This is a genomic window from Citrobacter amalonaticus, assembly GCF_002918555.1.
In the GTDB taxonomy this organism is placed as follows: Bacteria; Pseudomonadota; Gammaproteobacteria; order Enterobacterales; family Enterobacteriaceae; genus Citrobacter_C; species Citrobacter_C amalonaticus_A.
The window spans coordinates 288358-346028 of record NZ_PQMB01000005.1; the positions used below are offsets into that span (position 1 = coordinate 288358).

Here is a 57671-nt window from a genome sequence, read left to right on the forward strand (position 1 = left end):
AATGCCCGACGCCATCGTGACGCGTTTAACGCCAAATCGTTCCTGCAACTTCCCGGCAACAGACGATGAAATAGCCAGTCCCAGGCTCAGCAAGCCAAAGGAGAAAGCCACCTGGCTTACCGGCTCATTCAGCTTCGCAGAAAGCACGCCATTAAACAGGCTCCAGGTGTAAACGGAACCGAGTGCAAACTGGGTAATAATGGTACCGATGAGGGTCAACCAACGAGTACGCTGATAATTTGAAGTTTTCATGGCAGTTTTCCTGCATAGACAAAATGGGAAATTCTCTGCCGACAACAATAACGAAGTGCATTTTATGCCAGGGGAAAACGGCATGAAGTGCCACCAGAACGGAATGAAATGCCTGGATTTTGGAATGAATGACGAGACAAAACCGGAGGCGGCTGACGCCCAGATTGTAAGTTAGTACCCACTATCAACGAATTAACTGTTACTACTGCGTTTTAATTGTGAGCTATCTGTTAAAACCTGGCGCTAACCCCCATGGTGTACAAAAAATCGCTGTTGGTGGCGCTGTTTTCAGTTTGAGACAGCGCAGCATAAGCCGCCATGTTCTGATTAAGCAGCATATCCGCCCCAACGGTCACATCCAGCCAGTTCCCCTCCTGGCTCGCCGCCACCATCCGACTAAGGCCTGACTGCGCTTTCCAGATGTTCTCGCCAAACTGCTGGTTATAGCCAATTTGCGCCCACGGTCGCAGGTCGCCAAATTGCGAATTGACACGCCACCCCAACGTGCTGACACTGGCATGCCAGAGTGGATCGGTCAGGGTCTGTGTCGTCACGCTATCGCCAAATTCGTTATAGATTGCCGCTGTGGAACCATCGTAATGCAGCGCAGCAACCGGCCCGGTGGAGATGCGCGTGGACAAGGGGAAATTCCAGCCTAAGCTCATATTGCCGGGCGCGTCAGGGGGCAATTCATCTGCCAGATTCAACACCAGACCGGGCGCATTTTGATGAGTCCGGATCCGCTCGGCCAGAATATCATCGTAACTTGGTTGGTGATCGCTATCCCATGTATAGCGTTCTGTCGTATGCCCCGATACGGTATCAGCGATATATTCTTGTTGCCAGGCATACGCGGTATTGATAGAGAACGAACAGGCCACTACGCCCGCAAGGCAGCATAATGCCCGGCGACCTCTGCTTTCTTTCAAATTCATCAACGCGACTCCAGGAAAGAGCCGAATTCGGCGATATTATTGTCATTGTAGGAAGTGTGTCAGGCACAAGAGCCTGTATTAAATATTGTCTTTTTGGCGGGCGCGTCAAGGCCAGCCGAATGAAAATTTTACGTTATGGCAAACAGCGAGGGAGAGTATGGAACGTTGCGGCTGGGTCAGTCAGGATCCACTTTATATTGCCTACCACGATACGGAATGGGGCGTACCTGAAACCGATGGCAAAAAACTGTTTGAGATGATCTGCCTCGAGGGTCAGCAGGCCGGGCTCTCCTGGATTACCGTGCTCAAGAAGCGGGAAAACTATCGCGCCTGTTTTCATCAGTTTGATCCCGTTCGCGTGGCAGCGATGACTGAAGAAGATGTTGAACGCCTGGTATCAGATGCCGGTATCATTCGCCACCGCGGTAAAATTCAGGCCATCATCGGCAACGCCCGCGCGTACCTTGCAATGGAACAGAACGGAGAACCGTTTTCTGAGTTCGTGTGGTCATTCGTGGGCAACCAAACGCAGGTCTCGCACGTGGCCACCCTGAGCGAAATCCCCACCTCAACACCGGCTTCTGACCTGCTTTCAAAGGCGCTAAAAAAACGCGGCTTCAAGTTTGTGGGCTCCACCATCTGTTACTCCTTTATGCAGGCGTGCGGTCTGGTCAATGACCATGTCATAAGCTGTTTTTGCCACCCGGGAGAGCATCATGATCCGAGAATCCCACAGTAGCGATATGGCGCCCATTCTGGCGCTATGGCTGGAAAGCACTATTCATGCGCACCCATTTATTCGCGAAGCGTACTGGCGTGAAAGCGAAGAGATTGTCCGCGACGTCTATCTGCCCGCTGCGCAAACCTGGGTGTGGGAAGAGAATGGTCAACTAAAAGGCTTCGCCAGCATCATGGAGGCACGTTTTTTAGGGGCGCTGTTTGTCGCGCCTGATGCGCTGAGGCGTGGGATAGGCAAAGCGCTGGTGCAGTACGTGCAGCAACGCTTCCCCATCCTCAGCCTGGAGGTCTACCAGAAAAACCAGACCGCCGTGAGTTTCTACGATGCGCTGGGATTTCGCATTGAAGATAGTGCCTGGCAGGAAGATACCCGACATCCCACCTGGATTATGGGCTGGCAGGTGGATCAAACGCGGTAAGCGCCAGCGCGGGCCCGCGGTATTTCTCCAGCCAGGCCAGCGCGGTATTGCCTGCACATCCGTTGCCCAGTCGTGAGCTGGGGAGATCTTTGGTCAGGACGTTAACCGCGCCATTCTTACAAATTCCCCCCGCAGACGGCTCCAGATCCGGCCACGCTCCTTCATGAATGCAGATAACGCCAGGTCTGATGCCTTCGGTAACCACCGCCCCTGCAAGGATTTGCCCGCGATGGTTCCACACCCGAACCGTATCGCCATGGGAAATCCCCCGCGCCCGCGCATCGTCAGGATGGATAGTTACCGGCTCGCGATCCGCCACTGCATACTGCTCGCGAAGCGCGCTGTAATTGAGCTGGCTGTGCAAGCGATGCGCCGGGTGTGCGGAGAGTAGCTGTAGCTGGTCGGGTTTTGCATTACCGTGCCATTCATCCGGCTCCAGCCACGTCGGGTGCCCCGGACAATCAGCATAACCGTAGCTGGCAATCTTCTGTGACCAGATTTCAATTTTCCCGCTTTGCGTCTTCAACGGGTGCCGCTCAGGGTCACGGCAGAAATCCGCAAAACGAACAAATTGCGCGTTGAGCGGGCTCTCCGGCATCTCGATCAGTTGATTTGCTTCCCAGAACTGAGCAAACGGCGGTAACGTGACCTGCTGGCTGGCACCGCGCTGACCGGCAATCGCGTAGAATGTCTCCAGCCACTCCAGCTCGCTTTTACCTTCGGTAAAGCGGGCATAGCCACCGGTTTCCCAACGCTCGCTGAGTTCGGCAAAGACGTCAAAATCATTGCGTGCTTCATCACGCGGGGTGACAACCTGCTTCATCGGCACCAGATGCTGGTTGCTGTAATCGCCGGTCATGGTGAGATCGTTGCGTTCAAAAGAGGTGGTCGCCGGGAGAACAATATCCGCGTGCTTCGCTGCCGCGGTCCAGAAACATTCGGAAATCACCACCAGCTCCGGCTTTTGCCAGGCACGAATCAAGCGGTTCGTATCCTGATGATGGGTAAAATTAGCGCCCCCCGCCCACCAGACGAAGCGGATATCCGGGAAGTGACGATTCATACCGTTGTGCTGATAAGGCGCACCGGGGTTTTCCAGCGCTTCGACAATGCGCGCCACCGGAATTTTTTCTACCGCGTCGGTGCCGCCCGGCAAGCTCCCCTGCATTGACGCCAGCACGGCGGAACGGCGCGTTGGATTGCCGCCGTTAGCAAAGTGATATGACAGCCCAAACCCGCCGCCAGGCGTGCCGATTTGTCCCAGCATCGCGGCGAGAGTCACAATCATCCAGTGCTTTTGCTCACCAAACTGCTGTCGCTGCATCCCCCATCCGGCCATCAGCATGGTGGTATTTTTATGGAATATTGTTGCCAGTTCGCGAATTTTCGCCGCAGAAATCCCGCAAATACTCGCGGCCCACTCCGCTGTTTTTGCCCTGCCGTCGCTCACGCCCAGCAGATAGTCGGCAAAGACGTCATAGCCCGTCGTGCAGCGTGCGAGAAACGCCTCGTCATGCCAGCCGTTTTCCACCAGCGTATGGGCAATTCCCAGCATCAGCGCCACATCCGTGCCCATATGCGGGGCAATCCACTCCATTTGATCGCCAAAGAAATCCGCACTTTCCGATCGCATCGGATCGATACAGATCAGCGTCTTCCCGCTGTTACGCAAAGCATCAAAGTAAGGAATACCCTGCTCATCCGACGCATTCCAGGCGATTTTCAGCGTGTTAAGCGGATTGGCGCTCCACAACACCACGACATCACTGTGCTCCAGGATCAGCGGCCAGCTGGTCTGCTGCTGGTAGACCTCACTTCCCCCCACCACGTACGGCATGATGGCCTGTGCCGCCCCCGTGGAGTAGTCGCCAAGATGACCGGTATAGCCACCCGCCAGCGCCATATAACGCTGCAACAGGGTCGCCGATTTGTGCAGTACGCCGTTCGACCGCCAGCCGTACGAACCGGCAAAAATTGACGCCGGTCCATACGTTTCACGAATACGTTTGTGCTGGGTGTGAATAAGCGCCAGCGCATCATCCCAGCTCACGCGTACAAATTCATCCTGCCCGCGTACGCCCTGTGGGTTCTCCGGTGAGTTGAGAAATCCTTTACGAACCATCGGAAAGCGCACCCGGGCTTTGCTATGAACCTGGTCACGAACCACCGTTTGCAGCGAATTGGGGTGTGAAGTGGGCAGTGCCCCGCGGGATGACAGAACACGCTCTCCGTCGGTCTCGACCAGAACAGGCCCCCAGTGGGCTGCCGTTAATACGGAATAAGATGATTCATTAGACAAAGTGAGCGCTCCTGCAGATGACGTCGTTTATTTATTGCGCCATTCAATGTTACTTACAAATTTCAGAGAGTTCCCTGGAATTTTCTTCATGTTCACACGTCATAATCAGGCGCCACGGTCGCTGTGGCAAAAAATAAGAAAGTCATTAAGGAATTAAGATGAAGAAACGTGTATTTGTGATTGCTGCCATCGTGAGCGGCGCCCTGGCGGTATCAGGCTGCACAACCAACCCTTACACCGGCGAACGCGAAGCGGGTAAATCTGGCATTGGCGCAGGTGTCGGTTCGCTTGTTGGCGCAGGTATTGGCGCACTCTCCTCCTCGAAGAAAGATCGCGGCAAAGGCGCACTGATTGGCGCCGCCGCAGGTGCTGCACTGGGCGGAGGTGTGGGCTACTACATGGACGTACAGGAGGCGAAACTGCGCAATAAAATGCAGGGAACCGGTGTTAGCGTAACGCGCAGCGGCGATAATATTATCCTCAACATGCCGAATAACGTCACCTTCGACAGCAGCAGCGCCACCCTGAAACCAGCGGGTGCGAATACGCTGACCGGCGTGGCAATGGTGCTCAAAGAGTACAATAAAACCGCGGTCAACGTGATGGGTTATACGGACAGTACCGGCGGACAGGATCTGAACATGCGTCTGTCGCAGCAACGTGCCGACAGCGTTGCCAGCTCGCTGATTACTCATGGTGTGGAGGCAAACCGAATCCGCACCGGCGGGATGGGCCCGGCAAATCCTGTCGCCAGCAACAGCACCGAAGAAGGCAAAGCGCAAAACCGCCGCGTCGAAATCACCCTAAGCCCGATTCAGTAATAAATTGCCGGATGGTGGTGGCTTCACCATCCGGCATGAATCAACTTGCCATTGTTAATTTTCGCGCTAAGGTGTTCACACTTTCAGGCGAGAGAAATCCCCATGGAAAAATCAGCACGCCCTACCATCAGTGATGTGGCAAAAACCGCGAAAACCGGTAAAACCAGTATTTCCCGCTATCTCAATGGCGAAAAACATCTGCTTTCTGATGCGCTGCTGGCTCGTATTGAAAAAGCCATTGCCGAACTCGACTATCGCCCAAGCCTGATGGCCCGTAACCTGAAACGCGGCCGCACTCGCCTGATAGGTCTGATCATCGCTGATATCACGAACCCCTATTCCGTCAACGTATTAAGCGGTATTGAAGCGGCCTGTCGCGAGAAAGGTTTCACCCCTCTGGTCTGTAACACCAATAACGAAGTGGACCAGGAGTTACACTATCTTGATCTGCTGCGTAGCTATCAGGTGGAAGGCATTGTGGTCAACGCTGTTGGCATGCGTGAAGAGGGGCTGAATCGTCTGCAACAGTCGGCGCTGCCGATGGTACTTATCGATCGTAAGATCCCTGATTTCGCCTGTGATGTGGTGGGACTTGATAACACCCAGGCCGCCACAGCAGCCACTGAACACCTGATTGAACAAGGGTTCGAAGCATTGCTGTTTCTCAGTGAACCACTCGGCACCGTGAACACGCGCCGCGAGCGCCTGAGCGCCTTTCGTGCGACGCTTGCCCGCTACCCTGGAGTGGTGGCGGAAGACGCCGAAGTTCCGTTGACGGAGAATACATACCTGGATAACACTTTGCGCCAGTTTCACCAACAGCACCGGGGTATGCGCAAAGCGGTGATCTCCGCTAACGGCGCGCTCACCCTGCAGATTGCCCGCTCGCTTAAACGCATTGGTCTGAACTGGGGCAGCGATATTGGCCTGCTGGGGTTCGATGAGCTGGAATGGGCTGAGCTGGCAGGCGTCGGAATTACCACACTCAAACAGCCCACCTGGCAGATTGGTTACGCTGCCGTCGAGCAGGTGGTGCGCCGGATCGAAGGTGCCGCAGAGCCTCTCCATGAGCAGGTTTTTTCCGGCGAACTGATCGTCCGCGGTTCCACATCCCGTTAATTTTCCTTCGTGATAGCGATCATAATTTCGACAAAGCGATCTTTTCTTTGGAACCGGTACCATTTAGCGTATTAAAAAGAGCGTCCGACCAGGAGTTTCCATGCAGAGAAAAATTATGGTGGTGACTGCCGCTTATGGCAACGATCTGGTCCGCGCAGCTGGCGGACAAAGCGCGATGCTGCCGGTCATTTCCGGAGCCGGTGCCGACGGCGTCGAGATCCGCCGTGAAATGTTCACACCCGCAGAGCTTAAGACGTTACCCACGCTGGCCCTCGCCATTGAATTATTCGGCTTGCTGACCTGCTATTCCGCGCCAGAACCGCTGTTTCTGACTGATGGCACCCTCAATCCACAGCTCCCCGAATTGCTTCATGAAGCACAAACACTGCGCGCACTCTGGTTAAAAGTTTCGCTCGGGCATTTTACCCATACGGAGCAATTCAACACCCTGCATAACTGGCTGGAGAACAGCGGCATGGCGCTGGTGGTGGAAAACGATCAAACCGCATGCGGGCGGCTGCTCCCAATGCAGCGCTTCAGCACGGCCTGCCAGCAACAAAAGCTGCCTGTGCGACTGACGTTTGATATGGGTAACTGGCTGTGGGTCGGCAACTCGCCGGAAGCCGCAGCAGAGCTGCTTGCTCCTTCCGTGGGCTATGTCCACGTCAAAGCCGCAGTGGCGCATCGCGACAGCTATCGCGCCGTTCCACCAGACCAGGCCGATCCCCGCTGGCTGACATTGCTCAGCAAACTGCCCGCAGAGGTGCCACGCGGCATTGAGTTCCCGCTGGAAGGGGCCGACCTGACGGAAGTTACCCGTCGCTACGTCGATATGTTACGTAAGGAGTAAGAGATGAAGAATTCCCTGGATGTCATCACCATTGGCGAAGCGATGGCGATGTTTGTCGCCACTCAGACCGGCGATTTAGCAGAAGTCGATCAGTTTATTAAGCGCGTGGCGGGTGCCGAACTCAACGTCGCAACAGGCCTGGCGCGCCTGGGGCTGAAGGTGGGTTGGGTGAGCCGCATCGGTAATGATAGCTTTGGCCGTTTTATTCTCCACTCGCTGAAAAAAGAGGGAATTGATGCTCATGGCGTGATCCTCGATGAACATCACGCCACCGGCTTTCAGCTCAAATCCAAAGTCGAAAATGGAACCGATCCCATTGTGGAATACTTCCGTAAAAATTCAGCCGCCAGCCATCTTTCCGTTGAAGATTACAACGACGCGTACTTCTCCGGCGCCCGCCATCTGCACTTAAGCGGCGTCGCGGCTGCGCTCTCCGCCAGCTCCTGTGAACTCCTGACACACGCCGCCCGCACAATGAAAGCGCAGGGTAAAACCTTCTCATTCGACCCAAACCTGCGGCCTGTACTGTGGAAGAGCGAAGCGGAGATGGTGGAGAAACTCAACCGCCTTGCGTTTCAGGCCGACTGGGTTCTGCCAGGTTTGAAAGAAGGGATGATATTAACCGGCCAACAAACCCCGGAAGGTATCGCCGATTTCTATCTGCATCATGGCGTGAAGGCGGTGGTGCTGAAAACCGGTGCCGACGGTGCCTGGTATAAAACCGCAGAGGGTGAACAAGGAAGCGTTGCCCCGGTAAAAGTGGACCATGTGGTGGATACGGTTGGCGCAGGCGATGGCTTTGCGGTAGGCGTGATAAGCGCTCTGCTGGAAGGGCGCACGCTGCGTCAGGCCATCATTCGTGGCAATAAAATCGGTGCGCTGGCCATTCAGGTACAGGGCGACAGCGAAGGATTACCGACACGTGAAGCGTTAGGTGAATAATGACACGTGATGCTAACCGCCTCCCTAACCCCGGTGGCAACGGCGGCGTGGCGACAGACAATGGAGAAACGATGACGCTGGCTCATTCTTCGGCTCGTGATTTGTGGACTCTCTCCACGACGCCACTGGCAGTCCGTTCGCATCGTACATTTTCAGGGGGGTAGCGCTTTTTGCCTCAGTATGGCTAACTCTGATTGTTAAGCCTGCCAATAATCAACAGCGACCGGTTGGCGCACGCCACGCTTAAATTTTAACTTACGGAGATTTGCATGAAGCCGTCCATTATTCTCTACAAAGCGTTACCCGACGATTTACTGCATCGCCTGGAAGCACATTTTGCCGTGACTCAGGTCCCCAACCTGCGCCCGGAGACGGTAAAACAGCACGCACACGCTTTCGCCAGTGCAGAAGGTTTATTAGGCTCCAGCGAAGCCGTCAATACCGCCCTGCTGGAGAAAATGCCGAAGCTGCGCGCAACATCAACCATTTCCGTGGGTTATGACAATTTTGATGTGGATGCCCTCAACGCACGTAAAGTACTGCTGATGCACACGCCAACGGTGCTGACGGAAACCGTGGCTGATACGGTGATGGCGCTGATCCTGAGCACCGCCCGTCGCGTGGTAGAAGTGGCAACACGAGTGAAAACCGGTGAATGGACGAAAAGCATCGGTCCTGACTGGTTCGGTACCGATGTTCATCATAAAACGCTGGGGATTATCGGCATGGGGCGTATTGGTCTTGCCCTCGCGCAACGCGCCCACTTCGGTTTTAACATGCCGATTCTTTACAACGCACGGCGGCATCATCAGGAAGCAGAAGAACGTTTCAATGCGCGCTATTGCGACCTCGATACGCTGCTCCAGGAATCTGATTTTGTATGCCTGATTCTGCCACTCACGCAAGAGACACATCACCTGTTTGGTAAAGCGCAGTTTGCCAGAATGAAGTCCTCCGCCATTTTTATCAATGCCGGGCGCGGTCCGGTCGTGGACGAGAGCGCGCTGATTGCCGCATTGCAAAATGGTGAGATCCACGCAGCGGGACTGGATGTCTTTGAACAAGAACCGCTGCCGGTGGATTCACCACTGTTGTCGCTGCCAAACGTGGTGGCGCTGCCGCACATTGGTTCAGCCACCCATGAAACACGCTACAACATGGCAGCCTGCGCTGTGGATAACTTAATCGATGCGCTACAGGGCAAGGTTGAGAAGAATTGCGTGAATCCGCAGGTGGCAGGATAAAAAAGAAAAAGAGGCGAAAGATTCGCCTCTTTTTTGTATTACTGAATTGCGTTCACCGCAGCAGTCCAGGCCTGAGTAAATGCCTGATGCTGAGAGGCCAATGGACCAATCAGCGCGTTGTACTGACTTGCCTGCTGTGAGGTCGGAAACTGAATACCATTCGCCACAAAGCTGACCTGCGTATCCTGCTGGGCCATAAAATCGCCCACCTGTACCAGCTGCTGCGTGAAGATTTGCGCAGCCGGGATCAACGGTTGCAGCGCATCCGCAGGAACCGTCACGACTTTATTGTAAACCTGATCGAAGACCGGCTTCAGATCGTCAGCTTGCTTTAGCGTGCTACGCGCGGCATCAGCCTGCAGTTTTGCATTCTGCAACTGCTGGCTTAACACGCCAAGAGAGCCATTCAGATCGCGCAGGGGACCACGCTGGGTCATATAATCCTGCGGCACGCGAATCGCGTTAACGCTGTCCACAACCGGACGCAGACCGGAATCCATCGCCTGATTAACCTGCTGCGAGTAGCCATACAGAACCGCGTAGTCGGATACAAACGGACCAAACTGTTTTTTCTGATCGGCAGTCAGAGTTGGCAGACGCTCACCGCTACGCATCACCGTATTCTGCAGAAAATCGACAAACGCTTTGCGCTGATCGCCTTCTTTATCAAAACACCCACTCAGGCTAACTACCATTAATAACGCCGCAAGAGGCGCAAACCAGCGAGAGCAGGACTTACCTGTCGCCATTTCAATACTCCTTTCACACAAAAAAGCGCACACCAACACACGCGTGCCTGACGCTGACAAGGATAGTCCAGGTCAGGCTCGCAGGATACCCTTTCCGCATAATCTTGTAGTGGAAAATGATGTCTCAAAACAGGAAATTTTAGTTTGTTATTTTATTGTTAATTTCATCACATTTAACCTCTCTCCTGCAATGGCGCGCACGAATAACAACACCATGATTTTTATCATATTTCAAACCATGCACGCTCCATACGCAGCCAAATCGTACGATTATCGCACGTTAATGAAACAGGAGAGATTGCCCGGGCGTGACTTCGGTGTTTTGATTAAATGAACGATTAACGAATAAACGTTCGATAATCGCACAAAAACCATCAACGCCTGCGGTGGAGAAAACCATAATTACCTCTGTCCCCCGCCTTTATTCAGCAGGAACGATCGCATGACAAACAGAACGACGGATATTCAAGCGTTTATAAATGATCATCCCTTTTCAAAGTATCAGTGGATGATCCTCGTGCTGTGCTTTGTGACCGTCGCGATGGACGGTTTCGACACAGCCATTATTGGTTTTATTGCCTCTGACCTGGTACAGGAGTGGGGGGTTGAGAAATCAGCGCTCGGCCCGGTAATGAGCGCCGCGCTGGTTGGGTTGGCTGTGGGCGCGCTAACGGCGGGTCCGATGGCTGACCGTATCGGGCGCAAGAAAGTCCTGATCATGTCGATTATTGTCTTTGGCGGATTTAGTCTGCTGACCGCCTTTGCCAGCACGCTTAATCAACTTACCGTCCTGCGCTTTTTAACGGGTCTGGGGCTCGGTGCAGCCATGCCCAATGCCGCTACGCTGATGAGTGAATACGCCCCCGAACGCCGTCGCGCTCTGATGGTGAATCTGATGTTTGTAGGGTTCCCAATCGGATCGTCAATGGGTGGATTTATTTCCGCATGGCTCATTCCCCATTATGGCTGGCAGAGCGTGCTGGTTCTCGGTGGGGTGATGCCACTGATGCTGGCGCTGGTGCTCATCTTCCTGCTGCCGGAGTCGGCGCGCTATCTGGTGGTCAAAAACAAGTCCCAGCAGCAGATTGGCAAAATCCTGCGTCGTATCGCGCCACTACCTGATGCCACTCATTTTGTCCTGCGCGAAACGGGCCAGGTGAAAGAGAAATCCGCGCTCGGCGTCATTTTTTCACCGCGTTACGCACTCGGTACCGTGATGCTCTGCCTGACCTATTTTATGGGACTGCTGATTTTCTACCTGCTGACCAGTTGGCTGCCACTGCTTATCCGTGAAACGGGCGCAACATTGAGCCAGGCATCAATTATTACGGCCCTGTTCCCACTGGGCGGCGGCATCGGCGTGCTGGTGCTGGGCGCGCTGATGGACAAAATGAATCCGAATAAAGTGGTCGCGGCAGGCTGGTTGCTGACCGGCATCTTTGTCTGTCTGGTCGGTTTTTCTACCAGCAATCTGGTGTTGATGGGCGTGATGGTATTTATTGCCGGAACGATTATGAACGGCGCGCAATCGTCGATGCCCGCTCTGGCCGCCGGTTTTTATCCCACCCAGGGCCGTGCCACCGGCGTGGCATGGATGCTGGGTCTGGGGCGCTTTGGCGGTATTCTCGGCGCCTTCAGCGGTGCATTTCTGATGCAGGCACAGCTCTCATTCGAAACCATATTTACCCTTCTCGCATTCCCGGCGCTCGTTTCCGCCTTCGCGCTGATGGTGAAATACTGGGCCGGAAAACGACAGCCGGCCATGGTTAGCGCTTCTTCTGAAAACCTGAACAGTGCAACGCAAAAAGCCTGATCCCTCCCCGGCGGGTTTTTCCCGCCGGAAATCGTCATATTTTCGTAATCTTTACACTTTCCTGAATGGACAGGATATCCCGACCGTTATCAGATCGTTAGCACGCTACAATTCTGCTTATCCTTTTTGCTGAAACGAATTTGCAGCGCCCTCCCATCGTCTTACGCCAGACGTCTTTGGCGTTTTGCAACTATTCTTAACTGGCTTCGATGAAATTCACGATCCCGCTGTGTGATTTAGAGGAGTTCTCAATGGAATATAAAGATCCTATGTTTGAGCTGTTAAGCAGCCTGGAACAAATTGTTTTTAAAGATGAATCTTCACGAGTTACCCTGACGAGTAAGCCCAACCCTTTTACTGAATTTGAACAGTTACGCAAAGAAAGCGGGCTAAAAACGGCTGACTTCGCCCGGGCGATGGGGGTAACCGTAGCGATGGTGCAGGAGTGGGAATCAAGACGCGAGAAGCCGTCCAGCACCGAGCTAAAACTGATGCGCCTGATACAGGCTAATCCGCAACTGAGTCATCAATTGCGGGAATAAATCTTTTAACACTGCAATCTATCGCGGTCCTGCAAAGGACCGTTTTCCGACCAGTCAGAGAGTCATAATGAAAATAAAAGTTGCATCCACCAGCGTTACATGAGTTAATGCACTCAACGGTTTGACGTACAGACCATTAAAGCAGTTTAGTAAGGTAGTCCCCTTCAAGAGTTATCGTTGATACCCCTCGTAGTGCGCATTTCCTTAACGCTTAAAAAATCTGTAAAGCACGCCATATCGCCGAAAGGCACACTTATTTTTTAAAAGGTAATACACTATGTCCGGTAAAATGACTGGTATCGTAAAATGGTTCAACGCTGATAAAGGCTTCGGCTTCATCACTCCTGACGATGGCTCCAAAGACGTGTTCGTACACTTCTCTGCTATCCAGAACGAAGGTTACAAATCTCTGGATGAAGGTCAGAAAGTTTCCTTCACCATCGAAAGCGGCGCTAAAGGCCCGGCAGCTGGCAACGTAACCAGCCTGTAAGCTTAAACAGCTCATCAGAATTCCAGATCCCTGCCAGTCGGCGGGGATTTTTTTATGCATAATTCTGTCTTTGCATTACTTTACCTGCAATACCTTTGACCTTACCCTAAGGGCAAGCTTTAAAGTGAAAACCCTGTTTTTCACATGGAATTGAAGCGATGTCGAAATCTTCATTATTGTTATTTCTGGGATTACTCACCAGCAGCGCCGCATTCGCCGCAGCACCTGAATCTGCGTTCCTGGCAAAGCATGGGCTTGCCGGAAAATCCGTGGAACAAATGGTCGAAACCATCGACCAGACAGCACAAAGTCGTCCGCTGCCTTTTTCAGCTTCCGTAACCAGCACCGATCTGAAGTTAAACGATGGAGAGCAGGTCCACACCCTGCCGCTGGGCGATAAATTCTATCTCTCCTTCGCCCCCTATCAGCAACAAACACACCCCTGCTTTAATCACAGCCTTTCCGGTTGTCAGGGAGAAATGCCGAATACCACGTTCAATGTAAAAGTGACGGATAACAAAGGTGATGTCGTCATGCAAAAAGCGCTGAAGAGCTACCAGAACGGCTTTATCGGCGTCTGGCTCCCACGCAACATGGAAGGGTCGGTTGAGGTGAGCTACAACGGTAAGAAGGCGATTCATCCCATTAAAACTATGAATGACAGCCAGACCTGTCTGACTGAATTGCAGCTGCTTTAACTGACGAGAATTTGTCGGATGATTACAGGCCTGATGCGCGCATCGCCATCAGGCCGTTTTGTGTTGGTCAAAAATCCAGCCATATTCAGCAATATATTAAGCGCATCCAAAAGGGTATCTCATGGCGCAAGGGGACGATATCAGGGCCGCAATTCGCCATATTTATAGGATGCAGTTGCTCCGCCATCTATCAGCAGGTCACTGCCTGTCACATACGTCCCATTTGGCCCGAAAAGAAATTCAGCAAGTGCGCCAATTTCATCCGGTGTACCGCCACGGCCCGCAGGAGATTTCTCCAGCATATTGCGATAGAACGCACCTCGCTCCACGCTGTTAAGTTCATCATAAGCCAAAGGCGTAAAGATAATACCGGCGCTAATGCAGTTAATACGAGCACCACGTTTGCCCCATTTTACAGCTTCAGACATAACGCGAAGTGCGTTACAGCGTTTAGAAATTTGGTAGGCATACAGGCTATCTTCAATTTCTTTTATCAGTGGTAATTCAAGCAATTCTTCTGGTGGTAGCGTAGCCAGTGCATCGGCCTGAGTTTGAGTCAGTTCATCAACAGGTAAACGATGGCTGGATTGTGAGCCAATCACCACGCCTGAGCCGCCATGCCCGATAACCTTACCAAACTCTTCAAACAGCACTGCGCTACCGTATAAATCGACTTTGATCAGATCCTGGGCTTTTGCCTGAGAAGGCGACAATCCGGCAGTATGAATGATGCCTTTAACCTCCCCCAAAGCGCAGGCTGTTTTTACTAACTGTTGTATTGATAACCGGGAGCGCACATCAACAACCGTCGTACTTACCGCAAACCCGGCACGTGACAAAGTGTTTTCCGCCATTTGCGCCTGTTCGATTTGAATATCGGCCAGAAGAATATGCTTTCCAACGCTAACACGACGCACAATAGCCTGTGCAATAGAACCGCTGCCAATAACAACAATCACTTCTTTCATCATACTTCCTCACCACGCGATCATGATTTTGACTGTGGCCGGAGATTTCAAAGAAAATCTCTCGATAATAGATAATATCCCCCGCACAGTTAGCTTATGCAGAATAGACGTAAGTAAAGGATATCTGAAGAGGGGAAAGTAAGCTTACCCTTATGAGTTTCACTCATAGATGATGTAGATTTAGTGCATAAAAAAACCTGCCCGAAAGCAGGTTTTAATGATCAAGAATACGACTACTGTAGCAGGGAAATATCCGCTACCTGCAGGAACAGCTCGCGCAGTTTGGACAGTAACGTCAGGCGATTGATACGGATATCTTTCTCTTCCGCATTCACCATCACATTCTCGAAGAACTCATCAACCGACTCACGCAGAGAAGCCAGTTCGATCAGCGCATCCTGGTAACGACCTTCGGCAAAGTAAGGTTGCAGCTTATCACGCAGAACCACCAGATTGCCTGCCAGCTTGATTTCCGCCGCTTCTTTCAGCACGGATGCGTGAACGATGTCGTTCAGCGTCTCGTCGGATTTCGCCAGGATGTTGGATACACGCTTGTTGGCCGCAGCCAGCGCCGACGCTTCTTCCAGAGTACGGAAGTGGGACACGGCCTTCATACGGGCATTGAAGTCTGCCGGACGAGTCGGACGACGCGCCAGCACCGCCTGAATAGTATCGACGGTATAACCTTCGTCCTGATACCAGGCGCGGAAACGGCCCAGCATAAAGTCGATAACGTCATCCACCACTTTCGCGTTGGTCAGCTTGTCACCGTACAGGCGCACCGCTTCTTCGGTGAGGGTCTGCAAATCCAGCGACAGGTTCTTCTCGACGATGATACGCAGCACGCCCAGCGCGGCACGACGCAGCGCAAACGGATCTTTATCACCTTTAGGGTGCTGACCGATACCAAAGATGCCTGCCAGCGTATCCATTTTGTCAGCAATCGCCAGCGCGCAGGCTACCGGATTAGACGGCAGATCATCACCCGCAAAGCGCGGTTGATACTGTTCATTCAGTGCGACCGCAACATCTTCCGCTTCACCATCGTGACGCGCATAGTGCATGCCCATCACACCCTGAGTGTCGGTGAATTCGAAGACCATGTTGGTCATCAGGTCGCACTTGGACAGCAGGCCCGCACGGGTTGCGTGATTCACGTCAGCGCCAGTCTGACCGGCAATCCAGCCGGCCAGGGCCTGGATACGGTCGGTTTTGTCGCGCAGCGTACCCAGTTGCTGTTGGAACAGCACGGTTTGCAGACGCGGCAGATGGTCTTCCAGACGTTTTTTACGGTCAGTATTGAAGAAGAACTCGGCATCAGCCAGACGCGGACGCACCACTTTCTCGTTACCAGAGATGATCTGCTGCGGGTCTTTCGACTCGATATTCGCCACGAAGATAAAGTTCGGCAGCAGCTTGCCCGCGTTGTCGTATACCGGGAAGTACTTCTGGTCGCCCTTCATGGTGTACACCAGCGCTTCAGCCGGCACCGCGAGGAATTTCTCTTCGAACTTCGCGGTCAGCACCACCGGCCACTCCACCAGGGAGGTGACTTCTTCCAGCAGGCTTTCGCTCAGATCGGCGTTGCCGCCAATCTTGCGCGCCGCGTCTTCCGCGTCGGCTTTAATTTTGGCTTTACGCGCTTCGTAGTCAGCCACAACCATACCGCGTTCCAGCAGAATCTGCGGATACTGGTCGGCATTGTCGATGGTGAACTCCGGTTCGCCCATAAAGCGGTGACCGCGAATAATGCGGTCGGACTGCACGCCCAGGATGGTTGCAGGAATGACTTTATCACCCAGCAGCAGGGTCACGGTGTGAACCGGACGAACAAAGTGCACGTCGGACGCGCCCCAGCGCATGAGTTTTGGGATTGGCAGTTTCGCCAATGAGCTGGCTACCATGTTAGGCAGCAGCGCTTCGGTACTTTCACCTTTGACGTGTGCGCGATACAGCAGCCACTCACCTTTGTCGGTGACCAGACGCTCGGCCTGCGCGACGCTAATACCGCATCCACGCGCCCAACCTTCAGCCGCTTTGCTCGGTTTACCTTCCGCGTCGAACGCCTGGGCAATCGCCGGACCGCGTTTTTCAACTTCGCGATCCGCTTGCGCAGCCGCCAGACTGGCGACCTTCAGCGCCAGACGGCGCGGTGCAGCAAACCACTCAACATTACCGTGCGCGAGGCCAGCGTTATCCAGCTCCGCGGTCACGTTCGCAGCAAAAGACTCCGCCAGGCTGCGCAGCGCTTTTGGTGGCAGCTCTTCAGTGCCGATTTCCACCAGGAAAGTATTTTCAGACATGGCCGCCTCTTATTTATTCTTGTTGCACATCGGGAAGCCAAGGGCTTCACGGGAAGCGTAGTACGCTTCTGCCACTGCTTTGGTCAGGGTGCGTATGCGCAGAATATAGCGCTGGCGCTCGGTGACGGAGATGGCTTTACGCGCATCCAGCAGGTTGAAGCTATGGGCAGCCTTAAGAATTCGCTCGTAGGCAGGCAGCGGCAGCGGATTTTCCAGCGCCAGCAACTGCTGGGCTTCTTTCTCATACTGCTCGAAGCAGGAGAACAGGAAGTCAACGTCCGCGTATTCGAAGTTATACGTGGATTGCTCCACTTCGTTCTGATGGAACACGTCGCCGTATGTGGTTTTACCCAGCGGACCGTCACTCCAGACCAGATCGTAAACGCTGTCTACGCCCTGAATGTACATGGCCAGACGTTCCAGACCGTAGGTGATTTCACCGGTTACCGGTTTACACTCCAGGCCACCGACCTGCTGGAAGTAGGTGAACTGGGTCACTTCCATGCCGTTCAGCCACACTTCCCAGCCCAGACCCCAGGCGCCCAGCGTTGGGTTTTCCCAGTTGTCTTCCACGAAACGAATGTCGTGGATGGTCGGATCCATACCCAGCTCTTTCAGAGATCCGAGGTACAGCTCCTGGATGTTGTCCGGAGACGGTTTAATCACCACCTGAAACTGATAGTAGTGCTGTAAACGGTTCGGGTTTTCGCCATAGCGACCGTCGGTTGGACGACGGGATGGCTGCACGTAAGCAGTTGCCATCGGCTCTGGCCCCAGCGCGCGCAGGCAGGTCATTGGGTGAGAAGTTCCCGCGCCAACTTCCATGTCCAATGGTTGAACAATGGTGCAGCCCTGGCGAGCCCAGTAATCCTGTAAGGTCAGGATCAAGCCCTGGAAGGTCCTGGTATCAAACTTTTGCATATTATTTCGTGCTGGATACGTGTGGATTTAAAGGAAGGGATCAGTATACCCGCTGACTGCAAGATATACAGTACGTAACGGGAAAAAGGCGGGGGTTAACGCATGGAAAGATGCAAAAACTGCCCATCCGGGTCAAAAGAGCAGACAAAACTCTCTTTACGGAACGTATAACCGCGCATCTCATAGCTCCCCTGGAACTGTTCGAAGCCAGTCACATCGATTTTTTGTATGCCCGTGTTATAGCGTCTGGCCGCCTGGTCTTTGCACATCTCTTCCATGTCAAGCGTTCGCGTTGGGCTGGGTTTCGCTTTCTGCGCCTTCTGCACGGGCGGTGGTGGCGTTGCGCATCCCGCCAGTGCGACGGAGAGCATCGCTGGAAAGAAATACTTCATCATCATTTTATTCCCGCCCGATTTGCTGGTCAGTCTTATTATTAATGTCTGGATATGTCAGGTACATTTTGCGAATCTCTTCGAGCCATCTCAAGATTTAGCCTGAAAAGTCAGATTATTCCAGCGAGATATGCCGGAAAAACGACAGTCAGACCCTTTTTAAAACGGAAATCGAGAAACTGATGCAGCCCAAAATTTACTGGATTGATAACCTGCGAGGGATAGCCTGTTTAATGGTAGTGATGATTCATACCACAACCTGGTATATCACAAATGCGCACAGTGTCAGTCCGCTGAACTGGGAGTTTGCAAACGTACTGAATTCTGCCTCACGCGTCAGCGTACCGCTGTTTTTTATGATCTCGGGCTATCTCTTTTTTGGCGAACGCAGCGCTCAGCCGCGCCATTTCTTACGAATTGGCCTGTGTTTGTTGTTCTACAGCGTCGTGGCTCTGATTTATATCACCCTGTTTACCTCCATCAATGCAGAACTCACGCTAAAAAATCTGCTGCAAAAACCGGTGTTCTATCATCTGTGGTTTTTCTTTGCGATTACGGTTATCTACCTGGTGTCACCGCTTATCCAGGTTAAAAACATCGGCGGTAAAATGTTGCTCATACTGATGATAGTTATGGGCATTATCGCCAATCCCAATACCGTCACGCAGAAGATCGGGGGTTTTGAGTGGCTACCGGTCAATTTATATATCAATGGTGATACGTTTTATTACATCCTGTACGGTATGCTGGGCCGGGCTATTGGCATGATGGAGACGCAAAAAGCCTCGCTATCCATGCTTTGCGCCGTACTTTTCATCGCGGCGGTATTTATTATCTCGCGCGGAACATGGCATGAATTGCAATGGCGAGGAAATTTCGCCGATACCTGGTACGTCTATTGCGGGCCAATGGTATTTATTTGCGCGGCATCCCTGCTAACGCTGGTCAAGAACACGCTCAATACGCGTACAGTCCCAGGTCTTGGGATTATTTCGCGCCACTCATTAGGCATTTACGGATTTCATGCGCTGATTATTCACGCTTTGCGCACCCGTGGTTTTGAGTTAAAAAGCTGGCCGCCGCTGGATATGTTCTGGATTTTTAGCGCTACGCTGGCAATAAGTGTGCTGCTTTCGATGATGTTACAGCGTATTGATACGCGCAGGCTGGTCAGTTGAGACAAAAAACGCCCGACAAGGGTAAGCCGGGCGTCTTTGTTTATTCAGTAAAATCGTCCGGGACAGTCGCGGGATCTTTTAATCGCTCCAGGTCGCCATCACGGATATTTTTCTGTACGGCTACCGCGCCGAACAAACTTAAAAAGAAGGCCAGGCCGTAAAATCCTTTTTCACTTAACAGCAGTGTGGCATTCCACAACCCCACCACCAGCAATGCGACGGCAATGATAAAAGCGGTAAGACAGGTCACATAATAAATCGCCGTGGTCGGGATACCTTCGTATTTGTCCCGAACCGTCTTTTGATACGATGCCGCTGAGAACAGGCCAAGCACCAGGACAGCAAAATAATATCCCTTTTCATTTAGCTGCATATCCGCATTCCACAACCCCAGCAGGTAAGTCACAATACCACCAATCAGCGCAACCCATGACACAATACTGAATGCGGGAGAATATGTTGATGTCTTACTATCCATATAACGTCCTTCCATTGCAAAAAGGGGTGCAGTCGATGTGAAGTCCCAATGACTATCCACCAACAGAATAAATTGCCACATAGACAAGTTTTCAAAATCTTATTTTTCAATAAGATCAAACTTCCCGTTTTTTGATGACCGCATCAGCAGGAACTGCCCCAGCAAACAGACGAAGAATGCCGCGGGGTAAAGTCCTCTTTCAACCAGCGACAGCGGAGCATTCAACACCCCGACCAGCAATAATCCAACGGTAATCAGCGCCACAATCTGACACACAGAAGCAAAGTGCTCATCTAACTGCCCATCCACCCGCAGCCAGGCATAGAGGACAAACATCCCCGTTATCAGCACTCCCAGAAAATATCCTTTTCCGTTCAGTTGCGGACAGGCACGCCATAGCCCGACAACATAAATCAATGCGCCAACAATGAGTAACAGCCATGAAATAAACGCTGATTTATTCATTGAGACCTCCTTATCCATGATGAAGCACATTATGGATAACCGGAGAAATTCGACACAGGTAAATAACGTAAAGAGGATAATTCAGAATAAATCCATACTATTTTTTAATGATTTATTCGGTTGTATTTTTAAAACAAATCTCTCCTGTAACCAGGAGAGATTTACGCTCAGGACATCAGCGGCAACAGTTGCTGATAGAGCCGACGGAACGTCTCCCGACGCTGTTGGTAAACCGCATGGCGTTGCGCATCCGGATAATGTGCCTGCTCCAGAGGAAGCTGCGGCAGTAAATCAGGCAATAACTTATTCGGATTAACCGCGATTTGCGCCAGACGAGCCGCTCCCAGAGCCGGACCGACATCCCCCCCAGTGCGATAATCAAGCTGTAGCCCGCTGATATCAGCCAGCATTTGCCGCCACCACGCACTGCGCGCACCGCCGCCAATCAGCGTAATACTCTGCGGTTTAACGCCACAGGCATGCACCACATCCATGCCGTCCGCCAGCGCATAGCCAACCCCCTCCAGCACCGAACGCGCAAGCTCTGCGGGCCCATGCTGATGGGTCAAACCAAAAAACACGCCCTTGGCCTGCGGATTATTATGCGGCGTGCGCTCACCAGAAAGATACGGCAGAAACCAGACGGGTTCGATGTCGTCATTCGCCTGCTGCGCGGCAGCAATCAACGCAGGTACCGTCTCCAGGCCGGTTAATTTCGCCGCCCAATCCAGACAAGATGCCGCACTCAGCATCACAGACATCAGATGCCAGCGTTCAGGAAGCGCATGACAGAAACTGTGCACCGCGCTTTCCGGCTTGCTAAGAAAGCCTTCACTGACGGCAAAGTAAACGCCTGATGTTCCCAGAGATAACATGGCCTGATCGGCATTCATCATCCCTACGCCAACCGCCCCGGCAGCATTGTCACCACCGCCCGCCACCACGGGAACGACAGGCATGTTCCACGCCATCGCCACCTCCGGTAAAAGCGTACCGGTAATCTCACTCCCTTCAAACAGTGCAGGCATATGGTCGCGCGTCAGGCCGCAGGCATTCAGCATCACATCACTCCAGTCGCGCTTTTCCACATCCAGCCACAGGGTTCCCGCCGCGTCGGACATGTCGCTGGCAAAGTCCCCCGTCATCCGTAAACGCAGATAATCTTTCGGCAACAGGACTTTTGCGACCTGGCGAAAAACTTCCGGCTCATGACGTTGAACCCATAACAGTTTCGGCGCAGTAAAACCGGGCATCATCAGGTTACCCGTGATGGCACGAGACTGCGGAACCTGTTTCTCCAGCAACGCGCACTCTTCAGCGCAGCGTCCGTCGTTCCACAGGATGGCTGGACGCAAAATGCGCTGCTGTTCATCAAGCAATGTTGCGCCGTGCATCTGCCCGGCAATGCCTAATGCTTTTACTGCTTTCAGCGAATGCTGCTGACCCAGCGCTTTGATGGCGCGATCTGTCGCCTGCCACCACTGTTCAGGATCCTGTTCCGACCACAATGGATGAGGACGTGAAACCGCGAGTTTCTCTGTTTGCGAGGCGACCACATCACCCTGCTCATTGAGCAGAATGGCCTTCACGCCGGACGTTCCCAAATCAATCCCGATATACATAGCGATGACTCCTTAAACAGAAATGCCCGGTATCGTCGCGCTTACCGGGCTCAGGATTCTCTGGCCGGGCGAATGCAGCGCGACCCGGCACACTATCGCCGTCCGTTACTTATCGAACAGGTAGTGGTTTACCAGATTTTCCAGCTGTTCCTGGTGACCGCTTTGATGAACCGGCGCAAGGTTATGCTGCTGCGCATACTGCGCCAGCTCGCTCAGGGATAACTGGCCTTTCAGGATCTGCTGACCCAGTTCGCTATTCCAGCCTGAATAACGTTTTGCCACACGTTTATCCAGCTCGCCGTCCTCAATCATGCGAGCCGCCACTTTCAGCGACAGCGCCATCGTATCCATAGCGCCAATATGTCCATAGAACAGATCGTATTTATCGGTGCTCTGACGGCGCACTTTGGCGTCAAAATTCAGTCCCCCGGTAGTGAAACCGCCAGCTTTGAGGATTTCGTACATCACCAGCGCATTCTCTTCAACGCTAATCGGGAACTGGTCGGTATCCCAACCCAACTGCGCATCGCCGCGGTTGGCATCGACGGAACCAAACAGACCCAATGCAATTGCGGTGGCGATTTCATGATGGAAGGAGTGACCCGCCAGCGTCGCGTGGTTGGCCTCAATGTTCAGCTTGACCTCTTTCTCCAGACCGAACTGTTTCAGGAAGCCGTAGACAGTTGCCGCATCGTAGTCATACTGGTGCTTGGTCGGCTCCTGGGGTTTAGGTTCAATCAGCAGAGTCCCCTGGAAACCGATTTTATGTTTATGCTCGACCACCATCTGCATGAAGCGGCCAATTTGCTCGCGTTCCTGGCGCAGATCGGTATTCAGCAAAGTTTCGTACCCTTCACGACCGCCCCAAAGCACATAGTTTTCACCGCCCAGTTTGTGCGTGGCGTCCATCGCGGTCACCACCTGGGTGGCCGCCCAGCTGAACACTTCAGGATCCGGGTTCGTGGCCGCACCGGCGCCGTAGCGCGGGTTGGTAAAGCAGTTCGCCGTCCCCCACAGCAGTTTCACGCCGCTCTGCTCCTGCTTCGCCGCCAGAACATCAACCATCTGCGCGAAATTATTTTTGTACTCTTTCAGCGATGCACCTTCCGGTGAGACATCCACATCGTGAAAACAGTAGAAAGGCACATTCAGCTTGTGGAAGAACTCAAACGCAACGTCAGCCTTACGTTTTGCCAGCGCCAGCGCCTCACCCGGCTGCTGCCAGGGACGGTCAAAGGCCCCTACGCCAAACATATCCGCACCGTTCCAGCAGAAGGTGTGCCAGTAGCAGGCCGCAAAACGTAAATGCTCCTCCATACGTTTGCCCAGCACAAGCTCATCTGGATTGTAGTGACGGAACGCAAATGGATTAGTGGATTTAGGGCCTTCATAACGAACACGATCGAGTTGGTCAAAATAAGCTTGCATAATAAACTCCATAATCAGGTAATACGGCGAGTAAACTGCGATACCTAATACTGGAATTTCCTGATTTATTGCTCAATTACGTTATTTCACACCGCTATTAAGAGAATACCCAAATGTGCACTGGCTCCCAAAAAAACGCCTGAATCCGGGGAATAAAAAGTCGATCGCGATCGAAGGTTAGTAATTAAACAAAAAACCATAACTCACAGATAAGAAATGAGAATTGCCTTCGCAGTTTTGGTGTGGTGAATTTCTCCTGGCATTAACACGAGTGATAATATCGGCACGCCAACGTTCACATTTTTCAGGATCTGTTCTTATGTTTGATAAACGTCACCGTATCACCCTGTTATTTAATGCGAATAAAGCCTACGACCGGCAGGTAGTAGAAGGTGTTGGTGAATATTTACAAGCATCGCAGTCAGAATGGGACATCTTCATCGAAGAGGACTTTCGCGCCCGAATTGATAACATCAAAGACTGGCTGGGCGACGGCGTGATTGCCGATTATGATGACGATGATATCGTTCAACTGCTTGCCGATGTGGACGTCCCCATCGTGGGCGTTGGCGGCTCGTATCACCTTGCAAAAAACTATCCCCCTGTACATTACATCGCGACCGATAACCATGCGCTGGTCGAAAGCGCATTCCTGCATTTGAAAGAGAAAGGGGTTAACCGCTTTGCGTTTTACGGCCTTCCGGCGTCCAGCGGCAAACGCTGGGCAGCAGAACGTGAACACGCTTTTAGTCAGATAGTCGCCCAGGAGCGGTATCGCGGTGTGGTGTATCAGGGGCTGGAAACCGCGCCTGAAAACTGGCAGCACGCACAAAACCGGCTGGCAGACTGGCTGCAAACCCTGCCGCCGCAAACCGGCATCATCGCGGTCACTGACGCCCGCGCTCGTCACGTATTGCAGGTCTGCGAGCATCTGCATATTCCGGTTCCGGAAAAGCTCTGCGTGATTGGCATTGATAACGAGGAACTGACCCGTTATCTGTCACGGGTCGCCCTGTCATCTGTCGCTCAGGGCGCACGACAAATGGGTTACCAGGCGGCAAAGCTGCTGCATCGGCTGCTCGATAACGAAGAGATGCCGCTCCAGCGGATTCTGGTACCGCCTGTACGCGTTATTGAGCGTCGTTCCACGGACTATCGCTCCCTCACCGACCCGGCGGTAATTCAGGCAATGCACTTTATTCGTAACCATGCCTGTAAGGGCATCAAGGTGGATCAGGTACTGGATTCCGTTGGGATTTCCCGCTCAAATCTGGAGAAGCGATTTAAGGAAGAGGTTGGCGAGACCATTCATGCAGTGATCCATGCCGAAAAGCTGGAAAAAGCGCGTAGCCTGCTGATTTCCACCACGCTATCAATTAATGAAATCTCGCAGATGTGCGGCTATCCCTCTTTGCAGTATTTTTATTCTGTATTTAAAAAAGAGTACGACACGACGCCCAAAGAGTATCGCGATCGACACAGTGAAGTATTGTTGTAATGTTTTCAGACGGGAAGAAAAACGCCTTCTGAAAAGAAGGCGTTCGGAGATTACATATGTGCGGCAATTAAGCGCTGGTTATCCTGGTACATAGCGAACAGATAGTTGTTGTAGCTCTGTCCTTTGGTGGAATACCCCTTCAGCTTATGGATCATCGCTGTTGCGGTCACTTCCTGATCCGCCTTGCGCAGTTGAGCGCGAGATTTACGGAACGAAGAGTAAGCCGGATGGGTATTCAGGTTAGTGACGTACGCGCTCACTGACTCCTTCACGGAATCGAACTGAGAGTATCCCTTCACCTTACCAGGCGCATTGACACAACGCCCTTTCCCACACTTCATGCCGAAAAGGTTGTTATTGCTACGCGCGAGCTTCGAGGTTCCCCAGCCGCTCTCCGCCGCCGCCATTGTCGCCACCATGCTGGTTGGAATAATGTCTACGCGTTCCAGCAGTGTATTCCACGGAATTTTACGCGTATTGCCAGACCAGCTCACCTTATAGCGCTTAGCGATATCTTTCATACGCGTGCGCTCAGAAGGCGACCAGCGATTCTGGTACTGCTTTGAAATCAGCCAGTTACGATCTGCCGTAATGGCAGCATTTTGACTGGTAATATAAGGCATAACCGTCCGGAGAAACGCTTTTTTCCTTGGTGTTCCGGAAGGGTATTTTCGCAAATCAGGAAGTGAACTGCTCTTTGCACTATTGCGAGAATACTCTTGTTTACTGCTAACCTGTGTATTACTTGTCTTGATTATGTGGGACGTGTGACTCGTTGCTGTCGTGTGCGTCTTAGCCAGCACCTCACTCGAAAAAACACAAGTGAGTAACATGAGAATCATTGCCCCATATCGTCGAATGGGAGTCAATATCATTAGGTCTCCTGGTCGGATTTATACATTCCAACACCTTATTTTTTTCACAATTTTGAGATTTGAATCCCAAATCATAGCAAAAATAGCCGTCAAGAGCACCCCTGGAAATAGTACGAATCCGAAACTATGTCACGTACTAATCATTCTGAAGAACATTAATCCGAAGAAAATGTGGTGCTTATCGCAAAATATGGCTAATTTTTGCGCGCATACGTTCATCCTCGCGCCTCATCCGGGCAGAATACGCCAGCAGGAGGAGTTACCTGGCTCATTTCGCTGGCAGACTGGCTAAAATCGCAGCAACAAGGACAGCGTTATGAAACTTGCCGCCATCGCACTGACATTTTTACCCGGTATCGCGATCGCCTCGTCATGGACTTCCCAGGGCTTCCCCGTCTTCACTGAGGAGAGGACCGGAAGGTTTGTCAGCCATGCGGAGCTGACGAAGGGTACTCGTCCTTTGACCCTCAATTTTGACCAACAGTGCTGGCAGCCTGCCGATGCCATAAAACTCAATCAGATGCTGTCGCTGAAACCTTGCGAAAACACGCCGCCGCAGTGGCGATTATTTAAAGCGGGTGACTACACGCTGGAGATCGACACGCGTTCCGGCACGCCCACGTTGATGTTATCGGTAAAAACACAGACAGTGCCGGTCAGCGATCGGGTACGCCAGTGCCCGAAATGGGAGGGTTCGCCGCTGACGATCAACGTGAGCCAGACCTTCCCCGAAGGGGCGGTCATACGCGATTTTTACAGTAAACAGATCGTCACCGTCAAAAATGGGCAGATTACGCTGCGACCCGACCCCGCCAGCAATGGATTGCTGTTGCTTGAGCGTGCGGAGACTGACGCGCCGGCCCCCTTCGACTGGCACAACGCCACGGTTTACTTTGTACTCACGGATCGCTTTGAGAATGGCGATCCCACCAATGACCAAAGCTATGGCCGACATAAAGACGGTATGCAGGAGATTGGCACCTTTCACGGCGGGGACTTACGCGGGCTGGCAGATAAACTGGATTACCTGCAACAGCTGGGCGTGAATGCGTTGTGGATAAGTGCCCCATTTGAACAAATTCACGGCTGGGTTGGTGGAGGTACCAAAGGTGATTTTCCCCATTATGCTTATCACGGTTATTACACTCAGGACTGGACCACTCTTGATGCCAACATGGGAAGTGAAGCCGATCTGCGTGCGCTGGTTGACGGCGCGCACCAGCGTGGTATCCGCATTCTGTTTGACGTCGTGATGAATCACACGGGCTACGCGACGCTTGCAGACATGCAGGAATTCCAGTTTGGCGCTCTTTATCTCTCTGCCGATGAACTGAAAAAAACGCTCGGCGAACGCTGGACGGACTGGAAGCCTGCTGCCGGTCAAAGCTGGCACAGTTTTAATGACTACATCAATTTCAGTGATAACGCCGCCTGGGAGAAGTGGTGGGGGAAAACGTGGATCCGAACCGATATCGGCGACTACGACAATCCAGGCTTTGACGATCTAACGATGTCACTGGCCTTTTTGCCGGATCTTAAAACTGAATCCACTCTCCCTTCGGGCCTGCCGGTATTTTACAAAAACAAACCCGACACCCACGCCAAAGCCGTTGACGGCTACACGCCGCGGGATTACCTGACCCACTGGCTGAGCCAATGGGTACGCGATTACGGTATCGACGGATTCCGGGTCGATACCGCCAAACATGTTGAGCTCCCCGCCTGGCAGCAGTTAAAAACCCAGGCCAGCGCGGCATTGACCGAATGGAAAAAGGCCAATCCGGATAAAGCGCTCGACGATAAACCGTTCTGGATGACGGGCGAAGCATGGGGCCACGGGGTCATGCAGAGCGACTATTATCGGCACGGTTTCGACGCGATGATTAATTTTGATTATCAGGAGCAGGCCGCTAAAGCCGCTGATTGTCTGGCTGATATGGACCTCACCTGGCAACAAATGGCCGACAAACTGCAAGATTTCAACGTGCTGAGCTATCTTTCTTCGCACGATACCCGCCTGTTCCGTGAAGGTGGCGACAAAGCCGCAGAGCTTTTGCTGCTGGCCCCTGGTGCGGTGCAGATTTTTTACGGCGATGAATCTGTGCGTCCTTTCGGCCCCACGGGTTCAGATCCACTTCAGGGCACGCGTTCAGATATGAACTGGCAGGATGTTAGCGGCAAATATGCCGCTAACGTCGCCCACTGGCAGCGTCTGGGACAGTTCAGAGCCAGACACCCCGCCATCGGCGCGGGCAGACAGACGACGCTTTCGCTGAAGGAGGGATACGGATTTGTGCGCGAACACGGCGACGATAAAGTGATGGTCGTCTGGGCAGGTCAACCCTGACAGCGTCGACGTCCCGTACTGCTGCAGTGCGGGACGCCATCAACCAGATAAAATTCCACCCAGAAGAAAATTACCAGCACAAAGCATCAACCGCACGACGGAGACCCGATTTGCACCCCGCCAGAGGTAGCGTTATGGTTACCCCTTTGATACACAGTCCGACAGACCATCCGCGATGACATTTTCACTTTTTGGCGACAAATTTACCCGCCACTCAGGCATTACCCGCCTGATGGAGGACCTCAACGACGGCTTACGCACGCCCGGCGCAATTATGCTCGGCGGCGGTAATCCGGCGAAAATCCCGGCGATGCAGGATTACTTCCACACGCTACTCGCAGAGATGCTGGAAAACGGCAAAGCCACTGATGCGCTTTGTAATTATGACGGTCCGCAGGGAAAAACTGAGCTGCTGACCGCCCTCGCGTCGCTGCTACGTGAGAACCTGGGTTGGGATATTGAAGCACAGAATATTGCGCTAACCAATGGCAGTCAGAGCGCGTTTTTCTACTTGTTTAATCTCTTTGCCGGACGCGGCGCCGACGGGACAACCAAAAAGGTGCTGTTCCCCCTTGCACCAGAGTACATCGGTTACGCAGACTCAGGACTGGAAGAGGATCTGTTTGTCGCCGCGCGCCCCAATATCGAACTGCTGCCAGAAGGTCAGTTTAAATATCACGTTGATTTTGAACACCTGCATATAGGTGAAGAGACGGGGATGATCTGCGTTTCGCGTCCAACCAACCCGACAGGTAACGTGATCACCGATGAAGAGTTAATGAAGCTCGACACGCTCGCCCATCAACACGGGATCCCACTGGTGATTGATAACGCCTACGGCGTGCCGTTCCCGGGCATTATCTTTAGCGATGCGCGTCCGTTATGGAATCCTAACATCGTACTGTGCATGAGTTTGTCCAAGCTGGGGCTTCCAGGTTCTCGTTGCGGCATCATTATTGCCAATGAAAAAATCATCACCGCCATCGCGAATATGAACGGTATTATCAGCCTCGCACCTGGAGGAATGGGTCCGGCCATGATGTGCGAAATGATTAAGCGTAACGATCTGCTGCGCCTGTCAGAGACGGTGATTAAACCTTTTTATTATCAGCGTGTTCAGGAGACGATAGCGATCATTCGCCGTTACTTACCGGAAGATCGCTGCCTGATTCATAAACCTGAAGGGGCTATCTTCCTCTGGCTGTGGTTTAAGGATTTGCCCATCACCACCGAACTTTTGTATCAGCGTCTGAAGGCGCGTGGCGTACTGATGGTGCCTGGCCACTACTTCTTCCCCGGACTGGATAAACCCTGGCCGCATACGCACCAGTGCATGCGAATGAACTACGTTCCCGATCCGGAGAAAATCGAAGCTGGGGTGAAAATTCTGGCTGAGGAGATTGAGCGCGCCTGGAGAGAGGGCAGCAACTGATCCTGTCGCCCGCTGCAATTCAGGCATCGGGCGACGCCTGTTCAACGATATTATCCGGGTTCAGATGATAAATGCGCCAGTCGCTGAGCAGGTTAAGCGGCTGCGAGATACGCTTGCCTGTTCGATGTCATACCCTGCCTCCCTGCCTGATGTTCAAAGGGGAGCGAAAGCCGTACGGCTTCGTCTTTCACGACTTTGCTGCGCGATCTGTTCCTCACTCACGCAGCTCAGCGCACGTGTCGGGCAGCCTTCCACGCAGGCAGGGCCTGTTTCACGGTGCCAGCAAAGATCGCATTTAATCGCCTTTGCGCGTGAGGCCTGCGCGACGACGTTCATTGCGCCAAACGGACATGCCAGCATACAGCTTTTACAGCCAATACATCGCGCCTGTTCGACGAAGATATGCCCACGCTCTCGGCGAATCGCCTGAGTTGGGCAGACGTTGGCGCACGGCGCATCCTCACACTGATGGCAGGCAACAGCGGTAGTAAAATCAGCGTCTTTAATCACCCGAATGCGTGAGACAAACTCTCCCGACGACACCGCCGCACAGTCCTGATTTTCCTGATGTGAAACCACACATGCGACTTCACAGGTACGGCAACCGATACACTTTGTCGCATCCGCCATGATAAACCGGTTCATTTTCTACTCCGCCCGCCATAAAACGCCAGAGTGCCAGAGTGCAAGCCGTTGTTGCCTTGATCACACAGGGGAAACGGTTAAATTTTGGCACTTGCCCATGAGGTTGCGGAACTTCGCCTAAGGCGATCCCCCCTCTTTTTACGTTAGTTGCACAATATGCGTTCCTGGCCAGATAAGTCGCTTGCGACGCTCTCCGGCAAAACCGGCGTGACGTTTGTCAGCCGTTTTAAAATGACAGGCTTTAAGAATTAATATGTTCCTTACAGTAGCGTCGCTTCCAGACGGCTGGCGTCAGCCCCGTGTGTTTACGAAAGATCTGACGGAAATAGCCGACATCATTAAAACCACACAGCTCCGCCACCTCCTTCAATGAACGCGCATCGCTGATCAGCAATTTTTCTGCTTCTCGTACACGCTGGCGATGAATTGCCTCAGTTAAGGTCAGATGAAAGACTCGCCGATAGACACGACCAAGATAATCCACATTACAGTGCAGCTCTTTGGCCAGAAGCCCGGTCGATAGCGGCAGATGATACTGCGTACGGATAAGCTGTTGCGCCTTCCATGCCAGCGATCCCCCTGGATCCTCGGCGTTTTCATTCTGCGGATCAGTACAGGTTAACTGTTGCAGGATTAACAGGACGATAAATTCCAGCGCCGGACTGCGCTGCAGCTTCTCCTGTTCGCTCATAAACTGGCGAAAAAGCGCAATCAGCGCCTGCGGGTCCGCTACCCGCGTGTGCTGTGGTACAGAGAGATGCGTCAGCCAACGCGGATCGCTATCGGGCGCTTTTACCTCAAAGTGCAGCCAGTAAAACCTGAGGTCGGAAGGGAAATCTTCCACGCCAATATGCCGACGACGCGGCCATAGCAGCAGGCTTTCTCCTGCCTCCACGCAAAAAACATGATCTTCTTCCTGAATCGTCAGCCGACCTTTTTCCACAAAAATGATTTCCCACGATTCCAGACGCCTTGCAGGATGACGACCCACCCCGCGAGAAATGAAGAGTCCCCCGTTTTGCACTTTAATCGGAAGCGTCATGGATAATTCGAGCATAGATATGTAATTTCCCGCTTAATTCATACCAAATAAATGGATTACCTTTTGATTATTAATCAAAAATCTAAACTTCCCTCGATCCATCTCACATTTTTTATCACAGGTCGGAATTGTCACCTTTTTTTACTCTTTCGTCGCCTTGTTGAGCGTCTGATTCCAGGCAGAATTAATCAGGTCATTCTCATAAAACAATAATCACTGAAAGAAACCTCTCCATTAGCGAGGAACCTCTATGACCTCTACACCGATAACTACCCGCGATATCGCCAAAGGCCAGGCCGATGATGCGCTGTCCGTGCGTGAGAAAATTGGCTACGGTCTGGGCGATGCCGGCGGCACCGTCATTACCTGTCTGATCATGAACTTTCTCACCTTTTTCTACACCGATGTGTTTGGCTTAACCCCCGCGTTGGTGGGGACCCTGTTCATTGCCCTGCGCGTCTTCGATGCGATTTCCGACCCCATCATGGGGGTGATTGCCGATCGCACGCAAAGTCGCTGGGGACGTTTTCGTCCGTGGCAGTTATGGATTGCGATTCCCATCGGCATTATCGGCGTGCTGACCTTTACCGTCCCGGACGCCAGCATGGGGGTCAAAATCGCCTGGGCGTTCGGCACCTATCTGCTGCTCTCCGTCGGATATACCGCCATCAACGTGCCTTACTGTGCGTTGATCAACACCATGACCACCCGCCACAGCGAGGTTATCTCCTGCCAGTCCTGGCGTTTTGTACTGTGTGGTGTCGCGGGCTTTCTCGTCTCCGTTGGCCTCCCCTGGATGGTGGACGTATTTGGTCAAGGCAATGCCGCTCAGGGTTATCAACTGGGTGTGGGTGTGCTCTGTAGCGTTGCGGTGGTGATGTTCCTGTGCTGCTTCTTCTGGGTTCGCGAGCGCGTACCGCTGTCGATGATGGGAAAATTTACCCTGCGCGAGCACCTTGCCGGGCTGCGTAAAAATGACCAGTTGTTGCTGATGCTGGTCATGTCCTTCCTGCTGATTAACGTCTTTAATATTCGCGGCGGTGGGTATATGTATTTTATTACCTACGTGCTGGAAGGCAGCACCGCGTACACTTCGCTGTTTTTCACAATGGTGACCTTCGCCTCTATTATCGGTTCGGTGATCGTCAACCCGCTTACGCGTCGATTCGATACCGTCAGACTCTATTACTACACCAACCTGGTGCTGGCGGCTCTGGCGGTGCTGATGTGGTTCCTGCCCTCCGGCCCGGCTTACCAGACGCTGTGGCTGGCAGCGATCCTCGGTAACGGTATTATTCTGGGCTTCACCCTGCCGCTGCACTTCTCGTTGATGGCTTTTGCCGACGATTACGGTGAATGGAAAACCGGCGTGCGTTCGTCCGGGATGAACTTCGCCTTCAATCTGTTCTTCATCAAACTGGCCTGGGCCTCCAGCGCCGGGATCATCAGCTTATTGTTTATTTTCGTCGCCTATCAGCCTGGCGCGGGCAATCAGACCGCCAGTTCGCTGAGCGGAATTACCGCCATGGAGACGCTGCTGCCTGCCCTGTTCCATCTGCTGCTGGCACTGTCTGTCCGTATCTGCAAACTCAATAATCCAATGATGTCGCGCATTGCCACCGATCTGCGCCAGCGTCATGTACAACCTTAAGGAGCACGAAATGAACGTACTGGAAGTCGACCTGCATAAGCTTACGGTCAGCGATCCGTTCCTCGGACAATACCAACAGCTGGTCCGCGATATCGTGATCCCCTACCAATGGGATGCTTTAAATGACCGGATTCCGGAAGCCGATCCCAGCCACGCGATCGAAAACTTCCGCATTGCGGCAGGTCAGCAATCGGGAGAGTTTTACGGAATGGTTTTTCAGGACAGCGATGTCGCCAAATGGCTGGAAGCCGTCGCCTGGTCGCTGTGCCAGAAGCCCGATCCAGTGCTTGAAAAAACCGCCGATGAGGTGATTGAACTGGTGGAAGCCGCCCAGTGTGATGACGGCTATCTCAATACCTACTTTACGGTAAAAGCCCCGGAAGAACGCTGGACCAACCTGGCGGAATGCCATGAGCTGTACTGCGCCGGACACATGATTGAAGCGGGCGTTGCCTTCTTCCAGGCCACCGGCAAACGCCGCCTGCTGGAGGTGGTATGCCGTCTGGCAGACCACATCGACAGCGTTTTTGGACCCGGAGAAAATCAGCTCCACGGCTACCCAGGACACCCGGAAATTGAGCTGGCGCTGATGCGGCTGTATGAGGTCACGGAACAGCCACGCTACCTGGCGCTGGTGAACTATTTTGTTGAGCAGCGCGGCACCGAACCGCACTTCTACGATGAAGAGTATGAAAAGCGCGGGCAGACGTCTTACTGGCACACCTATGGTCCGGCGTGGATGGTAAAAGACAAAGCCTATAGCCAGGCACACCAGCCGGTTTCAGAGCAGAACACCGCAATTGGCCATGCGGTACGATTCGTGTATCTGATGGCTGGCGTTGCGCATCTGGCGCGCCTCAGCAACGATGAAAACAAACGTCAGGACTGCCTGCGCCTGTGGAACAACATGGCGCAGCGCCAGCTGTACATCACTGGCGGAATCGGCTCGCAGAGCAGCGGCGAAGCCTTCACCTGCGATTACGATCTCCCCAATGATTCTGTCTATGCGGAAAGCTGCGCATCAATCGGTCTGATGATGTTTGCCCGCCGGATGGTGGAAATGGAGGCGGACAGCCAGTACGCCGACGTGATGGAACGTGCGCTGTACAATACCGTGCTGGGCGGAATGGCGCTGGACGGTAAGCACTTCTTCTACGTGAATCCACTGGAAGTGCATCCGAAGTCCTTAAAATTTAACCATATCTACGATCACGTGAAGCCCGTACGCCAGCGCTGGTTCGGCTGTGCCTGCTGCCCGCCGAATATCGCCCGCGTACTTACCTCCATCGGTCACTACATCTACACGCCGCGCAAAGAGGCGTTATATATCAACCTCTACGTTGGCAACAGTATGGAAATACCGGTGGAAAGCGGCACGCTCAGGCTACGTATCAGCGGTGATTATCCCTGGCATGAGCAGGTCAACATCGCCATTGAATCTTCACAACCGGTCCATCACACCCTGGCGCTACGTCTTCCGGACTGGTGCCCGAATGCGAAGGTGACGCTGAACGGGCAGGAGGTCGCACAGGAGATACGCAAGGGCTATCTGCACATCACCCGGATCTGGCAGGAAGGCGACACGATCGGTCTGACGCTGCCAATGCCTGTACGCCGCGTATACGGCAACCCGCTGGTGCGACACGTGGCGGGTAAGGTTGCCATTCAGCGCGGACCGCTGGTCTATTGCCTTGAGCAGGCAGATAACGGGGAGGAATTACACAATCTGTGGCTACCCAAAGAGAGCCATTTCCGGGTCTTTGAAGGCAAAGGTCTGTTTGCGCATAAGATGCTGATTCAGGCAGAAGGTGTGAAGCAGAGTGTCACAAATGCGCAGCAGCAGGCGTTGTGGCACTACGACCACGCTCCCGCGTCCAGCCAGCCGCAGACGCTGACGTTTATCCCGTGGTTTAGCTGGGCTAACCGGGGTGAAGGGGAAATGCGCATCTGGATTAACCAGGCGTAATTAACGTGCCGGATGACGATGCGAAAGCGCCTTATCCGGGCTGGGAGTTATCCCTCCAGCCCGGATAAGCGAAGCGCCGTCTGGCATTTCAAAACTCAGAAGCGCCAGCTCACCCCAGACAGGAAGGTGAAGCTGTCGTCGCGATCGACCATCGGACTCTTTTTGATATCATCCGGCAGAACGCTATACGTGGCGCTCGCCAGCAGAACCAGATTGTCAGTCAACGGATATTTTGCGGCGAGGCCCACGTACGGCGTCCAGCTGTCATCTGGCGAGTAGCCCGCTAAACCGCTGCGGCGGGATTCGCTACCGGATACGCCGTAGTAATACTGGTTAAAATTCTCGTCATAGTAGAGAACGCCCATGGACGGCGTAAGGGTGAATTTCCCCATCAGCATCGGGCGGAAATATGAAATCTCACCGACCCAGCCGTTGCTGTTATTCAGTATATCGGCAGCGGCGGAGACTTTCAGACTGCCCCATTTCTCATGGTGATACCATGCCGCCCCGGCCATCGCGGTACTGTCGCGCTTATCGAGTTGACGCATGGCGCGATCGTCATTGTCTGACGGATCAAACTCCAGCGGCATCCAGGAAGCCGTGACGCTAAATTCATTTGTCTCACTCTTTGAGAGAATGTAGCCCAGCGTAGTTTGTCGGAAATAAAAAGAGTTGCTTTCATAGCTGGCAAGGGGGACTGCATGCGTATTTTTATTATACCCGTGATAAGGTGATTCATTATATACCGCACCCGCACCAAGCGATAAATCTGCGGCCGTGGCATTCGCCATAAAAGAAACAGCAACCAGCGCCACGATATTGCGTGTCGTTAACATTTCCGATAATCCATTTTAAATAAGCAACAAGGCGCGGGAATAATAATGCTTACAATTTCATCGATGCAACGGCCATATTTATATAGTAATATATAAATTCATATATATATTGGACTTCGCGATGAATAAATTACAACTCAAACCCCGGGAACTGAAGATTATCTCGGTTATCGCTGCCAGTAACAATATCAGCCACGCCGCAACCGTTCTCGGTATCGCTCAGGCTAACGTCAGCAAATATCTTGCTGATTTTGAATCAAAAATCGGTTTAAAAGTTTTCGACAGAACCACCCGACACCTCACCCTGACCCCTTTTGGCACCGCACTGCTGCCTTACATTAATGACGTTCTGGACAGAGATAACCAGCTGAATAACTTCATTGCTGATTATAAGCATGAAAAACGGGGGCGGGTGACAGTATATGCACCAACGGGAATCATCGCATATTTATCAAAATACGTTATCGCAAAAATTCAGGATATTGGTGATATTACGCTGTCGTTGAAGACCAGCAACCTTGAGCCAAGGGCATTTTATGAAGGCGTCGAGTTTCCGGACGACTGCGATATCTTAATCACCTACACACAGCCCAAAGATGAATCTCTGGTCGCCAGCTTTATTACCAAATATGCTGTCACGGCGTTTGCCAGTCGAAACTATCTCGCCCAACACCCTATCAGTCGCCCTGACGAACTGGAAAAGCACTCATGCATTCTGATTGACTCGATGATGATTGATGATGCCAATATCTGGCGCTTTAATGCCGCTGGCAGCAAAGAGATGCGCGATTACCGCGTAAGGGGAAACTACATTTGTGACAATACGCAGTCGGCACTTGAGATGGCGCGTAACGATCTGGGGATTGTATTTGCCCCCAAAGAGTACGTGAAAAACGAGGTCCACTCCGGAGTACTGGTTCCCTGTTTTTCCGAACAACATGAATGGTGGCTGGATTTGGTGGTGATATTCCGCAAGCGTGAGTATCAGCCCAGGCGCGTCCAGTTTATCCTTGATGAAATACTCAATGAGATCCGTCGGCAGGTTCTGAACCGTTAGTCGGTCACATGCTCGTATTTTATTAAATGTCAGAATACAGGTAATGTATTCACTTCGTGATTACTTTCCCAATACAGAGGCGAATATGGACGGCAAAAAGGATGTTTCCCCAGAAGTTAACGTTAAGCGAGTGAAAGCATCCATCATCTACCGGTTAATGCTGATTGGCTTTGGGATCCCGATGCTCGGCTTTAGTTTTATTTGCGGTTTAATGGGTGTGTTTGGCTATGACATGGTGAAATGGAACAATCAAACGATTCACGGCTTGCTCGCCCTGCCCACAGCGCTGCTCAGCGGCATTCTTCTCAGCCTGCTGTTTACCGTGTTTCTGGGTTCGGTCACCTGTTTAGGTTTATGGATCTACAGCCGTTTTCGCCCTTTGCAGGTTAAGGTGCTTGATTAAATTCATCCTGCCGGACACATCTGTCCGGCAGGATCTGCATCATTAAAAAAGCCCCAGCGGTTTATCGGAATAGCTCACCAGCAGGCATTTGGTTTGCTGGTAGTGCTCCAGCATCATCTTATGCGTCTCACGACCTATCCCCGACTGCTTGTAGCCACCAAACGCGGCATGTGCCGGATAGGCGTGATAGCAGTTCGTCCATACGCGTCCGGCCTGGATCCCGCGCCCCATTTTATAAGCCAGACTGCCGTTTCGACTCCAGATCCCGGCACCGAGGCCATACTGAGTATCGTTGGCGATCTCCAGCGCCTCTTCCATCGTTTTGAACGTGGTTACCGCCAGCACCGGGCCAAAAATCTCCTCCTGGAAAACTCGCATATTGTTCTTACCAGACAGGATCGTGGGTTCGAGGTAATACCCCTCTTTCAGCTCTCCTTCCAGTTCCTTACGCCGCCCACCGGTCAGCACGTCCGCCCCCTCTTTTTTACCGATATCAATGTAATTGAGGATAGTTTCCAGCTGGCCGTGGGAAACCTGCGCCCCCATCTGCGTCACACTGTCGAGAGGGTTACCGCTGCGAATGCTCTCCACGCGGCGAATTGCGCGTTCCATAAAACGTTCGTAAATCGATTCCTGTACCAGTGCGCGACTCGGGCAAGTACAGACTTCCCCCTGGTTAAAGGCGAATAATGCAAAGCCTTCCAGCGCCTTGTCGAAGAACGAATCCTCTTCATCCATCACATCGGCAAAGAAGATATTCGGCGATTTTCCGCCCAGCTCGAGCGTGACCGGAATAATATTTTGCGTGGCGTACTGCATAATCTGCTGCCCGACTTCCGTCGAGCCGGTAAAGGCGACTTTCGCAATGCGCTTCGAGGTTGCCAGATACTCACCGATCTCACCGCCTGCCCCGTTGACCACGTTCACAACGCCCGGCGGCAGCAGATCGCCAATGACCTCCATCAATAGCAGGACGGAAAGCGGTGTCAGGCGCGCCGGTTTGAGCACCACACAGTTGCCTGCCGCCAGCGCTGGCGCCATCTTCCAGCTCGCCATCAGCAGGGGGAAGTTCCACGGAATAATTTGCCCGACCACGCCAAGCGGTTCGTGGAAATGGTAGGCCACCGTTTCACTATCCACCTCGCTAATTCCCCCCTCCTGGGCGCGAATACAGGAGGCAAAATAACGGAAATGGTCAATTGCCAACGGCACATCCGCAGCGCTGGTTTCACGGATTGGCTTACCGTTATCCCAGGTTTCGGCCGTCGCCAGCAGTTCTAAATTTTGCTCCATACGATCGGCAATCTTGAACAGAATGGCCGCGCGATCCTGCACGGAGGTATGCGCCCATTTATCTTTCACTTTGTGCGCGGCGTCGAGCGCCAGGTCAATGTCCCTTTTGCCTGAAGAGGCGACTTCGCACAGCAGCTGCCCGGTAACTGGCGTCAGGTTCTGATAATACTCACCGTCGGCAGGTGCCACCCACTCCCCACCAATGAAGTTGTCATAGCGGGCCTTTAATTTCAGGGGAAATCCATATTCGCCGGGCTGAATACGCGTTGAAGGGGGATTATTGGTCATGACCGTCTCCTTGCAGTAGAGGTATAACAAGGGTAGACGGCGCTGGCGAAATATTCGGCAACGGATCCCAGCTTTACGACTGTGGTCACGTTATACGAAGTGGCCGAGGCAGATGTGCCGGATGGCGGTTATGCTCGTCATGCTTCAAGTTGCAGATGGGGCGGCTTTGTTACCCGACCCATCCCTGGGACTCGCCCCTGCGGGGCCAGCGCAAGCGCTGTTCAAAACGATGACGCCGTTTTGTCCTGCAACTCGAATTATTGAGAGTATATATCTTATCCGGTCTGGGCAATTACGCGCTTCACAGGCCCCGCCATCCGCCAGTGTATTACATCGCGCTACGGTAGATTGCGACGATCTCGTCGTGGGTCGCCTGAATTGGGTTAGTCAGGCCGCAGGCGTCTTTCAGTGCGTTAGTCGCCAGAACCGGGATATCCTCTTCCTTCACGCCAAGATCGCGCAGCCCCGCCGGAATATTCACCTGCTGTGCCAGTTGACGGATCGTATCAATGCACGCTTTCGCACCGTCGGCTCCGGTCATACCGGCGACGTTCACGCCCATTGCGGCTGCGCAGTCACGCAGACGATCGGCAGCGACCTGGCTGTTGAATACCTGCACGTGTGGCAGCAGCACCGCATTGCACACTCCGTGCGGCAGATCGTAGAAGCCGCCTAACTGGTGCGCCATCGCGTGCACATAGCCCAGAGAGGCGTTATTAAATGCCATCCCCGCCAGGAACTGCGCATACGCCATCGCTTCACGCGCCTGCGCATTGCTACCCTCGTCCACGGCGACGCTCAGGTTCCCGGCGATCATGGCAATCGCTTTCAGCGCGCAGGCGTCGGTAATGGGCGTAGCGGCAATGGAAACATACGCTTCAATCGCGTGGGTCAGTGCATCCATCCCGGTCGCCGCGGTCAGTGATTTCGGCATCCCCATCATCAGGGAAGAGTCATTCACCGAGAGCAGGGGTGTAACGTGCTTATCGACAATCGCCATTTTAATGTGGCGCTCAACGTCGGTAATAATGCAAAAACGGGTCATTTCGGAGGCCGTGCCTGCCGTGGTGTTAATCGCGATCATCGGCAACTGCGGTTTTGCAGAGCGATCAACGCCTTCATAGTCACGAATATCGCCACCGTTCGCCGCCACCAGCGCAATACCTTTCGCGCAGTCGTGCGGAGAACCACCACCTAACGAGATAACGCTGTCGCAGCCGTGCTCTTTGAGAATTTTTAGCCCGGCAGCCACGTTTAACGTGGTCGGATTAGGCTGCGTGCCGTCATAAATCACGCTAAAAATATTGCGTTCCTGCAACGCGTTTTGAATATCACCCGCCATGCCTAATTTCGTCAGCATACTATCCGTGACAATTAATGTGCGGCGAAATCCAAACTCCGCCATTGTATTCATTGCCTCCTTTAATGAATCAGCGCCAATTATATTCACGGAAGGAATGAAAAACGTTGAAGCAGCCATTGTACTATCCTTAATTATTTAAATAAGGCGGGCAGCATACGAATGAATGTCCTGCAAAAATATGATCATTGTTGTTATTTAATGTTCGGAAAATTTAAATAGCACATTAGGTTCATCTTCTAATGTGCTATTTATACTCGCTATACTTCAATTTAAATCAATATACTCGTTATACTTCAGGTTGCAGATGCGTTGGCTTTATTACCCGGCCCATCCGTGGGCCTCGCCCTTTCAGGGCCGCTGCAAGCAGCGTTCCTGAAAATAAAATTATTTAGAGTATATATTTTTTGTATTAATATATTTCTCTCTTAAATTAATCGTTTCATTCATTCCTTTGCCGGAAATAATAGCGCATCGCGTAATAAATGATCGTTCCCCCGGCGACGGGTAAACCCGATGCGGTCAAAATATTCCAGGATCTGAATAGCGAGTTTTCGCCCGACGCCCAGCCGATCGCGGAAATCCGCCGCGCAGGTTGAACCCCGCGCCTGATCCAGTTCGCGTATCAGGTTTGCAAACGCCACAATGCGATCGTTACGATAATAGCGATCCTTCACGATCGCGGTAATCATCCCCTGCTGCGCAGCCTGACGGAGCACCAGCCGCATGGTTTGTTCTTCGGTTCCTGTCTCGCGCGCCAGATCGCGCACCCACCAGGGTTCGTCATTAAATAACGGTTCGGCCTTTTGCCAGACCGCCAGCTGCTCTTCGCTGAAACCGGCTTTGTGCTCCGGCAGGTGCAGCCAGCCGTGATGGCTGTGAATCTCGCCACTGTCGCGCATCCGCTCAATCAACAGCAGCACCAGCGCTTCGTCTTCCATCGGCAGCGCCATCCGCCGCAGACGCTCCCGTCCCGGCCCTGGCTCATCGCGATGCTGTTCGTGATAGGTCGCCAGCGTATCGAGAATTTTTCTCTGCCAGCGGGCAGCCACCGGCGCATTCAGCAAACTGTATCCCGCCTGGATAAAGCCAGACTGCTGAATCAGTCCCCGCAGGCCGTCGCCGTTAAGCTGACGCGCCCACGCAAAGTCTGGCAGGTTGACTGCCCCACGCGCCAGATGCACCGCCAGCGCGGCTGCGTCATCCTGAGCCGCCGCCAGCGAGGTCAGCCATTGCAAATATTCTGGTTTGCGTTTACCACGACGTGGCGGATTGAGCGCAACCACACGCGCTCCGGCAAGCGTGCTACGTGCGGAGATATCACGCAGCACCAGGCGGTCGTTGTCGGCCACCCACAGCGGAGTGTCGAATACCAGCTCCGCCAGATTGCCCTCCAGCAATGAGACACGTCCGGTCACATGGCTGGCGGCATGGTGAATATGCAGCGGCTGCCACTGCGTAAGTGGAACATGGCTCTCCAGCGCAACGATAATTCGCGAGAATGGTTCAGGCGGCGCATCAGAGAGCAGCCAGTCGCCGCGATTTAGCTCATCTTTTTCGGCATCACCCGCAATATTCAGCGCAATGCGCTGCCCGGCATGTGCGCATTCTGTCGCCTGGTTTTGCGCGTGCAGACCACGTACGCGCATCGTTTTGTTAACGCCGGTGAGCCACAGCGTATCACCCACGTTCACTTCACCGCTGAGCGCCGTACCGGTCACCACCAGTCCGGCGCCCTTTACGGTAAATGCACGATCGATCGCCAGACGGAAACTCTGATTACCGGCATGCGCACGGGCAGGCAGTTGCTGCAAATGTTCACGCAGCGCCTCAATGCCGCGCCCTTCAGTGGCGGCTGTTACAAACAGCGGAGCCGCAGCAAAACCGTATTCACGCAGTACCTCAGGAACCTGTTGCGCCACCTCCGCGATCCGCGCCTCATCCACACGGTCAGCTTTGGTCAACGCCACCGTCAGCGTCGGGTTGCCGGTTAACTGCAAAATAGCCAGATGCTCTCGCGTCTGTGCCATCACGCCGTCATCACAAGCCACCACCAGCAGGGCGTGATCGATACCCCCCACGCCGGCCAGCATGTTGGAGAGAAACTTCTCGTGGCCTGGGACGTCGATAAATCCCAGCACGCGACCATCCGGCTGCGGCCAGTAGGCATAACCGAGATCGATAGTCATGCCACGCTTTTTCTCTTCCGGTAAGCGGTCGGCATTGACGCCCGTGATCGCCTGTAGCAGCGTCGTCTTACCGTGGTCAACGTGTCCGGCAGTAGCAATAATCATTTCAACAACATCTCCATAAACCGGGTCTCATCTTCAAGGCAGCGTAAGTCCAGCCACAGACGACCATCGTAAATCCGTCCAGTCACCGGTACGGGTAGCGCGCGCCAACGTGCAGCCAGCGCGTCAAGACGGCTTCCGCGTCCGTCATGCGGCGTGAAGGTCAATGCCGCGCTGGGTAGCCTGTCCACGGGCAGCGAACCGCTGCCAATCTGCGACAGGCACGGCATGACGTTTACCGAGAATTCGTTTTCGTAATGCGCGACGAGCGCCGTTTGCAGTCGCTGCGCCTGTGCCTGAATGACCTCTGCGCTGCGGGTTAGCAGACGTAACGTCGGTAATTTTTCTGCCAGCGCTTCCGGATGCAGATAGAGACGTAACGTCGCTTCCAGCGCCGCCAGGGTCATTTTATCTGCCCGGAGCGCTCGTTTAAGCGGATGACTCTGCAACTGCGCGATCATCTCTTTCTTGCCGACGATAATCCCGGCCTGCGGCCCCCCCAGCAGCTTGTCGCCAGAGAAGCTGACCAGGCTGACGCCAGCGGCAATAAGCTGCTGCGGCATAGGCTCTTTCGGCAAGCCATACTGACTGAGGTCAATCAGTGAACCGCTGCCCAGATCCGCCACAACCGGAATATCCAGCTCTTGTCCGATAGCCGCCAGCTCTGTTTCATCAACTGTTTTGGTGAAACCTTCAATGCTGTAATTACTGGTATGCACTTTCATCAGCAGAGCCGTATTTTCGTTCACTGCCTGGCGATAATCCCTGGCGTGCGTCCGGTTGGTCGTCCCCACCTCATGCAGAGTACACCCCGCCTGGCGCATCACATCCGGAATGCGAAACGCACCGCCAATCTCCACCAGCTCGCCGCGGGAAACGATCGCTTCTTTCCCATTCGCCGTGGCTGCCAGCATCAGCAGTACCGCCGCCGCATTATTGTTGACGATGCAGGCATCTTCCGCGCCGGTGATACGACACAGTAAATCTGCCAGCGCACGATCGCGATGCCCGCGTCCTGCGCCATCCAGATCGTACTCCAGCGTCACCGGCGAACGCATCGCCTCAGCCACGGCGTCGATAGCCTCTTGTGCCTGTAGCGCGCGTCCGAGGTTGGTATGCAGCACTGTCCCCGTCAGGTTAATCACCGGTCGCAGCGCGCTTTGCGCCTCTTTTTCCAGCCGGACATCCGCTTCTTGCGCCCAGTTGTCGCACCACGCTGGCAGAGCCTGCGTACTGAGTATCACCTCTCTTGCTTCATCCAGCATCTGGCGCAGCAGATCGACCACGCGAGTATGACCATACATGTCACGCAGGGGGAGAAAGGCGCGGTCACGCAATAAGCGATCAATGGCAGGAAGCTGACTGTAGAGCGAATGCGTTTCGGTTGTCATGAAAAAGCCCGGCTGTTGGTGACCCTCCCCACGACGGAGAGGAATGTCGACATGAGGGGGATTGTAACGTGAGTTTGCTCAGGCGGACACATACCCTAAATAATTCGCGTCGCAGGAAGGCGGCATGTGATTCGGGTCAGTGAATGCAGCAGCAGCCTGAAGGATAACGGATATTAATGCGTATCAGGCCTTTGGCGGTTCCGTGCGGGCAAAGCTTTCACGCTGGAAGAGCGTTTCCACCAGTTTGACCAGATGGGGTCTGTCCACACACCAGCCTGGCGCCACACGACGGAAATTGAGATAGCCTACGGCGCAGGCAATGGCGATGGTTGCCAGATTCACCGTATCGGTCCTTATCGTCCCGTCCACCAGATACCCCTCCAGCGCATCCAGGCTACGGTTAATTTTCTCACGTTGGCGCAATAGCTCAGTTTCAGACTGTTGTGCTGCGGGCCGCGCCTGTTCACGTACCGAAACCAGCCCGGCATCCATGATGCCGTCAGCCAACGCTTCAAGCTGCCGTACCTTTAGCGACGCCAGGGATTCGCGCGGCAGCATGGCCGGGGCGATATCCAGCAGTTCGATGTATTGCGCGATAATCGGCGAATCGTACCAGAACTCCCCATCATCGGTGACCAGCGCCGGGACTTTACCCAGAGGGTTATAGTGCGCCACGCCGTTTTCCGCGTTATAGGGCAGTTCATTAACAAATTCGAAAGTGATGCCCTTTTCCAGCAACAGAATGGAAATTTTGCGTACAAACGGGCTGGTGTAGCTGCCGATGAGTTTCATGTTCAGTCCTTTTTGCCAACAAAAATATCAGTATGGCTCAGGCCAGGGCAAAAGACAGGTGATGGCCCTCTCAATAATCCCATCAGCCATGACATTGACGTCAATATTTGGATTCAAATCTATCAGCGCCGGCAGTCGGGTTATCATTTTCACGGCGAGAGGTTGCTCAATTACACCGCCGATTGTTACCAGGGAGAAAAGGTGCTCAGGATCGCGTCTGTGAATTGACCATTGAAAATATCTTGTGACTGATATCACAAAAACCCAACAAACAATCAAAATATAAACGTGATAACAGTCACATATTAATGCCATTTATCGTCAATAAATCCAGTTTGTTGTTTTTTTACACACCAATTTTGTGATCAAAATCACATCATTTACCTCTCTACCCCCTATATTTATGTGACTCAAATCACATATAAGGTTCCCGACTGGACAGTTAAACGATTCAGTGCCAGATTTCGCAGTATCTACAGGGTCCGGCTACCTCTGCCGCTACATTAACAAAACCTCGGGCTAACAGCCTGCGCGTCAGCAAACATAAGAAGGGGTGTTTTTATGTCATCCGATATTAAGATCAAAGTGCAAAGCTTTGGTCGATTCCTCAGCAATATGGTGATGCCAAATATCGGCGCGTTTATCGCGTGGGGTATTATCACCGCATTATTTATTCCAACAGGGTGGTTGCCGAACGAAACGCTGGCGAAGCTGGTCGGTCCAATGATCACCTATCTCCTGCCGCTGCTGATCGGTTACACCGGTGGTAAGTTGGTGGGCGGTGACCGTGGCGGCGTGGTGGGTGCTATCACCACCATGGGCGTTATCGTCGGTGCCGATATGCCGATGTTCCTCGGTTCAATGATTGCCGGTCCGCTGGGCGGCTACTGCATCAAGAAATTCGATAACTGGGTAGACGGTAAGATCAAATCCGGTTTTGAAATGCTGGTGAATAACTTCTCCGCTGGCATCATCGGTATGATCCTCGCTATCCTGGCATTCCTCGGCATTGGTCCGCTGGTTGAAGGTCTGTCTAAAATTCTGGCCGCTGGCGTTAACTTCATGGTTGTCCATGACATGCTGCCGCTGGCGTCTATCTTCGTTGAACCGGCGAAAATCCTGTTCCTCAACAACGCCATCAACCACGGTATCTTCTCGCCGCTGGGCATTCAGCAGTCCCATGAGATGGGCAAATCCATCTTCTTCCTGATTGAAGCCAACCCGGGTCCGGGGATGGGCGTTCTGCTGGCGTACATGTTCTTTGGTCGCGGCAGCGCGAAACAGTCTGCGGGTGGCGCGGCCATCATCCACTTCCTGGGTGGTATCCACGAAATTTACTTCCCGTATGTGCTGATGAACCCGCGTCTCATCCTGGCGGTTATCCTCGGCGGTATGACCGGCGTCTTTACGCTGACTATCCTGAACGGTGGTCTGGTTTCTCCGGCTTCTCCGGGTTCAATCCTGGCCGTACTGGCGATGACGCCAAAAGGTGCCTACTTCGCTAACATCGCGGCGATCTGCGCAGCAATGGCGGTTTCCTTTGTTGTCTCCGCTATCCTGCTGAAAACCAGCAAAGTGAAAGAAGACGACGACATTGAAGCGGCAACCCGTCGTATGCAGGACATGAAAGCAGAATCTAAAGGCGACTCTGCGCTGTCTGCCGGCGACGTCACTAACGACCTGAGCCACGTTCGTAAAATCATCGTGGCCTGTGACGCCGGTATGGGTTCCAGCGCAATGGGTGCGGGTGTGCTGCGTAAGAAAGTCCAGGATGCCGGGCTGACGAACATCTCGGTGACCAACAGCGCAATCAACAACCTGCCGCCGGATGTTGACCTGGTCATCACCCACCGCGATCTGACAGAACGCGCAATGCGTCAGGTGCCACAGGCGCAACATATTTCGCTGACCAACTTCCTGGATAGCGGCCTGTACACCAGCCTGACCGAGCGTCTGGTGACTGCCCAGCGTCATACCGACAACGAAGTGAAGGTACGCGACAGCCTGAAAGACAGCTTTGATGAAGGCAACAACAACCTGTTCAGGCTGGGTGCGGAGAATATCTTCCTTGGCCGTAAAGCCGCGACCAAAGAAGAAGCGATTCGCTTTGCCGGTGAGCAGCTGGTAAAAGGCGGCTACGTTGAGCCAGAGTATGTCGATGCGATGCTGGAACGTGAAAAGCTCACCCCGACCTATCTGGGCGAATCCATCGCGGTACCACACGGCACCGTTGAGGCGAAAGATCGCGTGCTCAAAACCGGCGTGGTGTTCTGCCAGTACCCGGAAGGCGTGCGCTTCGGTGAAGAAGAAGATGACATTGCCCGTCTGGTGATTGGTATCGCGGCCCGTAACAACGAGCACATCCAGGTGATTACCAGCCTGACCAACGCACTGGATGATGAATCCGTGATCGAGCGTCTGGCGCATACCTCCAGCGTGGAAGAAGTGCTGGAACTGCTGAATAAATAATCTCACTCTCTTCCCTCTCCCCAACGGGGAGAGGGTTTGGGTGAGGGGGAAAGTTATGCAGTCCCTCACCCCAGCCCTCTCGGGTAAAAACATTAATGAAGGTTAACACTATGAAAGCATTACATTTTGGCGCAGGTAATATCGGTCGTGGCTTTATCGGCAAACTGCTGGCGGACGCGGGGATACAACTGACGTTTGCGGATGTAAACCAGGTCGTGCTCGATGCCCTGAATGCCCGTCATAGCTACCAGGTTCATGTCGTGGGTGAAAATGAGCAGGTCGATACCGTCTCCGGCGTCAACGCGGTTAGCAGCATCGGTGATGACGTCGTTGAGCTGATTGCCCATGTTGATTTAGTCACGACCGCAGTGGGTCCCGTTGTTCTTGAGCGTATCGCCCCGGCTATTGCTAAAGGATTGCTCAAACGTAAAGCGCAGGGCATTGCCACACCGCTGAACATCATTGCCTGTGAAAACATGGTGCGTGGTACCACGCAGCTGAAAGGCCACGTGATGAATGCCCTGGCCGGGGAAGACAAAGCCTGGGTCGATGAGCATGTCGGTTTCGTTGATTCCGCTGTCGATCGCATCGTTCCGCCTTCGGCCTCCGCCACTCACGATCCGCTGGAAGTGACCGTTGAGACCTTCAGCGAGTGGATTGTCGACAAAACGCAGTTCAAAGGCGAGCTGCCAGACATTCCGGGGATGGAATTAACTGATAACCTGATGGCATTTGTCGAACGTAAACTCTTCACGCTGAACACCGGGCATGCTATAACCGCGTACCTCGGAAAATTGACCGGTCACCAGACCATCCGTGACGCGATTCTCGATGAGAAAATTCGTGCCGTGGTAAAAGGGGCAATGGAAGAGAGCGGCGCGGTGCTGATCAAACGCTACGGTTTTGATGCTGATAAACATGCGGCATATATCCAGAAAATCCTCGGTCGTTTTGAAAACCCGTATCTGAAAGATGACGTTGAGCGCGTTGGCCGCCAGCCGCTGCGTAAACTGAGCGCGGGCGACCGTCTGATCAAACCGCTGCTCGGTACGCTGGAATACGGCCTGCCGCACATCAATCTGGTCAAAGGTATCGCCGCGGCTATGCATTTCCGCAGCGAAGAAGACCCGCAGGCGCAGGAGCTGGCGACTCTGATTGCAGAGCAAGGGCCGCAGGCCGCGCTGGCGCAAGTCTCCGGACTGGATGCAAACAGCGGAGTGGTAGCGGAGGCGGTTAACGCATATAACGCGACCAAATGATACCAACTGCGGCGCAGGTCAGCCTGCGCCCGAATAACAGATTGTCAGATATGCAGGCAATAATGGAACAAACCCAGGCCTTTGAAAATCGTGTGCTTGAGCGTCTGAATGCTGGCAAAACCGTACGGAGCTTCCTGATCAACGCCGTCGAGTTACTCACCGAGGCGGTGAACATTCTGGTGCTTCAGGTCTTCCGCAAAGACGACTACGCGGTGAAATACGCTGTGGAACCGTTGCTCGATGGCGATGGTCCGCTGGGCGATCTCTCGGTGCGTCTGAAACTTATTTATGGTCTGGGCGTGCTCAACCGCCCTGAGTATGAAGATGCAGAACTGCTGATGGCGCTGCGTGAGGAGCTCAATCATGACGGCAATGAGTACGCCTTCACCGACGATGAAATTCTTGGGCCGTTCGGCGAACTGCACTGCGTGACGGCGCTTCCGCCTCCCCCGCAGTTTGACCCATCAGATCCCAGTTTGTACGCCATGCAAATTCAGCGCTACCAGCAAGCAGTGCGCTCAACGATGGTACTTTCTCTGACCGAGCTGATTTCGACAATCAGCTTAAAAAAAGCCTTTCAAAAATAGAGCCATACCGGCTTATCGCTTCTCTTCCTGCCGTGGCTGATAAAGTTGTCGATAATATTCCAGCCGTTGCAGATACATCTGCGCATTTTCTTTGGGTATCTCTCTGGGGACGATATTACGCGGGGGCGTTCTGTTCAGATATTCACGAAACGCCTGACTCGAAGCCATGAAATCGACAGCTTTATCAATAAGAAGCGGAACGTTCTCACCTATTTTCGCCATGATGATCTCTCCGTGTTTTCTCCGCGTCGGGGATGCGCGGCCGCTCATTTGAGTTTAGGATCGTATACCTAATAATATTAAGGAAAACGTGCTTAATCCGCGAGCAGCAAACCAGGACTTACATGATCCGGTTATTGTCTTAAATCCTATTTCGATCAAGTGATTACAAAAAATAATTAGCAGCTTAATACTCGCTGTATTGGATTATTTTTATCCCATTAGTTGTTAATAATCCTGCTCTGCGCGCATAATATGGGACATCCACCTTATTCCTGCAGAAGCTATCCCATGAAAGAAGTTGAAAAAAACGAAATTAAACGTCTGAGCGATCGTCTGGACGCGATTCGCCACCAGCAGGCAGAGCTGTCGCTGGTTGAAGCCGCCGATAAATACGCGGAGCTTGAAAAAGAGAAAGCGACGCTGGAAACCGAAATTGCCCGCCTGCGCGAAGTCCACAGCCAGAAGCTGAGCAAAGAGGCGCAAAAGCTGATGAACCTGCCGTTCCGCCGCGCAATTACTAAAAAAGAGCAAGCGGATATGGGCAAACTGAAGAAAAGCGTCCGTGGTCTGGTCGTTGTCCATCCGATGACGGCATTAGGCCGCGAGATGGATCTCAAAGAAATGACTGGTTTCGCAAAAACCGAGTTCTGAAATCCCACCGGGCGGCACTCACGCTGTCCGGTCCCCCTCCTGAATTGGCCCTACCAATCTCCGCGCAATACGACCATTGGTTCACAATTCATTAAAATCGCACTACACTATCGTTGCCAATAAATAACATTTAATTAACTATTCGTTGTCGCTATCCCTACACAACAATATTGGCAGGGCCACTTTTACACAGAGTGTGACGAAAAGATGAGCACAGACTCATTACACTCCGTGCGCTGGCCCTCAGGAGACCTGCAATGAATCTCTGGCAACAAAACTACGATCCAGCCGGGAATATCTGGCTTTCCAGCCTGATCGCATCGCTCCCGATTCTGTTTTTCTTTTTCGCGCTGATTAAGCTCAAGCTGAAAGGCTACATCGCCGCCTCGTGGACCGTGGTTATCGCACTGGCCGTGGCGCTACTGTTCTATAAAATGCCGGTCGATCATGCGCTGGCCTCTGTCGTGTACGGCTTCTTTTACGGCCTTTGGCCGATTGCCTGGATTATCATTGCTGCGGTGTTTGTCTATAAAATCTCGGTGAAAACCGGGCAATTCGACATTATCCGCTCTTCGATTCTCTCAATTACGCCTGACCAACGCCTGCAAATGCTGATCGTCGGTTTCTCGTTCGGGGCATTCCTCGAAGGTGCCGCAGGCTTTGGCGCACCGGTGGCGATCACCGCCGCCCTGCTGGTTGGGCTTGGTTTTAATCCACTGTACGCGGCAGGCTTGTGCCTGATTGTGAATACCGCCCCGGTAGCATTTGGCGCGATGGGTATCCCCATTCTTGTCGCCGGACAGGTCACCGGACTGGATAGTTTTGAAATCGGCCAGATGGTTGGTCGTCAGTTGCCGTTCCTGACGATTATCGTGCTGTTCTGGATCATGGCAATTATGGATGGCTGGCGCGGCGTAAAAGAGACCTGGCCTGCGGTTATGGTGGCGGGAGGTTCATTTGCTATCGCTCAGTATCTGAGTTCTAACTTTATTGGGCCAGAACTCCCGGATATTATCTCATCGTTAGTCTCACTGGTCTGCCTGACGCTGTTCCTGAAACGCTGGCAGCCGGTACGTATCTTCCGCTTTGGCGATATGGGCGCTTCACAGGTTGATCTGACCCTGGCGCGCACAAATTATACCTTTGGGCAGGTCGTTCGCGCCTGGACGCCATTCCTGTTCCTGACGGCCACCGTCACTCTCTGGAGCGTCCCGCCGTTTAAAGCCCTGTTCGCACCGGGTGGCGCGCTGTATAACTGGGTGATCAACATTCCGGTTCCGTTTCTTGATAAGCTGGTCGCCCGTATGCCTCCTGTGGTGCACGAAGCAACGGCCTACGCCGCCGTGTACAAATTCGACTGGTTCTCCGCAACCGGCACCGCCATTCTGTTCGCCGCTATCCTGTCCGTTATCTGGCTGAAGATGAAGCCATCTGCGGCGATCCAGACCTTTGGCAGTACGCTGAAAGAACTGGCGTTACCGATTTACTCCATCGGGATGGTGCTGGCCTTTGCGTTTATCTCCAACTATTCCGGGCTCTCCTCTACGCTGGCATTAGCGCTGGCGCACACGGGCAGCGCCTTCACCTTCTTCTCGCCGTTCCTCGGCTGGCTGGGCGTATTTCTGACGGGATCGGATACCTCGTCAAACGCGCTGTTCGCCGCCCTGCAGGCCACTGCCGCACAGCAAATTGGCGTTTCTGACGTGCTGATGGTGGCGGCCAATACCACCGGTGGTGTAACCGGCAAGATGATCTCGCCGCAGTCTATCGCTATTGCCTGCGCCGCAGTGGGGCTGGTCGGGAAAGAGTCGGATCTGTTCCGTTTTACCGTCAAACACAGCCTGATTTTCACCTGTATGGTGGGCGTAATAACCACGCTTCAGGCCTACGTCTTAACCTGGATGATTCCATGATAGTTATGCCCAGACGCCTGTCAGACGAGGTTGCCTCCCGTGTGCGGGCGCTGATTGAAGAACAACAGCTGGAGGCGGGTATGAAACTACCCGCTGAGCGCCAGCTTGCCGTACAGCTGGGCGTGTCGCGCAATTCCCTGCGCGAGGCGCTGGCAAAACTGGTGAGCGAAGGGGTGCTGCTCAGCCGTCGCGGCGGCGGGACGTTTGTCCGCTGGCAGCATGAGGACTGGTCTGAACATAACATCGTTCAGCCACTGAAAACCCTGATGGCAGACGACCCGGATTACAGTTTCGATATTCTGGAAGCGCGTCATGCCATCGAAGCCAGCACCGCCTGGCACGCCGCGCTGCGCGCCACTGAGATCGATAAAGAGAAAATTAAGCTCTGCTTCGAAGCCACGCTCAGCGAAGACCCGGACCTCGCCTCCCAGGCCGACGTCCGTTTTCATCTGGCTATCGCTGAAGCTTCCCACAACGTCGTGTTGTTGCAAACCATGCGTGGTTTCTTTGATGTGCTGCACTCCTCTGTAAAACAGAGCCGTCAGCGTATGTATCTCGTTCCGCCAGTCTTTTCACAGCTAACGGAACAGCACCAGGCGGTGATGGACGCCATTCTTGCCGGTGATGCTGATGGCGCGCGCAAAGCGATGATGGCGCACCTCAGCTTCGTCCACACCACCATCAAACGATTTGACGAAGACCAGGCCCGCCAGGCGCGAATCACCCGCCTGCCCGGTGACCACAATGATATTTCCAGGGAGAATAGATCATGATTATTTCAGCAGCCAGCGATTATCGCGCCGCAGCCCAGCGCATTCTGCCCCCTTTCCTGTTCCACTACATCGACGGTGGAGCGTATGCGGAGTACACCCTGCGCCGCAATGTGGAAGATTTGTCTCAGGTGGCGCTGCGCCAGCGTGTGTTGAAGAACATGTCTGACTTAAGCCTGGAAACGACGCTGTTTAGTGAAAAACTCTCCATGCCGGTCGCGCTGGGGCCAGTCGGCCTGTGCGGAATGTATGCCCGCCGTGGTGAAGTTCAGGCCGCCGCAGCAGCGGATGCGAAAGGGATCCCGTTCACCCTTTCCACCGTTTCCGTTTGCCCGATTGAGGAAGTTGCCCCAACCATTAACCGCCCGATGTGGTTCCAGCTGTACGTCCTGCGCGATCGTGGCTTTATGCGCAACGCCCTGGAGCGCGCTAAGGCGGCAGGCTGTTCCACGCTGGTTTTTACCGTTGATATGCCAACACCTGGCGCACGCTACCGTGATGCCCATTCCGGAATGAGCGGCCCGAATGCGGCAATGCGTCGCTACTGGCAGGCGGTGACCCATCCGCAGTGGGCGTGGGACGTCGGCCTGAACGGTCGCCCGCACGATCTGGGCAATATCTCTGCCTATCTGGGTAAACCGACCGGACTGGAGGATTACATCGGCTGGCTGGCGAATAACTTCGATCCTTCCATTTCATGGAAAGACCTCGAATGGATCCGTGAATTCTGGGATGGTCCAATGGTGATCAAAGGGATCCTCGATCCGGAAGATGCCCGCGACGCGGTACGATTCGGCGCGGACGGCATTATAGTTTCCAACCACGGCGGCCGTCAGCTTGATGGCGTACTTTCTTCCGCGCGTGCGTTGCCGGCCATTGCCGACGCGGTGAAAGGTGATATCGCAATTCTGGCAGACAGCGGGATCCGCAATGGTCTGGACGTGGTACGCATGATTGCGTTGGGGGCTGATACCGTACTGTTGGGGCGTGCTTATCTGTACGCACTGGCAACGGCGGGACAAGCAGGCGTCGCCAATTTACTGGATCTCATCGAGAAAGAGATGAAAGTCGCCATGACGCTAACCGGTGCGAAATCTATCAGTGAAATCAGCCGCGACTCACTGGTGCAGGAACTCGGGAAGTCGGTTCCGGCCGCGCTGGCGCCGCTCGCCCGGGGTGATGCCGCGTGAGGGGGAATTAAATATCTGTTATTCTGCCCCCCGCACTTAAGGGGGCAGCAAACATGCTTAACATCGTATTATTCGAACCAGAAATCCCGCCAAACACTGGCAATATCATCCGTCTTTGCGCCAACACCGGCTTTCGTTTGCATATCATTGAGCCGATGGGCTTCACCTGGGATGATAAGCGTCTGCGCCGTGCGGGACTGGATTACCACGAGTTTGCCGCCGTACAGCGCCATCACGATTATGCCGCCTTTGTCGCCGCAGAAAACCCGCAGCGCCTGTTTGCCCTGACCACGAAAGGAACGCCTGCGCACAGCGCGGTGAGCTACCAGGATGGCGATTATCTGATGTTTGGCCCCGAAACGCGTGGTCTACCGGTCAGTATTCTCGATGCGCTGCCCGCAGATCAAAAAATCCGCATACCGATGATGCCGGACAGTCGCAGCATGAATCTGTCAAATGCGGTGTCGGTGGTGGTGTATGAGGCCTGGCGCCAGTTGGGATATCCTGGCGCGGTATTGCGTAGTTAATTATTGTCGGATGGCGGCTGACGCCTGGGATGGCGTGTGAACGGTAACGCATTGATGACGCCAACATTCGGTGTGTTAGCCAGTTCAGAAACATACGGTCATACTGGATGGACCGGAACGCTGACGTCAATCGATCCAGTTAACCATATGGCTATTGTGATTTTCGGTAACAGGCCACACTCGCCAGTTGCAGATCCTAAAGTGAATCCAAATGTATTTGTGAGTGGGTTGCTACCTGCTGCAACATATGGTTGGATTGTTGATCAGATATATGGTGCATTGAAATAAAACTAATAAAGGGACTCCAACGGAGTCCCTTTATTCAAAAGACAATAAACACACTTATCCATACAGGAATGCATAATATCCACAGCATTGCTTCAATTTTAAATCCTAGTGTCAATTTGCAAGGTAAACTTCTTATTAAATTATAACCATCTATGCTCATATCATAATTTGAGATTTTATTATATTTGAAAATTAAAGTTTCCATAATAAACGCAACTTTAGTGAGATATAATCCAGGTGTGGCAAATAGACTCGCATTTTTGCATATTATTGCTGTAACAGGCAACGCTCCGATTTCCTTTTCATAGATTTCAACTATTTTTTTATATGCTATCTTATTGTAAAAGTAAAATACTATTATTAATAACATATTAAATGCAAGAACAAAGCTTATGATAACTTTTATAAGTTCCTCATTTTGAATAAAAAGAGTTTTCATATATAATATGATCTCCTACATAATTACCTGATTTTTCACCAACGTCTTCGCCATATTTTTCTGCAATTTTACCTGATGCAATAGTAACACCGACTCCTGTAACAAAACACAGAGTAGCACCGACACCGCCAGCTTCTATAGTGGAAAGTCCTAATACCCACGTACAAAGCGCAGTCGCGGCACGTCCGGCAGCGGCTCCGATCACCATACCACTTACCTGTTTAAATCCAAATTTACTATACTCTGTTATCGCCACTTTTTTGCAAGCACTTTCACGGCCTTTTGCACAGGCATCATAAATATTTGATGTGTATCCGGCAAAATCTAAAGCTATCCCAACAAAACCAACGGTTTTCATCAGTTTAATTAATTTAGCTGAATTTTCAATATATGTAGCATAGCCCTCAATATTATCCACTCCGGTTTTATCCCATTTGTGCATAATTGATCCTGTTGATAAACCTAAAGCTTTTTTTATGTTATTATATTCTTCTAAGTTAAGATGGGTTTTAGAATATTTGTTTAATAGAGAATTTAGTTTTTTAAATAGTCTTGCACGTTGACCGAAAAATTCCTCCCCCGATATAATTCCTTTATTATGGGCATATGTGTTTTTGTATAACTCCTGAATTTCAATTAATATTTTGTTTATTTCTTCATAATAACTGTTACCTGCCTCACTAATATAGCCAAAGCCGTCCCCAGCATTTCCTAAATAATTGCCAAAGAGTTGATATGAAAATGCATCCACGGCCCCTCTGTTGTCATGCAGTAATTTTGCTTCCTCTAAAGAAAGCGGTGCAAGAGCTTTATCTATTCTGTCACGCGCTTTTTGCAATGTCTGAATTTGTTCCTGATCTTGTTTTTCAGGATCAACAACAATCAAAATCGAACCTGGTTGTTTTTTCATATCAGGATTCAGTTTGTGGTATAGCTCACGTGTACCATCGGGAGGATTATTGAAAAACCACGATTCATACGACGATGGTGTGGCTTCGTATGGCAGTACACAAAATCCCGCATCTACAGGTTCACGGGGCGGTTTTTCGTCTTCAACCAGGTCAGATGGCTCTGGAGCTATTGTAAGCGGTTTCGGTGCGTGCTGTGGTGTTTCAGATACCATTTTGTTTGTTACCGGCCTGGCGGAATGGACTTTACTTTTACTCTCACATTCATAGCCATACGTTACATTATAAATTGAATTAATAAATTTGCACTTACACGGACATGTACCGGTGCTATGTGCTGTTCCGGCAGCCTGTACACCCTGTATATAATAATTAGGCTGTCCCCCTGCTATAGAATAAATATTTTTATCTCTACCACATATATATTTATCACCATTACGGGCAGTACACTGTCCATGAATTGTATGATTAGACGCACCCGTTATGATTCTCCCGCCACATGTTGTTTTATCGCCAACTCTTAAAAAACATGCAATACCCATAAAACCCTCACTTTATTAAATCATCTGGATTACAAAAAATCCAGTCATTGTCCCATGTCGCTAAGTAAACACAGTCAGATATTTCATCAAATTCTTTAATTTTAATATTTTTGAATGCTATTAAACTTTGCTCTTTTAAATAGTCACTATGATAATTACACTGTGATTTGGTATGGCTAATGAAGTTAGCATATCTTCTTTTCCACATTTTATTAAATTTTTCCGTCACATTTTCTGGTATTTCTAATATCGGGTATTCGCTGTCTTTTGTTATAGCACCAGAATTATACGTGATGGGGATGGTGGCCTGAACCAAATGGCAATTACATCTAATAATTTTATTGTCCTTATTGGCCCAGAAACCTGCGCTCAATAATAAATTATATGCGTGAGTTTTTTTGGTGGAATAATTATGCATCATCATTTCTTTGATGTTGAAATCATCCAGAGGATATACATCCCATTTTTCATTAAAATTTTCTTCTAAATAAGTTGAATAAAACGCTGCTTCCATCTTTGAACAAAATAAAGAAATTCCTTCTATGTCACTATCGTATTTCCTCCATAAAGGTTCTAACATTTCCTCATTTTTGTGGGTAATCTGATTATATATTCCAATAACGCGACCTAAAACCCATATTTGATGTTCGCAAATATATTGATATCTTTTTTTATTACCTTGATAAAAATACATTTTTAAATTTACTCATCTGCTAAAAATACAATAAAAGACGATTTTCACAATAAAATTTGTGTCTTTTGTCACATATTGTAAAAAAAATACTGAATAAAATTCTGGACGATTCAGGCTAAAAATAATTAATATATGACTAATTTGAAAAATGAATTGATCATAATGTTTTCACCTTTCCTATAATCAAATTTATCTCATTTAGCCCATTTTTTGATAGTAGAATGTGTAACGCTTTTTCCCATTTCAACGTTGTCTCTCTTTTTTCAATAATATAGTCGTATCTTTCGTAGTGTTTTTTACCAATACTACTATTATCGTGTTGATTTATTATGTCTTTTTCATTTTCTGTGAAATGCAGCATCCCAGATAGTGTTTTAAA

General features: G+C 52.4%; 53 protein-coding genes and 2 pseudogenes (2 of these 55 only partly in view). 29 read left to right on the forward strand and 26 right to left on the reverse strand.

From position 1 onward, the window contains the following. Together C3432_RS21220 and C3432_RS21225 are read right to left on the reverse strand one after the other, a co-directional pair. Positions 1-252, reverse strand: the start of a protein-coding gene (locus C3432_RS21220; RefSeq protein ID WP_103778605.1) for an L-lactate MFS transporter. The gene continues 951 nt to the left of window position 1, outside the view; only the first 252 of its 1203 coding nucleotides appear in the window; the start codon lies at positions 250-252; the stop codon falls past the left edge of the window. 230 nt (positions 253-482) lie between these two features. After that, the gene (locus tag C3432_RS21225) at positions 483-1187 is read right to left on the reverse strand and encodes an autotransporter outer membrane beta-barrel domain-containing protein (protein WP_103778607.1); all 705 of its coding nucleotides are present in this window, start codon (positions 1185-1187) and stop codon (positions 483-485) included. A 157-nt stretch (positions 1188-1344) separates the two neighbouring features. Here C3432_RS21225 and tag point away from each other — a divergent pair, with 157 nt between their 5' ends. Further along, positions 1345-1926 (forward strand): DNA-3-methyladenine glycosylase I, encoded by a 582-nt coding sequence (gene tag, locus C3432_RS21230; protein ID WP_103778609.1) that lies wholly within the window; start codon positions 1345-1347, stop codon positions 1924-1926. Beyond that, positions 1904-2344, forward strand: a complete 441-nt coding sequence (locus C3432_RS21235; protein ID WP_103778611.1) for an N-acetyltransferase — start codon at positions 1904-1906, stop codon at positions 2342-2344. Before tag ends, C3432_RS21235 begins: the two co-directional genes overlap by 23 nt. Here C3432_RS21235 and C3432_RS21240 read toward each other — a convergent pair. Continuing rightward, complete coding sequence (locus tag C3432_RS21240) at positions 2313-4643, reverse strand: molybdopterin guanine dinucleotide-containing S/N-oxide reductase (RefSeq protein WP_103778613.1); 2331 nt, start codon at positions 4641-4643, stop codon at positions 2313-2315. The two genes, C3432_RS21235 and C3432_RS21240, sit on opposite strands and share 32 nt — an antisense overlap. 158 nt (positions 4644-4801) lie before the next feature. Between C3432_RS21240 and C3432_RS21245 the strand changes: the two genes are divergently transcribed. The 6 genes and pseudogenes from C3432_RS21245 (at position 4802) to ghrB (ending at position 9619) form a co-directional block, all read left to right on the forward strand. After that, entirely contained in the window at positions 4802-5464 is a 663-nt protein-coding gene (locus C3432_RS21245) for an OmpA family lipoprotein (RefSeq protein WP_103778615.1), read from the forward strand. A 102-nt stretch (positions 5465-5566) separates the two neighbouring features. Then, on the forward strand, positions 5567-6583 hold the full coding sequence (locus C3432_RS21250) for a LacI family DNA-binding transcriptional regulator (protein WP_103778617.1): 1017 nt from the start codon (positions 5567-5569) through the stop codon (positions 6581-6583). Between the two features lie 100 nt (positions 6584-6683). Further along, positions 6684-7433 (forward strand): sugar phosphate isomerase/epimerase family protein, encoded by a 750-nt coding sequence (locus C3432_RS28110; RefSeq protein ID WP_103778619.1) that lies wholly within the window; start codon positions 6684-6686, stop codon positions 7431-7433. A 3-nt stretch (positions 7434-7436) separates the two neighbouring features. Next, positions 7437-8375 carry a sugar kinase gene (locus tag C3432_RS21260; protein ID WP_103778621.1) on the forward strand — a complete coding sequence of 313 codons (939 nt, stop codon included), beginning with the start codon at positions 7437-7439 and terminating at the stop codon, positions 8373-8375. 79 nt (positions 8376-8454) lie between these two features. Next, a pseudogene (locus tag C3432_RS21265) lies at positions 8455-8622 on the forward strand (MFS transporter); the annotation flags it as partial. Between the two features lie 22 nt (positions 8623-8644). Next, positions 8645-9619, forward strand: a complete 975-nt coding sequence (gene ghrB, locus C3432_RS21270; RefSeq protein ID WP_103778623.1) for a glyoxylate/hydroxypyruvate reductase GhrB — start codon at positions 8645-8647, stop codon at positions 9617-9619. A gap of 38 nt (positions 9620-9657) precedes the next feature. On the opposite strand, the gene C3432_RS21275 is transcribed toward ghrB, so the two are convergent. After that, positions 9658-10368, reverse strand: coding sequence for a DUF3053 domain-containing protein (locus C3432_RS21275; RefSeq protein ID WP_103778625.1), 711 nt, complete (start codon positions 10366-10368; stop codon positions 9658-9660). A 442-nt stretch (positions 10369-10810) separates the two neighbouring features. Between C3432_RS21275 and C3432_RS21285 the strand changes: the two genes are divergently transcribed. The 4 genes from C3432_RS21285 to cueP all read left to right on the forward strand — a co-directional run bounded on the left by C3432_RS21285 (position 10811) and on the right by cueP (position 13911). Beyond that, positions 10811-12181: an MFS transporter gene (locus C3432_RS21285; protein WP_103778629.1), complete on the forward strand. Its 1371-nt coding sequence runs from the start codon at positions 10811-10813 to the stop codon at positions 12179-12181. Between the two features lie 251 nt (positions 12182-12432). After that, entirely contained in the window at positions 12433-12723 is a 291-nt protein-coding gene (locus C3432_RS21290) for an HTH-type transcriptional regulator (protein ID WP_103778631.1), read from the forward strand. 277 nt (positions 12724-13000) lie between these two features. Then, a complete protein-coding gene (gene cspE, locus C3432_RS21295; RefSeq protein WP_004126446.1) occupies positions 13001-13213 on the forward strand; it encodes a transcription antiterminator/RNA stability regulator CspE in 213 nt (70 codons plus the stop codon). Positions 13214-13371: 158 nt separating this feature from the next. After that, a complete protein-coding gene (gene cueP / locus C3432_RS21300) occupies positions 13372-13911 on the forward strand; it encodes a copper-binding periplasmic metallochaperone CueP (RefSeq protein WP_103778633.1) in 540 nt (179 codons plus the stop codon). A 140-nt stretch (positions 13912-14051) separates the two neighbouring features. Here cueP and C3432_RS21305 read toward each other — a convergent pair whose 3' ends face one another. The 4 genes from C3432_RS21305 to C3432_RS21320 form a co-directional block, all read right to left on the reverse strand. Next, on the reverse strand, positions 14052-14879 hold the full coding sequence (locus tag C3432_RS21305; protein ID WP_103778635.1) for an SDR family oxidoreductase: 828 nt from the start codon (positions 14877-14879) through the stop codon (positions 14052-14054). A gap of 233 nt (positions 14880-15112) precedes the next feature. Beyond that, positions 15113-17182, reverse strand: a complete 2070-nt coding sequence (gene glyS, locus C3432_RS21310; protein WP_103778637.1) for a glycine--tRNA ligase subunit beta — start codon at positions 17180-17182, stop codon at positions 15113-15115. Positions 17183-17191: 9 nt separating this feature from the next. Next, positions 17192-18103 carry a glycine--tRNA ligase subunit alpha gene (gene glyQ, locus C3432_RS21315; protein ID WP_004126458.1) on the reverse strand — a complete coding sequence of 304 codons (912 nt, stop codon included), beginning with the start codon at positions 18101-18103 and terminating at the stop codon, positions 17192-17194. Between the two features lie 95 nt (positions 18104-18198). Next, the gene (locus C3432_RS21320) at positions 18199-18501 is read right to left on the reverse strand and encodes a YsaB family lipoprotein (protein WP_103778639.1); all 303 of its coding nucleotides are present in this window, start codon (positions 18499-18501) and stop codon (positions 18199-18201) included. A 176-nt stretch (positions 18502-18677) separates the two neighbouring features. On the opposite strand from C3432_RS21320, the gene C3432_RS21325 reads away from it, so the two are divergent. Beyond that, on the forward strand, positions 18678-19673 hold the full coding sequence (locus tag C3432_RS21325) for an acyltransferase (protein ID WP_103778641.1): 996 nt from the start codon (positions 18678-18680) through the stop codon (positions 19671-19673). Positions 19674-19713: 40 nt separating this feature from the next. Here C3432_RS21325 and yiaA read toward each other — a convergent pair whose 3' ends face one another. The 4 genes from yiaA to xylA all read right to left on the reverse strand — a co-directional run bounded on the left by yiaA (position 19714) and on the right by xylA (position 23666). Beyond that, on the reverse strand, positions 19714-20151 hold the full coding sequence (gene yiaA, locus C3432_RS21330; protein ID WP_103778643.1) for an inner membrane protein YiaA: 438 nt from the start codon (positions 20149-20151) through the stop codon (positions 19714-19716). Positions 20152-20250: 99 nt separating this feature from the next. Next, positions 20251-20616 (reverse strand): inner membrane protein YiaB, encoded by a 366-nt coding sequence (gene yiaB / locus C3432_RS21335; RefSeq protein WP_103778645.1) that lies wholly within the window; start codon positions 20614-20616, stop codon positions 20251-20253. Positions 20617-20783: 167 nt separating this feature from the next. Further along, entirely contained in the window at positions 20784-22238 is a 1455-nt protein-coding gene (gene xylB, locus C3432_RS21340; protein ID WP_103778647.1) for a xylulokinase, read from the reverse strand. A gap of 105 nt (positions 22239-22343) precedes the next feature. Further along, positions 22344-23666 (reverse strand): xylose isomerase, encoded by a 1323-nt coding sequence (gene xylA / locus C3432_RS21345; protein ID WP_103778649.1) that lies wholly within the window; start codon positions 23664-23666, stop codon positions 22344-22346. A 319-nt stretch (positions 23667-23985) separates the two neighbouring features. Between xylA and xylR the strand changes: the two genes are divergently transcribed. Beyond that, the gene (gene xylR, locus C3432_RS21350; protein ID WP_103778651.1) at positions 23986-25164 is read left to right on the forward strand and encodes a D-xylose utilization transcriptional activator XylR; all 1179 of its coding nucleotides are present in this window, start codon (positions 23986-23988) and stop codon (positions 25162-25164) included. A 50-nt stretch (positions 25165-25214) separates the two neighbouring features. Here the strand turns inward: xylR and C3432_RS21355 are convergent, their stop codons facing one another. After that, positions 25215-26039: a protein bax gene (locus tag C3432_RS21355; protein WP_103778653.1), complete on the reverse strand. Its 825-nt coding sequence runs from the start codon at positions 26037-26039 to the stop codon at positions 25215-25217. 316 nt (positions 26040-26355) lie between these two features. Here C3432_RS21355 and malS point away from each other — a divergent pair, with 316 nt between their 5' ends. Both malS and avtA read left to right on the forward strand, forming a co-directional pair. After that, positions 26356-28386, forward strand: a complete 2031-nt coding sequence (gene malS / locus C3432_RS21365) for an alpha-amylase (RefSeq protein WP_103778655.1) — start codon at positions 26356-26358, stop codon at positions 28384-28386. A gap of 175 nt (positions 28387-28561) precedes the next feature. Further along, positions 28562-29818, forward strand: coding sequence for a valine--pyruvate transaminase (gene avtA, locus C3432_RS21370; protein WP_103778657.1), 1257 nt, complete (start codon positions 28562-28564; stop codon positions 29816-29818). A 153-nt stretch (positions 29819-29971) separates the two neighbouring features. On the opposite strand, the gene C3432_RS21375 is transcribed toward avtA, so the two are convergent. Both C3432_RS21375 and C3432_RS21380 read right to left on the reverse strand, forming a co-directional pair. After that, positions 29972-30463, reverse strand: coding sequence for a 4Fe-4S dicluster domain-containing protein (locus C3432_RS21375; protein WP_103778659.1), 492 nt, complete (start codon positions 30461-30463; stop codon positions 29972-29974). Positions 30464-30704: 241 nt separating this feature from the next. After that, positions 30705-31520 carry a helix-turn-helix domain-containing protein gene (locus tag C3432_RS21380; protein ID WP_103778661.1) on the reverse strand — a complete coding sequence of 272 codons (816 nt, stop codon included), beginning with the start codon at positions 31518-31520 and terminating at the stop codon, positions 30705-30707. Positions 31521-31755: 235 nt separating this feature from the next. Between C3432_RS21380 and C3432_RS21385 the strand changes: the two genes are divergently transcribed. After that, positions 31756-33156, forward strand: a complete 1401-nt coding sequence (locus C3432_RS21385) for an MFS transporter (protein WP_103778663.1) — start codon at positions 31756-31758, stop codon at positions 33154-33156. Positions 33157-33166: 10 nt separating this feature from the next. Beyond that, positions 33167-35122: a glycoside hydrolase family 127 protein gene (locus tag C3432_RS21390; protein ID WP_103778665.1), complete on the forward strand. Its 1956-nt coding sequence runs from the start codon at positions 33167-33169 to the stop codon at positions 35120-35122. A 95-nt stretch (positions 35123-35217) separates the two neighbouring features. On the opposite strand, the gene C3432_RS21395 is transcribed toward C3432_RS21390, so the two are convergent. Next, positions 35218-35958 carry a MipA/OmpV family protein gene (locus tag C3432_RS21395; protein WP_103778667.1) on the reverse strand — a complete coding sequence of 247 codons (741 nt, stop codon included), beginning with the start codon at positions 35956-35958 and terminating at the stop codon, positions 35218-35220. A gap of 121 nt (positions 35959-36079) precedes the next feature. Here C3432_RS21395 and C3432_RS21400 point away from each other — a divergent pair, with 121 nt between their 5' ends. Both C3432_RS21400 and C3432_RS21405 read left to right on the forward strand, forming a co-directional pair. Then, complete coding sequence (locus C3432_RS21400; RefSeq protein ID WP_103778669.1) at positions 36080-37015, forward strand: LysR family transcriptional regulator; 936 nt, start codon at positions 36080-36082, stop codon at positions 37013-37015. A 43-nt stretch (positions 37016-37058) separates the two neighbouring features. Beyond that, entirely contained in the window at positions 37059-37418 is a 360-nt protein-coding gene (locus C3432_RS21405) for a hypothetical protein (protein ID WP_146050948.1), read from the forward strand. 42 nt (positions 37419-37460) lie between these two features. On the opposite strand, the gene aldB is transcribed toward C3432_RS21405, so the two are convergent. From aldB to C3432_RS21430, 5 genes are all read right to left on the reverse strand, one after another. Beyond that, complete coding sequence (gene aldB / locus C3432_RS21410) at positions 37461-38999, reverse strand: aldehyde dehydrogenase AldB (RefSeq protein WP_103778673.1); 1539 nt, start codon at positions 38997-38999, stop codon at positions 37461-37463. A 328-nt stretch (positions 39000-39327) separates the two neighbouring features. Then, complete coding sequence (yiaY, locus tag C3432_RS21415; RefSeq protein ID WP_103778675.1) at positions 39328-40479, reverse strand: L-threonine dehydrogenase; 1152 nt, start codon at positions 40477-40479, stop codon at positions 39328-39330. A gap of 326 nt (positions 40480-40805) precedes the next feature. Beyond that, positions 40806-42653, reverse strand: a complete 1848-nt coding sequence (selB, locus tag C3432_RS21420) for a selenocysteine-specific translation elongation factor (RefSeq protein WP_103778677.1) — start codon at positions 42651-42653, stop codon at positions 40806-40808. Beyond that, positions 42650-44041, reverse strand: a complete 1392-nt coding sequence (selA, locus tag C3432_RS21425; protein ID WP_103778679.1) for an L-seryl-tRNA(Sec) selenium transferase — start codon at positions 44039-44041, stop codon at positions 42650-42652. Before selA ends, selB begins: the two co-directional genes overlap by 4 nt. 183 nt (positions 44042-44224) lie before the next feature. Beyond that, entirely contained in the window at positions 44225-44833 is a 609-nt protein-coding gene (locus C3432_RS21430) for a glutathione S-transferase (protein ID WP_103778681.1), read from the reverse strand. A gap of 561 nt (positions 44834-45394) precedes the next feature. On the opposite strand from C3432_RS21430, the gene mtlA reads away from it, so the two are divergent. From mtlA to mtlR, 3 genes are all read left to right on the forward strand, one after another. Further along, positions 45395-47302 (forward strand): PTS mannitol transporter subunit IICBA, encoded by a 1908-nt coding sequence (gene mtlA / locus C3432_RS21435; protein ID WP_103778683.1) that lies wholly within the window; start codon positions 45395-45397, stop codon positions 47300-47302. 110 nt (positions 47303-47412) lie between these two features. Continuing rightward, positions 47413-48561, forward strand: coding sequence for a mannitol-1-phosphate 5-dehydrogenase (mtlD, locus tag C3432_RS21440; RefSeq protein WP_103778685.1), 1149 nt, complete (start codon positions 47413-47415; stop codon positions 48559-48561). Beyond that, positions 48558-49148, forward strand: coding sequence for a mannitol operon repressor MtlR (mtlR, locus tag C3432_RS21445; protein WP_146050949.1), 591 nt, complete (start codon positions 48558-48560; stop codon positions 49146-49148). Before mtlD ends, mtlR begins: the two co-directional genes overlap by 4 nt. 12 nt (positions 49149-49160) lie before the next feature. Here mtlR and C3432_RS21450 read toward each other — a convergent pair whose 3' ends face one another. Further along, on the reverse strand, positions 49161-49370 hold the full coding sequence (locus C3432_RS21450) for a hypothetical protein (protein WP_103778687.1): 210 nt from the start codon (positions 49368-49370) through the stop codon (positions 49161-49163). Between the two features lie 288 nt (positions 49371-49658). Here C3432_RS21450 and C3432_RS21455 point away from each other — a divergent pair, with 288 nt between their 5' ends. The 6 genes and pseudogenes from C3432_RS21455 to C3432_RS21480 all read left to right on the forward strand — a co-directional run. Beyond that, positions 49659-50021: a YibL family ribosome-associated protein gene (locus C3432_RS21455; protein WP_103778689.1), complete on the forward strand. Its 363-nt coding sequence runs from the start codon at positions 49659-49661 to the stop codon at positions 50019-50021. A gap of 257 nt (positions 50022-50278) precedes the next feature. After that, positions 50279-51934, forward strand: a complete 1656-nt coding sequence (lldP, locus tag C3432_RS21460) for an L-lactate permease (protein WP_103778691.1) — start codon at positions 50279-50281, stop codon at positions 51932-51934. After that, positions 51931-52707: a transcriptional regulator LldR gene (lldR, locus tag C3432_RS21465; protein WP_103778693.1), complete on the forward strand. Its 777-nt coding sequence runs from the start codon at positions 51931-51933 to the stop codon at positions 52705-52707. Before lldP ends, lldR begins: the two co-directional genes overlap by 4 nt. Further along, entirely contained in the window at positions 52704-53894 is a 1191-nt protein-coding gene (lldD, locus tag C3432_RS21470; protein WP_103778695.1) for an FMN-dependent L-lactate dehydrogenase LldD, read from the forward strand. The genes lldR and lldD overlap by 4 nt, the downstream gene beginning before the upstream one ends. A 53-nt stretch (positions 53895-53947) precedes the next feature. After that, positions 53948-54421 (forward strand): tRNA (uridine(34)/cytosine(34)/5-carboxymethylaminomethyluridine(34)-2'-O)-methyltransferase TrmL, encoded by a 474-nt coding sequence (gene trmL / locus C3432_RS21475; protein WP_103778697.1) that lies wholly within the window; start codon positions 53948-53950, stop codon positions 54419-54421. A gap of 24 nt (positions 54422-54445) precedes the next feature. Continuing rightward, positions 54446-54709 (forward strand): annotated as a pseudogene (locus C3432_RS21480) (serine hydrolase); the annotation flags it as partial. 34 nt (positions 54710-54743) lie between these two features. Here C3432_RS21480 and C3432_RS21485 read toward each other — a convergent pair. The 4 genes from C3432_RS21485 to C3432_RS27535 form a co-directional block, all read right to left on the reverse strand. Continuing rightward, a complete protein-coding gene (locus C3432_RS21485) occupies positions 54744-55148 on the reverse strand; it encodes a hypothetical protein (RefSeq protein ID WP_103778699.1) in 405 nt (134 codons plus the stop codon). Beyond that, positions 55123-56598 carry a PAAR domain-containing protein gene (locus tag C3432_RS21490; RefSeq protein ID WP_103778701.1) on the reverse strand — a complete coding sequence of 492 codons (1476 nt, stop codon included), beginning with the start codon at positions 56596-56598 and terminating at the stop codon, positions 55123-55125. Before C3432_RS21490 ends, C3432_RS21485 begins: the two co-directional genes overlap by 26 nt. A gap of 7 nt (positions 56599-56605) precedes the next feature. Then, a complete protein-coding gene (locus tag C3432_RS21495; protein WP_103778703.1) occupies positions 56606-57292 on the reverse strand; it encodes a hypothetical protein in 687 nt (228 codons plus the stop codon). A 327-nt stretch (positions 57293-57619) separates the two neighbouring features. Beyond that, positions 57620-57671, reverse strand: the end of a protein-coding gene (locus tag C3432_RS27535; RefSeq protein ID WP_146050950.1) for a hypothetical protein. It continues 335 nt past the right edge of the window; the window shows 52 of its 387 coding nt (coding positions 336-387); the start codon falls outside the window, past its right edge; its stop codon occupies positions 57620-57622.

Coding starts and splice junctions, on each gene's coding strand:
- C3432_RS21225 (WP_103778607.1), bottom strand. CDS start 1,187: ATGAATTTGAAAGAAAGCAGAGGTCGCCGGGCATTATGCTGCCTTGCG.
- tag (WP_103778609.1), top strand. CDS start 1,345: ATGGAACGTTGCGGCTGGGTCAGTCAGGATCCACTTTATATTGCCTAC.
- C3432_RS21235 (WP_103778611.1), top strand. CDS start 1,904: ATGATCCGAGAATCCCACAGTAGCGATATGGCGCCCATTCTGGCGCTA.
- C3432_RS21245 (WP_103778615.1), top strand. CDS start 4,802: ATGAAGAAACGTGTATTTGTGATTGCTGCCATCGTGAGCGGCGCCCTG.
- C3432_RS21250 (WP_103778617.1), top strand. CDS start 5,567: ATGGAAAAATCAGCACGCCCTACCATCAGTGATGTGGCAAAAACCGCG.
- C3432_RS28110 (WP_103778619.1), top strand. CDS start 6,684: ATGCAGAGAAAAATTATGGTGGTGACTGCCGCTTATGGCAACGATCTG.
- C3432_RS21260 (WP_103778621.1), top strand. CDS start 7,437: ATGAAGAATTCCCTGGATGTCATCACCATTGGCGAAGCGATGGCGATG.
- ghrB (WP_103778623.1), top strand. CDS start 8,645: ATGAAGCCGTCCATTATTCTCTACAAAGCGTTACCCGACGATTTACTG.
- C3432_RS21275 (WP_103778625.1), bottom strand. CDS start 10,368: ATGGCGACAGGTAAGTCCTGCTCTCGCTGGTTTGCGCCTCTTGCGGCG.
- C3432_RS21285 (WP_103778629.1), top strand. CDS start 10,811: ATGACAAACAGAACGACGGATATTCAAGCGTTTATAAATGATCATCCC.
- C3432_RS21290 (WP_103778631.1), top strand. CDS start 12,433: ATGGAATATAAAGATCCTATGTTTGAGCTGTTAAGCAGCCTGGAACAA.
- cspE (WP_004126446.1), top strand. CDS start 13,001: ATGTCCGGTAAAATGACTGGTATCGTAAAATGGTTCAACGCTGATAAA.
- cueP (WP_103778633.1), top strand. CDS start 13,372: ATGTCGAAATCTTCATTATTGTTATTTCTGGGATTACTCACCAGCAGC.
- C3432_RS21305 (WP_103778635.1), bottom strand. CDS start 14,879: ATGAAAGAAGTGATTGTTGTTATTGGCAGCGGTTCTATTGCACAGGCT.
- glyS (WP_103778637.1), bottom strand. CDS start 17,182: ATGTCTGAAAATACTTTCCTGGTGGAAATCGGCACTGAAGAGCTGCCA.
- glyQ (WP_004126458.1), bottom strand. CDS start 18,103: ATGCAAAAGTTTGATACCAGGACCTTCCAGGGCTTGATCCTGACCTTA.
- C3432_RS21320 (WP_103778639.1), bottom strand. CDS start 18,501: ATGATGATGAAGTATTTCTTTCCAGCGATGCTCTCCGTCGCACTGGCG.
- C3432_RS21325 (WP_103778641.1), top strand. CDS start 18,678: ATGCAGCCCAAAATTTACTGGATTGATAACCTGCGAGGGATAGCCTGT.
- yiaA (WP_103778643.1), bottom strand. CDS start 20,151: ATGGATAGTAAGACATCAACATATTCTCCCGCATTCAGTATTGTGTCA.
- yiaB (WP_103778645.1), bottom strand. CDS start 20,616: ATGAATAAATCAGCGTTTATTTCATGGCTGTTACTCATTGTTGGCGCA.
- xylB (WP_103778647.1), bottom strand. CDS start 22,238: ATGTATATCGGGATTGATTTGGGAACGTCCGGCGTGAAGGCCATTCTG.
- xylA (WP_103778649.1), bottom strand. CDS start 23,666: ATGCAAGCTTATTTTGACCAACTCGATCGTGTTCGTTATGAAGGCCCT.
- xylR (WP_103778651.1), top strand. CDS start 23,986: ATGTTTGATAAACGTCACCGTATCACCCTGTTATTTAATGCGAATAAA.
- C3432_RS21355 (WP_103778653.1), bottom strand. CDS start 26,039: ATGATATTGACTCCCATTCGACGATATGGGGCAATGATTCTCATGTTA.
- malS (WP_103778655.1), top strand. CDS start 26,356: ATGAAACTTGCCGCCATCGCACTGACATTTTTACCCGGTATCGCGATC.
- avtA (WP_103778657.1), top strand. CDS start 28,562: ATGACATTTTCACTTTTTGGCGACAAATTTACCCGCCACTCAGGCATT.
- C3432_RS21375 (WP_103778659.1), bottom strand. CDS start 30,463: ATGAACCGGTTTATCATGGCGGATGCGACAAAGTGTATCGGTTGCCGT.
- C3432_RS21380 (WP_103778661.1), bottom strand. CDS start 31,520: ATGCTCGAATTATCCATGACGCTTCCGATTAAAGTGCAAAACGGGGGA.
- C3432_RS21385 (WP_103778663.1), top strand. CDS start 31,756: ATGACCTCTACACCGATAACTACCCGCGATATCGCCAAAGGCCAGGCC.
- C3432_RS21390 (WP_103778665.1), top strand. CDS start 33,167: ATGAACGTACTGGAAGTCGACCTGCATAAGCTTACGGTCAGCGATCCG.
- C3432_RS21395 (WP_103778667.1), bottom strand. CDS start 35,958: ATGTTAACGACACGCAATATCGTGGCGCTGGTTGCTGTTTCTTTTATG.
- C3432_RS21400 (WP_103778669.1), top strand. CDS start 36,080: ATGAATAAATTACAACTCAAACCCCGGGAACTGAAGATTATCTCGGTT.
- C3432_RS21405 (WP_146050948.1), top strand. CDS start 37,059: ATGTATTCACTTCGTGATTACTTTCCCAATACAGAGGCGAATATGGAC.
- aldB (WP_103778673.1), bottom strand. CDS start 38,999: ATGACCAATAATCCCCCTTCAACGCGTATTCAGCCCGGCGAATATGGA.
- yiaY (WP_103778675.1), bottom strand. CDS start 40,479: ATGGCTGCTTCAACGTTTTTCATTCCTTCCGTGAATATAATTGGCGCT.
- selB (WP_103778677.1), bottom strand. CDS start 42,653: ATGATTATTGCTACTGCCGGACACGTTGACCACGGTAAGACGACGCTG.
- selA (WP_103778679.1), bottom strand. CDS start 44,041: ATGACAACCGAAACGCATTCGCTCTACAGTCAGCTTCCTGCCATTGAT.
- C3432_RS21430 (WP_103778681.1), bottom strand. CDS start 44,833: ATGAAACTCATCGGCAGCTACACCAGCCCGTTTGTACGCAAAATTTCC.
- mtlA (WP_103778683.1), top strand. CDS start 45,395: ATGTCATCCGATATTAAGATCAAAGTGCAAAGCTTTGGTCGATTCCTC.
- mtlD (WP_103778685.1), top strand. CDS start 47,413: ATGAAAGCATTACATTTTGGCGCAGGTAATATCGGTCGTGGCTTTATC.
- mtlR (WP_146050949.1), top strand. CDS start 48,558: ATGATACCAACTGCGGCGCAGGTCAGCCTGCGCCCGAATAACAGATTG.
- C3432_RS21450 (WP_103778687.1), bottom strand. CDS start 49,370: ATGGCGAAAATAGGTGAGAACGTTCCGCTTCTTATTGATAAAGCTGTC.
- C3432_RS21455 (WP_103778689.1), top strand. CDS start 49,659: ATGAAAGAAGTTGAAAAAAACGAAATTAAACGTCTGAGCGATCGTCTG.
- lldP (WP_103778691.1), top strand. CDS start 50,279: ATGAATCTCTGGCAACAAAACTACGATCCAGCCGGGAATATCTGGCTT.
- lldR (WP_103778693.1), top strand. CDS start 51,931: ATGATAGTTATGCCCAGACGCCTGTCAGACGAGGTTGCCTCCCGTGTG.
- lldD (WP_103778695.1), top strand. CDS start 52,704: ATGATTATTTCAGCAGCCAGCGATTATCGCGCCGCAGCCCAGCGCATT.
- trmL (WP_103778697.1), top strand. CDS start 53,948: ATGCTTAACATCGTATTATTCGAACCAGAAATCCCGCCAAACACTGGC.
- C3432_RS21485 (WP_103778699.1), bottom strand. CDS start 55,148: ATGAAAACTCTTTTTATTCAAAATGAGGAACTTATAAAAGTTATCATA.
- C3432_RS21490 (WP_103778701.1), bottom strand. CDS start 56,598: ATGGGTATTGCATGTTTTTTAAGAGTTGGCGATAAAACAACATGTGGC.
- C3432_RS21495 (WP_103778703.1), bottom strand. CDS start 57,292: ATGTATTTTTATCAAGGTAATAAAAAAAGATATCAATATATTTGCGAA.